General features: G+C 68.0%; 48 protein-coding genes. 22 read left to right on the top strand and 26 right to left on the bottom strand.

Annotated features, from left to right (window positions below; translation table 11 throughout):
* Positions 1–88: 88 nt before the first annotated feature.
* From BK819_RS15985 to BK819_RS15960, 7 genes are all read right to left on the bottom strand, one after another.
* Positions 89–829, bottom strand: coding sequence for a hypothetical protein (locus tag BK819_RS15985; RefSeq protein ID WP_071330015.1), 741 nt, complete (start codon positions 827–829; stop codon positions 89–91).
* Between the two features lie 17 nt (positions 830–846).
* A complete protein-coding gene (locus tag BK819_RS17085) occupies positions 847–1,362 on the bottom strand; it encodes a hypothetical protein (RefSeq protein ID WP_071330014.1) in 516 nt (171 codons plus the stop codon).
* Positions 1,363–1,374: 12 nt separating this feature from the next.
* The gene (locus BK819_RS16895; protein ID WP_177173857.1) at positions 1,375–1,527 is read right to left on the bottom strand and encodes a hypothetical protein; all 153 of its coding nucleotides are present in this window, start codon (positions 1,525–1,527) and stop codon (positions 1,375–1,377) included.
* Positions 1,528–1,684: 157 nt separating this feature from the next.
* A complete protein-coding gene (locus BK819_RS15975) occupies positions 1,685–2,266 on the bottom strand; it encodes a helix-turn-helix transcriptional regulator (RefSeq protein ID WP_071330013.1) in 582 nt (193 codons plus the stop codon).
* A complete protein-coding gene (locus tag BK819_RS15970) occupies positions 2,266–7,377 on the bottom strand; it encodes a hypothetical protein (RefSeq protein ID WP_071330012.1) in 5,112 nt (1,703 codons plus the stop codon). Before BK819_RS15970 ends, BK819_RS15975 begins: the two co-directional genes overlap by 1 nt.
* Positions 7,378–7,594: 217 nt before the next feature.
* Positions 7,595–7,822: a hypothetical protein gene (locus BK819_RS15965; protein ID WP_143049339.1), complete on the bottom strand. Its 228-nt coding sequence runs from the start codon at positions 7,820–7,822 to the stop codon at positions 7,595–7,597.
* A 532-nt stretch (positions 7,823–8,354) separates the two neighbouring features.
* Complete coding sequence (locus BK819_RS15960) at positions 8,355–9,416, bottom strand: ATP-binding protein (protein ID WP_071330010.1); 1,062 nt, start codon at positions 9,414–9,416, stop codon at positions 8,355–8,357.
* A gap of 226 nt (positions 9,417–9,642) precedes the next feature.
* On the opposite strand from BK819_RS15960, the gene BK819_RS15955 reads away from it, so the two are divergent.
* Together BK819_RS15955 and BK819_RS15950 are read left to right on the top strand one after the other, a co-directional pair.
* Positions 9,643–10,077 (top strand): LexA family transcriptional regulator, encoded by a 435-nt coding sequence (locus BK819_RS15955; protein WP_071330009.1) that lies wholly within the window; start codon positions 9,643–9,645, stop codon positions 10,075–10,077.
* Positions 10,078–11,352, top strand: a complete 1,275-nt coding sequence (locus tag BK819_RS15950; RefSeq protein WP_071330008.1) for a Y-family DNA polymerase — start codon at positions 10,078–10,080, stop codon at positions 11,350–11,352. It abuts the gene before it with no gap.
* A 7-nt stretch (positions 11,353–11,359) separates the two neighbouring features.
* On the opposite strand, the gene BK819_RS15945 is transcribed toward BK819_RS15950, so the two are convergent.
* The 9 genes from BK819_RS15945 to BK819_RS15905 form a co-directional block, all read right to left on the bottom strand.
* On the bottom strand, positions 11,360–12,442 hold the full coding sequence (locus BK819_RS15945) for a zeta toxin family protein (RefSeq protein WP_071330007.1): 1,083 nt from the start codon (positions 12,440–12,442) through the stop codon (positions 11,360–11,362).
* Positions 12,439–12,897 (bottom strand): hypothetical protein, encoded by a 459-nt coding sequence (locus BK819_RS15940; protein ID WP_071330006.1) that lies wholly within the window; start codon positions 12,895–12,897, stop codon positions 12,439–12,441. Before BK819_RS15940 ends, BK819_RS15945 begins: the two co-directional genes overlap by 4 nt.
* A gap of 57 nt (positions 12,898–12,954) precedes the next feature.
* A complete protein-coding gene (locus BK819_RS15935) occupies positions 12,955–13,728 on the bottom strand; it encodes a type II secretion system F family protein (protein ID WP_071330005.1) in 774 nt (257 codons plus the stop codon).
* Positions 13,725–15,356 (bottom strand): CpaF family protein, encoded by a 1,632-nt coding sequence (locus BK819_RS15930; protein WP_071330004.1) that lies wholly within the window; start codon positions 15,354–15,356, stop codon positions 13,725–13,727. Before BK819_RS15930 ends, BK819_RS15935 begins: the two co-directional genes overlap by 4 nt.
* Before the next feature lie 2 nt (positions 15,357–15,358).
* Positions 15,359–16,153 carry a hypothetical protein gene (locus BK819_RS15925; protein ID WP_071330003.1) on the bottom strand — a complete coding sequence of 265 codons (795 nt, stop codon included), beginning with the start codon at positions 16,151–16,153 and terminating at the stop codon, positions 15,359–15,361.
* A gap of 6 nt (positions 16,154–16,159) precedes the next feature.
* Positions 16,160–16,843: an SAF domain-containing protein gene (locus BK819_RS15920; protein WP_083391839.1), complete on the bottom strand. Its 684-nt coding sequence runs from the start codon at positions 16,841–16,843 to the stop codon at positions 16,160–16,162.
* Positions 16,844–16,846: 3 nt separating this feature from the next.
* The gene (locus BK819_RS16655; protein WP_143049338.1) at positions 16,847–17,479 is read right to left on the bottom strand and encodes a hypothetical protein; all 633 of its coding nucleotides are present in this window, start codon (positions 17,477–17,479) and stop codon (positions 16,847–16,849) included.
* Positions 17,479–18,141: a ParA family protein gene (locus BK819_RS15910; protein ID WP_071330001.1), complete on the bottom strand. Its 663-nt coding sequence runs from the start codon at positions 18,139–18,141 to the stop codon at positions 17,479–17,481. Before BK819_RS15910 ends, BK819_RS16655 begins: the two co-directional genes overlap by 1 nt.
* Positions 18,142–18,760: 619 nt before the next feature.
* A complete protein-coding gene (locus BK819_RS15905; RefSeq protein WP_071330000.1) occupies positions 18,761–19,642 on the bottom strand; it encodes a hypothetical protein in 882 nt (293 codons plus the stop codon).
* 295 nt (positions 19,643–19,937) lie between these two features.
* Between BK819_RS15905 and BK819_RS15900 the strand changes: the two genes are divergently transcribed.
* The 15 genes from BK819_RS15900 to BK819_RS15830 all read left to right on the top strand — a co-directional run bounded on the left by BK819_RS15900 (position 19,938) and on the right by BK819_RS15830 (position 35,341).
* Positions 19,938–20,168 carry a hypothetical protein gene (locus tag BK819_RS15900; protein ID WP_071329999.1) on the top strand — a complete coding sequence of 77 codons (231 nt, stop codon included), beginning with the start codon at positions 19,938–19,940 and terminating at the stop codon, positions 20,166–20,168.
* Positions 20,168–21,145, top strand: coding sequence for a conjugal transfer protein (locus tag BK819_RS15895; protein WP_071329998.1), 978 nt, complete (start codon positions 20,168–20,170; stop codon positions 21,143–21,145). Before BK819_RS15900 ends, BK819_RS15895 begins: the two co-directional genes overlap by 1 nt.
* Positions 21,146–21,175: 30 nt before the next feature.
* Complete coding sequence (locus tag BK819_RS15890) at positions 21,176–21,451, top strand: hypothetical protein (RefSeq protein ID WP_071329997.1); 276 nt, start codon at positions 21,176–21,178, stop codon at positions 21,449–21,451.
* Between the two features lie 3 nt (positions 21,452–21,454).
* Complete coding sequence (locus BK819_RS15885; protein ID WP_071329996.1) at positions 21,455–22,009, top strand: hypothetical protein; 555 nt, start codon at positions 21,455–21,457, stop codon at positions 22,007–22,009.
* An 11-nt stretch (positions 22,010–22,020) separates the two neighbouring features.
* Complete coding sequence (locus BK819_RS17050; protein WP_071329995.1) at positions 22,021–24,540, top strand: ATP-binding protein; 2,520 nt, start codon at positions 22,021–22,023, stop codon at positions 24,538–24,540.
* Positions 24,537–26,513 carry a hypothetical protein gene (locus BK819_RS15875; protein ID WP_071329994.1) on the top strand — a complete coding sequence of 659 codons (1,977 nt, stop codon included), beginning with the start codon at positions 24,537–24,539 and terminating at the stop codon, positions 26,511–26,513. The genes BK819_RS17050 and BK819_RS15875 overlap by 4 nt, the downstream gene beginning before the upstream one ends.
* A complete protein-coding gene (locus BK819_RS15870; protein WP_071329993.1) occupies positions 26,513–27,886 on the top strand; it encodes a M23 family metallopeptidase in 1,374 nt (457 codons plus the stop codon). The genes BK819_RS15875 and BK819_RS15870 overlap by 1 nt, the downstream gene beginning before the upstream one ends.
* Before the next feature lie 104 nt (positions 27,887–27,990).
* A complete protein-coding gene (locus tag BK819_RS15865; RefSeq protein WP_071329992.1) occupies positions 27,991–28,572 on the top strand; it encodes a hypothetical protein in 582 nt (193 codons plus the stop codon).
* Between the two features lie 453 nt (positions 28,573–29,025).
* Positions 29,026–31,137 (top strand): FtsK/SpoIIIE domain-containing protein, encoded by a 2,112-nt coding sequence (locus tag BK819_RS15860; protein WP_071329991.1) that lies wholly within the window; start codon positions 29,026–29,028, stop codon positions 31,135–31,137.
* Between the two features lie 15 nt (positions 31,138–31,152).
* Positions 31,153–31,344 (top strand): hypothetical protein, encoded by a 192-nt coding sequence (locus BK819_RS15855; protein WP_071329990.1) that lies wholly within the window; start codon positions 31,153–31,155, stop codon positions 31,342–31,344.
* Complete coding sequence (locus BK819_RS15850; RefSeq protein ID WP_071329989.1) at positions 31,341–31,622, top strand: hypothetical protein; 282 nt, start codon at positions 31,341–31,343, stop codon at positions 31,620–31,622. The genes BK819_RS15855 and BK819_RS15850 overlap by 4 nt, the downstream gene beginning before the upstream one ends.
* A gap of 43 nt (positions 31,623–31,665) precedes the next feature.
* A complete protein-coding gene (gene nrdH, locus BK819_RS15845) occupies positions 31,666–31,941 on the top strand; it encodes a glutaredoxin-like protein NrdH (RefSeq protein WP_071329988.1) in 276 nt (91 codons plus the stop codon).
* Between the two features lie 93 nt (positions 31,942–32,034).
* Entirely contained in the window at positions 32,035–33,177 is a 1,143-nt protein-coding gene (locus BK819_RS15840; RefSeq protein WP_071330019.1) for a tyrosine-type recombinase/integrase, read from the top strand.
* A gap of 5 nt (positions 33,178–33,182) precedes the next feature.
* Positions 33,183–33,503 (top strand): helix-turn-helix transcriptional regulator, encoded by a 321-nt coding sequence (locus tag BK819_RS15835; protein WP_071330018.1) that lies wholly within the window; start codon positions 33,183–33,185, stop codon positions 33,501–33,503.
* A gap of 755 nt (positions 33,504–34,258) precedes the next feature.
* The gene (locus tag BK819_RS15830; protein ID WP_143049337.1) at positions 34,259–35,341 is read left to right on the top strand and encodes a hypothetical protein; all 1,083 of its coding nucleotides are present in this window, start codon (positions 34,259–34,261) and stop codon (positions 35,339–35,341) included.
* Positions 35,342–35,442: 101 nt separating this feature from the next.
* On the opposite strand, the gene BK819_RS15825 is transcribed toward BK819_RS15830, so the two are convergent.
* The 4 genes from BK819_RS15825 to BK819_RS16650 form a co-directional block, all read right to left on the bottom strand.
* Positions 35,443–36,708 (bottom strand): MFS transporter, encoded by a 1,266-nt coding sequence (locus BK819_RS15825; protein WP_071329986.1) that lies wholly within the window; start codon positions 36,706–36,708, stop codon positions 35,443–35,445.
* The gene (locus BK819_RS15820; RefSeq protein ID WP_071329985.1) at positions 36,705–38,345 is read right to left on the bottom strand and encodes an ABC-F family ATP-binding cassette domain-containing protein; all 1,641 of its coding nucleotides are present in this window, start codon (positions 38,343–38,345) and stop codon (positions 36,705–36,707) included. Before BK819_RS15820 ends, BK819_RS15825 begins: the two co-directional genes overlap by 4 nt.
* 448 nt (positions 38,346–38,793) lie before the next feature.
* Positions 38,794–39,024, bottom strand: coding sequence for a hypothetical protein (locus BK819_RS15815; RefSeq protein ID WP_071329984.1), 231 nt, complete (start codon positions 39,022–39,024; stop codon positions 38,794–38,796).
* 7 nt (positions 39,025–39,031) lie between these two features.
* On the bottom strand, positions 39,032–39,313 hold the full coding sequence (locus BK819_RS16650; protein WP_143049336.1) for a hypothetical protein: 282 nt from the start codon (positions 39,311–39,313) through the stop codon (positions 39,032–39,034).
* A 19-nt stretch (positions 39,314–39,332) separates the two neighbouring features.
* Here BK819_RS16650 and BK819_RS15810 point away from each other — a divergent pair, with 19 nt between their 5' ends.
* Positions 39,333–40,559: an IS256 family transposase gene (locus BK819_RS15810; protein ID WP_071329983.1), complete on the top strand. Its 1,227-nt coding sequence runs from the start codon at positions 39,333–39,335 to the stop codon at positions 40,557–40,559.
* Positions 40,560–40,669: 110 nt separating this feature from the next.
* Here the strand turns inward: BK819_RS15810 and BK819_RS15805 are convergent, their stop codons facing one another.
* Complete coding sequence (locus tag BK819_RS15805) at positions 40,670–41,227, bottom strand: hypothetical protein (RefSeq protein ID WP_071329982.1); 558 nt, start codon at positions 41,225–41,227, stop codon at positions 40,670–40,672.
* Between the two features lie 101 nt (positions 41,228–41,328).
* Here BK819_RS15805 and BK819_RS15800 point away from each other — a divergent pair, with 101 nt between their 5' ends.
* The gene (locus BK819_RS15800) at positions 41,329–42,240 is read left to right on the top strand and encodes a hypothetical protein (protein WP_071329981.1); all 912 of its coding nucleotides are present in this window, start codon (positions 41,329–41,331) and stop codon (positions 42,238–42,240) included.
* A 157-nt stretch (positions 42,241–42,397) separates the two neighbouring features.
* On the opposite strand, the gene BK819_RS16645 is transcribed toward BK819_RS15800, so the two are convergent.
* The 5 genes from BK819_RS16645 to BK819_RS15775 form a co-directional block, all read right to left on the bottom strand.
* Positions 42,398–43,633 carry a hypothetical protein gene (locus BK819_RS16645; RefSeq protein ID WP_071329980.1) on the bottom strand — a complete coding sequence of 412 codons (1,236 nt, stop codon included), beginning with the start codon at positions 43,631–43,633 and terminating at the stop codon, positions 42,398–42,400.
* Between the two features lie 13 nt (positions 43,634–43,646).
* Positions 43,647–44,060, bottom strand: a complete 414-nt coding sequence (locus BK819_RS15790; RefSeq protein ID WP_071329979.1) for a hypothetical protein — start codon at positions 44,058–44,060, stop codon at positions 43,647–43,649.
* A 21-nt stretch (positions 44,061–44,081) separates the two neighbouring features.
* A complete protein-coding gene (locus BK819_RS15785) occupies positions 44,082–44,750 on the bottom strand; it encodes an HNH endonuclease family protein (RefSeq protein WP_071329978.1) in 669 nt (222 codons plus the stop codon).
* A gap of 209 nt (positions 44,751–44,959) precedes the next feature.
* Positions 44,960–45,391, bottom strand: a complete 432-nt coding sequence (locus tag BK819_RS15780; RefSeq protein ID WP_143049335.1) for a hypothetical protein — start codon at positions 45,389–45,391, stop codon at positions 44,960–44,962.
* Positions 45,388–45,819 carry a DUF3846 domain-containing protein gene (locus BK819_RS15775; protein ID WP_177173856.1) on the bottom strand — a complete coding sequence of 144 codons (432 nt, stop codon included), beginning with the start codon at positions 45,817–45,819 and terminating at the stop codon, positions 45,388–45,390. The genes BK819_RS15780 and BK819_RS15775 overlap by 4 nt, the downstream gene beginning before the upstream one ends.
* 102 nt (positions 45,820–45,921) lie before the next feature.
* On the opposite strand from BK819_RS15775, the gene BK819_RS15770 reads away from it, so the two are divergent.
* From BK819_RS15770 to BK819_RS15760, 3 genes are read left to right on the top strand one after another with little or no spacing between them, the layout of a single operon-like run.
* The gene (locus tag BK819_RS15770) at positions 45,922–46,422 is read left to right on the top strand and encodes a hypothetical protein (RefSeq protein ID WP_071329975.1); all 501 of its coding nucleotides are present in this window, start codon (positions 45,922–45,924) and stop codon (positions 46,420–46,422) included.
* Positions 46,419–46,898, top strand: a complete 480-nt coding sequence (locus BK819_RS15765; protein WP_218138572.1) for a hypothetical protein — start codon at positions 46,419–46,421, stop codon at positions 46,896–46,898. Before BK819_RS15770 ends, BK819_RS15765 begins: the two co-directional genes overlap by 4 nt.
* Positions 46,899–46,927: 29 nt before the next feature.
* Positions 46,928–47,746 (top strand): abortive infection family protein, encoded by an 819-nt coding sequence (locus tag BK819_RS15760; RefSeq protein ID WP_071330016.1) that lies wholly within the window; start codon positions 46,928–46,930, stop codon positions 47,744–47,746.
* Positions 47,747–47,858: the final 112 nt, after the last annotated feature.

The following is a 47,858-nucleotide window of genomic DNA, read 5'->3' as shown; positions in this document are numbered from 1 at the left end:
CACGATTTTTGCAACAGAGCCCGTTGGTGGGGTGTCACATCCACCATGTACGCGGCGAGCTCAGAAACCCGCGCGGCTGGGACGGGTGTTAGTCGGCGGCGGGGCGAACGCCGACCTGAGCCTTGCTGCGGGTGCGCCGGCGGGGGTTGCGGCGGTAGGAGCTCAGGGGTTTGCGGGGGGCCTCGGCGAGCCATGCTTTGGTGCCGCCGCGGGAGAGCTTGCCTTCGGGCATCTGCACGCGGAACGGGTAGACGTCCTCGAGGATCTCGAGGCGGGCGATGGTGGCGGCGAAGTAGTTGGGGAAGGTGAGGATCTCCGCCGGCGGGAGGTAGTGGCCGTGTGCGTCTTTCAGCCCGCCCTGCAGCATGTTGCGCTGGGCGGTAGCGGAACGGTCGTGGCGGGCGATGCGCGCGACCATCACGGGGGCGCCGGCGATCTTGACGATCGCGAGGTCGTGGCGGTCGAGCCAGCCTTTGTGCCCCCAGAGGTCGGCGCCCTTCTGCGGGTCGGCGGTGGCGATCGCGAGGTTCTGGCGGGCGACGATGAGGTCTGAGTGCTCGAGCTCGAAGGCGCCCTGCGGTGGCCGAACGAGGTCGATGACGGCCTGCATCTTGCTCGCGGGCACGCCGTTGCGCACCCACCGGCGGATTGTGCCCTCGGTGACCCCGAGGACGGCGCCGGCGGTGCGTGCGTCGACGTTGCCGCGGCGGTTGTAGCTGCCGAGCGCGGCGCCGAGGATCTGCGAGAGTCGGTGCGCGCCCCAGGCTTCCTCGAGCACGGCGAGATCGGCGTGCTCGGTGGTGCGCCAGAGGGGTGTGGGGTCCGTCATCGTGGTTCTCGGTGGTGTCAGCCGGCTGCGACGTCGACACCGCGGTAGATGAGCAGCTGCTGCAGGAAGGGGTGCTCGGTCTGCTTGTAGAGCTTCTTGATCGTGGCGGTGTCGACGGCCGGTACTTGGGCCTTCTGGCTGGTGGCGATGACGGGCAGGGCGAGGTCGTCGTAGATCACCGTGCGGAGCATGACGCGGTCGCGCAGGTCGATCTCGCGGCCGATGATCTGTGCGGCCGCGGGCACCGCGGCGCGCTGGGCCTTGGTGAGGGGGCGGGCCTTCACGCGGCCCTTGCCGGTGGTGCTGCCGGCGCGGCGCTCGGCGATGAATCTGTCGGCGTCGGCCTTGTTGAAGAGGGGCTGACGGTGTCCGGCGGGGGTGATGGGGCGGGGGAAGTTCTCGAGGCGCTGCGCGTTGGTCTCGCTGGCGTAGGCGTAGATGGTGCGCAGTTGCACGTCGAGCTGTTTGGCGAAGTAGTCGTAGCCGACGAGCTCGGCGCCGGCGATCTGCTGGACGGGCTTGGTTTTGGCCATGGGGTACGTCTCCTAGGTGGTGGGGATCTCTCGGTGGCCGTCGTCGGCCATGCGCTGCAGGACGATGGTGAGCTCGTCCTGGGGGATGTAGAAGGTGGTCACGCTCTCGATGTGTTCCTGCAGGTCGGTGAGGAAGCGCGCGGCTTCGGCGGGGTGCAGGCTCATCACCGCTCCTCGTGGGGAGCGGGACCGCAGGGGCTGGTCGTCGTGGTCATCTGCTGTCCCTCCCGATCCGTGAAAGTAGAGTGCATGTGACATACACAACAATAGCCGGTTTCGGGTCGATCGCGCAGCGTCGACGCGCGTGGTTATGGGGCGAGGGTCAGCGCCACTGCATTCCGTCGACGCCGTGGAAGCGCCAGGTGCCGGAGTCGGTGTAGCGTCCGGGCTGGGCGTAGATGCTCTCGAGGTAGCTGAGGGCGCCGGTGTCGCCGCCGTTGCCCCAGGCGTCGATGAGGCCGCGCTGCTCGTCGTCGGTGAGGTGGATGTAGCTGTTCCCGTTGCGGTTGTAGCCCATGTCCTGGGGGTCGGCGGACAGTCCCTGCACGCCGTGGACGATGAGGGTGCGGCGATCGCCGGGCAGGGCGGCCTTCGCGCGTTTGGCCAGCTGGGTGCGGCCGCGCTTGGTGGTGACGGTTTGGCGGGTGCGGTCGGTGAGCTTCTTGAGGAGCTCGGGTCGCGGGCGGGAGTCGCCCTTGATCCAGCGCTGCACGGTGCGCTGCGAGACGCCGAGGCGGGCCGCGGCGGTCTTGGTGTCGACGGGGTGGCGGTCGCTCTTGCCGGGGTAGAGGTAGCGCAGCATGTTCGCCGGCGAGGACGAGACGGTGGAGTAGTCCTGGCCGGTGAAGAACCGGAAGAGCGCGTTGCGCTGTGTGATCGCGTCGGAGGCGTTGTCGTCGAGCATCAGAAGATCTCCGAGAGGTCGTTCTTACCTTCGTAGGGGCGGGCCTGGCCGGTGAAGTACTTCGCGTGCTCGGAGAGAGCAGCGGAGCCTTCGTACTTGAAGCTGCCGAGCCCGCGGCCGTAGTGCTCGGGCTTGCCGGGCCAGGAGGCGTCGGGGTCGAGGTCGGGGCTGGTGTAGACGAGCGTGTCCTTGCTGATCGCGACGGGCCAGCGGCCGGTGTCGCGGCCGATCTGGAACACGCGGCGCAGGATGTTCGCGCGCGCCTTGGCGATGATGTGGTCGTAGCGGTGCGGGGCGTAGCCGAGGCGTCCGTTGCGGTGCAGGTCGCTGGCCATGATGCCCAGGCCGGAGACGTAGACCTTCTTGAGCAGGTCGCGGGCGATCTGGTCGTTGGGGTTGTCGGTGTCGAGCAGCTGGCGGGCGTCGCGCATGCGCTTCTGCCAGGTGTCGAAGATGCGCCCCTTCTCGTGCCACAGGTAGGCCTCGTGGATCTCCGGCTCGACACCGAGCTCGGCGGCGAGCTCCATGGTGGGGGTCGCGACCCAGATGCGGCTGCCGGGGGTGGCCTGCCCGGTCACGCCGCGGGGGGTGAACAGGTTGGGGGTGAGCCAGTGGCCGTCCTCGGGGATGGTGATGTGCCAGTAGCCGGGGAGCTTGGTGAACGGCAGCGGCTCGGGGTGGTGGGTGGGAGTCCCGATGCCGACCTCGAGGCCGGCGACGGCGGCGAGGTAAGAGCCGCCGCGGTCGAAGGCGTGCACCCAGCTGTGCTGCTGCTCGTCAGAGGTGAGGGTGCGCTGCCAGTCGAGGTCGGTTTCGGCGTGGCCGGCCTCGCGGAGCACGGCGGGTGACTCGCAGGACTCGAAGAGGCGCTCACGCTCGGTGCGGGGGTGCAGCGCGAACGCGAGATCCAGGCCGGTGCTCGAGGGAGTCTTGCGGTACGGGAACCGCAGCGCCGCGCTGAACCGCTGCAGACGGTCGGCGACGTCGAGGGGGCTGGGGTCGTCGGCGAGGATGACCTGCTGGAACGCCGGAGGCAACGCGGGGAGGAACCCGATGAGCACGCCGAGCTCGGGGTTGTCGTCGTGCCAGACTTCGATGCTGGGATCGAGGGAGTCCTTGCCCGAGACCTGGAATCCGGCGGTGCGCGCCTCGGCGATGAATGGGGTGCCGGCGGTGGCTGCCTGCAGCTTCTCGCGGTACTGGAACGCCATCGGGGTGGGCAGCTTGTCGAAGGGAATCCCGAGGGTCAGCGCGTAGTCCCGGGTGATGTAGATCTGGCCGCGCTCGGTGCGGCGCAGCTTGCTCGGGCCGGTGTTGATCTGCGTGCCGAGGGAGAGCTTGGACGCCAGCAGCGCCACCTGCCCGGCGTGCACGATCGGCTCCTCGAGGTCGACACGGCTGCCATCAGGCAGCCACACCCCATCGGTGTGCAGGACGGCGACAGAGGCGCGGAAGGCGCCGCGGCGTGCGGCCGGCGCAGCGGCCGGTGCGGAGGCCTGCGGTGCGGCGGGGGCGGGTGCCGAGGCGACGTCGGTGTCCGCGGCCGCGGCGGGTGCGACGTCGTCGGCGGGGCCGGTCGGCTCGTCAGCGAAGTAGGGGTCGGTCGGGGGGTACTCGTCGACGGGCGGCTCCTCGTCGGCCTCGGGGTCATCGGTCGGAGCGGTGGGGCCGGAGGGGTCGATGTCGAACAGGCCGGGGTTGGTGTCGGGGTCCGGGGTGCTGGCGTCGCCGGTGGGGTTGTCGCCGTCGTCGTCGGAGCCGAGGAGGGCGGACAGTGGCAGATCCCAGACGCGCATCTTCTGGCCGCCGATGCGCCGAGCGCTGGAGCGCTTGCCTTCGTGGTCCTTGGTGAGCCATCCGTGGCTCTCGAAGCTGCTGGCGATGGAGTGGGTGGTCTCGGAGAAGACCTCGTCGGCGCGGCTGGCGACGGTGTTGGCGACGCCGATCGCCACGGAGGGGATGAGGTAGACGCGCTGCGCGTCGCCCTCGCCGACGATGACGCCGACGCGGGCGCCCATGGGGCGCCACTGCGGAATCTCGCCGGCGCTCTGGTTGATCCAGCCGAGGCTGGCTGCGTCGTCGGGGGCGTCGCCGTGCTGGGTGCTCAGGTGCGCAGTGCCGGAGATCAGCGCTTCGCGCAGGAACGCGAGCAGCTGTTCGCCCGCGTCGGAGGAAGCGGAATCCTGCAGCGAGACGGCGTCGTAGATCCCGTCGCGCGCCCAGGCGTAGAACTCGTTGGCCTCCTCGACGGTGATCGCACCGTACTCGCGGAGCATCTTGAGCATGATGTAGATCCCGCGGTCGAGGTCGACGGCCATGTTCTCGAGGCGGTTGCGGACGCCGGAGTCGTGGGGCAGGTCGGCGAGGCGGCGTTCCCAGTAGGCGTCGGTGGCCAGCGGCGAGCTCGTGTCGCCCTCGATGGCGGCCTGGATCTCCTCGAGCATCTGGTCGCGGCGCTGGGCGACCCAGTGGATCAGCGAGGAGCCGAGCAGGGCGCGGGCGGCGCGGTAGCTGCGCGACTCGAGCCGGGCGAAGAGGGCCTTGCCCTTGTCGACGGACTGCGGGTGCAGCGGGATGTTGAGGATGCGGGTGTCGGCGGAGCCGGTCGCGGTGAGCTCACCCGTGGTGATCAGGTTGGCCTCGATCGGGCGGTCCTCGCGCACCCCGCCGCGCTGGGTGGAGACCTTGCGGCCGGTGGAGTTGAACCGCATGCGGGCGAGCTCGCCGAGGCGGTTCTGCGCCTGCTTGGCGTTGCCGTCCGGGGCGAAGTCGTCGATGAGCAGCGGCAGGTGCGAGACGGTGTTCGCGCTGCGGATGAGACCGAGCGCGGAGCCGCCCTTCGCGGAGCCGGAGAGCATCTCCTTGACGCCGTGGTAGTGGACGTCGGGGGCGAAGTACTGCACCGCCAGACGGCCGTGTGCGGACTTGAGGGAGGCGCGGCCGCCGACCAGGTGCACGGTGGCGTCGTTGGGCTTGAGCACCGATCCCCAGGACTGGGCGAGCAGCGGGGCGAGCGCACGGCCGAGCAGCCAGGAGTTCTTGGCTTCGAGGGTGCCCTTCTGCCAGGCGGCGCGGAGCTCGTCGGCGTCCGTCGAGGGGGCTGGGAGCGCGAAGACGTTGAACAGCGACGGCTTGACCTCGACGTCGTCGATCGCGCCCTCGGTGCCGATCGCGCCGGTGGAGTGGACGAAGAACGGCTGTCCTGTCGCGGTGGTGCGCCAGCCGAGGGTGGTGTAGACGAGGCTGTTGCTGGCCACGGTCTGACGGGCTTTGCGAATCGCGTCCCAGGCCTGATCCTTGCCGCGGCGGGTGGTGGATTCGATGAGGTTCGGCCAGGGCAGCGCCTGCGCCCAGGTGCCGGTGCGCACCTGCTCCTCGTCGAACTTCACGAGCGTCGATTCGATCTGCGGTTGGCCGGTCTCCTCGTCGACGATGGCGTTGCCACGGGCGTCGCGGACGTAGCGGTAGAACCGGATCGCGATCATGTGAGGGGCACGGGCGATCTCGCTATCGGTGCCGTCGTCCTCCACGGCGACGGTCTCGATCTCGGCCCAGCCGTTGAGGACCGCGGTGTAGCGCGGCTCCCACTTCTGCTTGCCGTTCTCGTCTGCCTCGTCGGAGAGCACCCACTTCACGCTGACGGTGATCCCGTCGACGACGTCGTACTCCTCGCGCTTGATCACGGCACGCCTGCCGGAGTCGCCGCCATCGAACCGGGGCGCGCGGCCGCCGTTGCTCTTGCCCCCGCCGGCGCCGCCGGTTCCGCCGTCAGGCTGGAACGAGACCGCGAGTGTGCGGGGGTCGCGAGCAGGCTGCTCGTCGGCGTCGACGTCGGGGGTATCGATCGTCTCGGCCGGGGCGGTGCCGAGGGCTGCGGTGACGTCGGCCGGGACCGCGAGACCGGCGATCTGGAACGTCTCGCGAGCGACCTCCGCGGCTTCGCGGATGGTCGCGGCGAGCTCGTCACGGGCGGACTCGGCACGCTCGCTCAGCTGGTCGGCGATCTGCGACTGCAGCGACGTGATCCGCTCGAGCCGCTTGGACGACTCCCGCGCCCACGCCTCAGCATTGCGCTCGGCGGTCCCACGGTCCTGCCCCTTGGCGTCCAGCTGCGCCTGGGCCTCCTTGCGGCAGATCTCCACCTGGACGAGCAGCTTCGCGGCCTCGGCCGCGGCATCGAGCGCGGTGGCGTCGTCGACGGAGATCTCGACGAGCGTGTCGGTGGTGCCGCCGGCGTCGAGGTGGTCGGTGAAGTCGGCCTTGCGGTCGGTGAGTGCCGGCAGGTAGGCGCGGGCTTCGATGCGCTCGCGCAGCAGCTGCGCGGTCACGGATGCGGCGCGCTTGTAGCCGGCCTGGTCGTTGTCGACGACCACGTGCACGCGGCCGCCGCGGAAGTGCTCGATGAGCTCGGCGGGGAACGCGGTGGCGCCGCCGGCGTTGGTCGTGGCCACCAGGCCCTGCGCGATCGCGTTGTCGGCGTCCTTCTCCCCCTCGAGCAGCCAGACATCGCCGCCGGCGGCGACGGCCTCGGTGACGGCGCGGAGGTTGTACAGCAGGGGGGCGAAGCCTTCGGGCTTGCGCTTGACGAATCGGCCGGTGGCGCCGCGGTAGCTCTGGGTGAAGCGCTTGTGCCGGACGCCGTCGACGATGGTCTCCTCGCGGTGCACCCGCTGCTGCACGACGCCGTCGATGTCGACGTACTCGTAGACCTTCACCCGCTCCCACTTCGCGCCGGTCAGATCCGGGGCGGGGGCCGCGAGCTCTTCGCGGGTCAGGCGGGGCGGCAGCGAGGGGCGGCGCGGGCGGGTGGTGCGGCTCTGGGTGCGCCGATCGGCGGGCAGCGGGGCGTCGAAGAGGTCGCTCACGGTCAGACCCAGGTGAGCGGTGATGTCGGAGACGGGCGCCTCGCACCCGAAGCAGTGCAGTGCGATCTTCCCAGCCTGCGGGTCATAGCGGACGCTCAGCGACGGGTTGGCGTCACCGTGCACGGGGCAGAGGGCCTTGAACGTGTTGGCGCGGCGGGTCGGCTTGTAGCCTCCGCGGTCCAGCGCCTCCCACACGCGGTCGAAGGAGTTCATCGACGCGGCGGTGCCGGGGATCTCGAGAGTCATCGCAGCACCACCCCCTTGGCGGGGTAGCGTGCGGGGATGCTAGCTGTCGGTGCGACACTGCGTACAACGACGCTAGACATCCGCAATATTGCGGCTACAATCATGTACGACCCTCCGGGTCTGAATCAGATTCAAGAACCTTGCGTCCTCATGCCGGAGGACGTAACCCAAAACTCATTACCCCTGTTGGTTTGCCGACCAGCAGGGGTGAGTTGTTTTACGCGGTCTTTGGCATGTCGAGCATGTCGATCTCCTGTTCCCTCTCGCGGGCCGCGCGTTCGTCCGCAGCTTTGCGGATCTCCTTCTGGACGTAGTCGGGGACCTGAAGGCCTTCGTGCTCAGCGAGCGCCATGGCGATCCAGCTGCTGAGCGAGATGCCGAGCTGGTCGGCTCGCTGCCGGTACGTGCCAGCGTGGTTGTCGGGGAGACGCATGGTGATTCCCACGCGGTCCCCCTTCGGCTGGGGGCCGCGTCGACGAACTTGCTGAGCTGCCATGTGACTTGTCTACCACTACTTGTATTCAGAGTGTGGATTTTTGTCGTGCGGCGGGCGCGTCGCGTCGAGAGGTCCATGCCCCATATAGGCCGAGCCTCCCCTGCTTCGCGGACATCGGTTCCCGAAAAAAGGTTGGCGTAGCCCTGGAACACCTTCGCGCGCGCGTGCGCATCGCGCGTGCGGGGTGTATGTGGTTGAAAATGTGTTCCAGGTGTTCCAGATGCACATAAAGCCCAGATCAGGAGCGTGTTCCTGATGGAACACCGGCCCGATTTGGGCAATGCGCCGTTTCGGGAAACCCCTGGTCAGATGGTGGAACACCTGGAACACCTTTTCTGGCGGAGTTGGCGCGGAACACCGGAAACGCGTAAGCGGTGCGCGTCGATGATTCGCGGTTGTCAAGCCGATCCGGTGGGTGGCCTCGGGCACGTCGACGCGACCCGGGCAGATGGGCGGGTGGAGACGTCGTCGGCGTGTCGCGTCAGATGAGGAGGGCGGGACTGAGGCGCCAGACGCGGGTGAGGGTGCCGTTGATGCTGCGGGGGATGCTGCGGCCTTGGCGTCGTGAGGGGTACAGCAGGCCGCGGCTCTCGAGCGCTGCCGCAACGGCGTTGCTGGTGAGGGTGTCGTCGTCGAGCTCGGCGCGGATGATCGGCAGGATCTCGCCGGGGATCAGGTACAGGTAGTCCTCGTCGCGGCGGCCGAGGACCCAGTCTCCGGCGGTGGGCTGGCCGCCGAGGAGGGCGCCGTTGTCGAGGGCGTACTGCAGTGCGGCGTAGACCCCGACGATGATCTGGTCTTCTCGTGGCATCCGGTGCCGGCTTGTGCCGGCATCGAGGTCGAGCGCGCGGAGGAGCACTCCCCCGACGTGCAGCGCGGCGTCGCGGCGTCGTTCGTGCTCGATGTCGACGCCGAGGGCGAGGCGCGCGGCCGCGCTGTCCGCGCTGCGCAGTGTCACGCGGGGGATCTGTGCCTGCAGGTAGGTGTGCACGCTGAGGCGCGCCGCGGCCGCGGCCGGGGAATGCAGCTGCGCGTAGATCTCTCGCGGCGCCCGGCGCCTGTTGATGCGGGTGGCAAGGGTGCGCTGCAGGCTGAGCTCGTCGATCTTCTGCTCGCCGGTGGCGACGACGATGGATGTGGCGTTGAGCGGGGAGTTGCGGCTGGCGTAGACCTCGGCCTGGATCTGGGTGAACATCGCGGGCCTCGCTCGGGAGTGCGCTGGCGCGACGTCGTCGAGGATGAGCGGCTCCCCCGCCGTCGCCGCCTTTCGGATCGAGGCGAGCGATCGCTGTGGGAGCTCGAGCAGGTCGCTGTGCCCGGCGAGCTCGCTGATCGCTCGGGCGAGGGTCGTCTTGCCGGCGCCTGGGCGGCCGGTGATGAACACCGGCACCGGGAAGGGTGCTCGGTGCGCGAAGGCGATCGCGCGGAGGATGTCGCCGGCGTGGTCCGGGAACGCCTCGAGCAGGGGCGTGACGCCGGTCTCCCATGCCGCGCGTGCCTGCGCAGTAGAGACCGGCTCGACGTCGACGGCGGGCGGGAGCATCGGTGGAGCCTTCGGTCAGTTCTCGGGCTGTGCGTCGAGGTCGGCATCGTGCGCACCAGCCGCAGTATGCCTTGGCCGGATAATCGCGGCGATCTCCTCGTCCCGGGTGGTCATGGTCTCATTCTCGCAGCACCCGCGCGAGGGGGAGGATACCTGTTCGAATGTCAGCGCCGGTTCGCATACTCATGATCGGTCGCATATTCGATAGAAGGTCGGGGAGGCCACCATGCTCGCGCTGTCACCTCGTCCCGTCGACGAGCCGACCATGCTGATGCTGCAGGCCTCGCCCGTCGCCGTGGCTTGCGGGTTCCCCTCGCCCGCGCAGGACTACTACGACGGCCCGATCGACCTGACGGAGATGCTCGTCGACGACCAGGAAGCGACGTTCATCGTGCGCGCGTCTGGGCACTCGATGACCGAAGCCGGGATCAGTGACGGTGATGAGCTCCTGGTCGACCGCTCGAAGCGGCCGCGAGACGGTGATGTTGTGGTGGCTGTTCTCGACGGGCAGCTGACGATCAAGCGGCTGCAGATCTCCGCCGACCGGGTGCTACTCAAGTCAGAGAGCTCAGAGCATCCCGACATCGTGGTTCCCGAGCTCTCCGAGCTCGTGATCTGGGGTGTCGCAACCTTCTCGATCCATCACCTCCGGCGGCCCTGAATGCTGGCCCACGTCGACGTCAACAGCGCCTACGTGTCGTTCGAGCGGGTGTTCAATCCCGCGCTCGAGGCGGTGCCGACCGTGGTGTTGAGCAACAACGACGGCATGGTGGTCGCCGCGAGCCGAGAGGCCAAGGCACTCGGGCTGGATCTCGGCCGCCCGTGGTTCGAGCTCCGCCCGCACGCGCAGCGGCTGGGAGTGACGGCGCTGAGCTCCAACTACGAGCTCTACGGCGACATGTCGAGGAGATTCCACGCCATCCTGGCCAGGTTCACCCCGGAGCTCGAGGTCTACAGCATCGATGAGGCCTTCCTGCGCGTGAGCCCGCGCATCGCGCGAGACCCAGAGGCGATGACCGCCCTCGGGCGGGAGATCAAGGACACTCTGCGACGCCTGATCGGGGTGCCCGTGTGCGTGGGAATCGCGGAAACGCGCACCTTGGCCAAGCTCGCGAACAGGTCGGCGAAGAAGATCGCGGCGTTCGACGGGGTGTGCGTGTGGCCGGCGACCCGACCGGAGTGGCGACGGCAGCTGATGAGCCGGCTGCCGGTGTCGGAGGTCTGGGGTATCGCGTCGCGGCTTGAGCGTCGCCTGGTGGACATGGGGATCTCCTCGATCGCCGATCTCGCCGCGGCCGACCCGGTGCGCATCCGCAAGGCGTTCAACGTCGTGGTGATGCGCACGGCGCTGGAACTGCGAGGGGTGCCCTCGATCGTCGCGGAGGAGGACCGCACGGGCCACAAGGAGCAGCTGATCGTGTCACGGTCGTTCTCCGAGAAGATCACCACCCGAGACGGGATGCGGCAGGCGCTGTCGATCTACGCCCAGCAGGCCGCGACCCGCCTGGTGCGGCACCGGCAGGTCGCGAAGCTGCTCACCGCGTTCGCGGGGACGTCGCACTACTCCGAGCAGCGCAGCTTCCCCTCGGTGCTGGTGAATCTGCCGGCGCCCACTGCCGACCCGGTCGAGCTCACCCGCGCCGCCCACCGGCTGCTGCCGCTGCTCGAGGATGGCGGCCGCTACGCACGCGCCGGCCTGATGCTCACCGACCTGCGGCCGGCCGAGGTCAGCCAGCCCCTCGATCTGTTCCGCTTCGCGCACGAGGAGTCGGGCATCGCCGAGCTCATCGACAAGGTGCAGCGGAAGGAAGGCCGAGGTCTCCTCGGTCTCGGGTACGGCGGGATGCGCCCAGGTCCGTCGTGGCAGATGAAGCGCGAGATGCTCACTCCGCGCGCCACGACCCACTGGGACGAGTTGGCCACGGTGAGGGCCTGAGGGGTCGTCAGGAGCCCGCGGGGCGTCTCCGGGTGTGTGGAGGGACCACCGTGCCGTCTGAGCGCTCGTAGCCGGCGACGTAGATCTCCCCGGCGCCGGGGGCACTATCCCCGCCAGCGCCGGGAGTGCCGGGAACGCCGGCTGCGGCCGGACGGGGCTGCGGCCTGGGGATGTCGCGCAGCTTCTCGTAAGCGAAGCCGTCGACGTCTTTGCGGTAGGTGCGCCACGGGGCGCCGGCGGCGTTGACGTCGTCGACGTAGTAGACGTCGGCGCGGACGGTGATCCCCTCAGGCGCTCCCTTGGTGGCCATGGCCACGGCCCGGGTGCACGCGGAGAATCGGTCGTCGTCGACGTACAGCGAGTCGGTGATGTGCTCCGGGACGTACCGGGCCTGGTATGCGGCATCGTCCGTGCCGTCCTGGAAGGCGGCGTAGCCCTTCTCCCAGCGGTTGATCACTCGCGTCCGGGTGACTTCTCGCGGGCCGTCGACGGCGATGACCTCGATCGACGTGTATCCCTGCTCGGAGAGTTGCTGGAATCGCTTGAGCAGCTTCATCTTGCTGCCGTGGACGCCGTCGATCACGACCCGCTCGCCTCGCTCGAGGGAGATCATCGTCGCTTCTCGGGCGAGGTCGGATGATTCCTCGTGCACGAGGGAGGCGAGCTCGCCCGGAGCGAATTGCTCGCCGGCGTCGATCCGGGACTTCACCGCCGGCGGCACAATCTCGTCGTACTCCCCCGACTCTCGCATCTTGCGCAGCAGCCTCGTCTTGAAATCGTCGGGGTCGATGAACCGCCAGTGCTTCTCCTGGGCCTCGGGGATGCGCTCACGGCGCGCTGAGCTCTTGCCGGCGCCGGGAGGGCCGGCCATTACCAGCACCTGGCGATCGCGGATCACCGCGTCGTTCTCGGCGAAGAACTCCCGGATGATCTGCTTGTGCAGCCTGGCCCGCGACGCGGTGAGGCGCCCGTTGCGGTAGTTCTGCTCGCGCTGATGCGTGGCGGTGGGAGCCTCGGCGTCGATCGGGCCGTTGACGGCCGTGAGGGCTCGAAGAGCAGCCAGGTGCTCCGAGCGGTCGGAGTCCGTCAAGCGGCTGCTCTTTCGATCTCCTCGTACTCCTCGTCAGAGAGCAGGTCGAGACCCACATAGGCGTGGAGGACGGCGTCGAAGCTGTTGTCCACGACCTCCCAGTCGTCGGCTTCGCCCTGGGTCTTGTACTGCGGGTCGTAGTTCCAGTGCTTGAGGGCCTCGACGAACTCCTCGTGCGAGATCTCGCCGCGCTGGGCCTGGCGCACGAGCTCCATGGCCGTTGCGGCCGCCGGCTTCGCGGCCGCGGTGCCCTTGCTCTTTTCCAGCGCCTTGAGGATGCGCGACATCTGCGATTCGCTCTTGCCCAGTGCCGCACCGAGCTCCTGCAGCTGGACACCCTTGTTGAAACGGAGGGTCAGCAGGCGCTCGTTGATGGTCTTCTCGAGGAGATCGTGCCGGCGCTGCAGGTTCGCGAGCTCGCGAAGCTCCGCGGCGGTGTCGGTGGTGGTTGTCATGTCGATCGCCTCCTCTCACCCCCAGTCTACTAGCTCTTGCACATATGCAAGTGGGTTTTACAGCACAACCCAGATGGTCAGCAGCACCTGGCCGAGCGGGCTGGCGTAGGCGGCGGTGTAGGTGCCGAGGAACGGCAGCGCGGCCAGGACGACGAGGGTCGCGATCGCGACGATACGGACCTGGGTGCGCGGCTTGGCTCGGTCGGTCTCGATCTGTCGACGCACCTTGACCTCCTCGAAGATGATCTCCGCGAGGTCGTCGAGGGCTTCGGCGAGGCCGGCGCCGCGGGCCTGCTCCTTGAGCAGCAGGTGCATCACGATCAGGTCGGCGGTCGGGTCGTCGAGGTCGCGGGCGAATGCCTCGAGCGCTTCGCGGGTGGGCCAGCGCGCGTTGAGGCGGGCCACGAGCGAGCCGACCTGCGGCTTGATCGCCTCGGGAGCGGATGCCAGGGATGCCATCAGCGTCTGCTCGAGGCCGGCGCCGGCGATGGTGAGACCGGAGAGGCTGCGCGTCCAGGTCTCGAGGGCTTCGAGGCGGGCGATCTTCTGCGGGGCGTCGCCCTTGCCGAGGAACAGCGGGAGCGTGGCACCGGCGACGGTGGCGATGGGCACGAGGATGAGCCAGCCGGAGTAGATGAACAGCAGTACGCCGGAGCCCAGACCGATCGCCGCCCACAGCTGCTGCTGCCGGCTGAACAGCGGGGTGGTGCGCTTGGAGCGCACCGGCTTTGCCGTGCCGGGCTCGGGGGCCTGGTAGGCGATTCCGAATACGACCAGGATGCCGCCGGCTGCTGCGATGAGGATCGAGATCAGGATGCCGGCGGTGTTCATGCGCTGGCCTCCCCGGTGTAGGGGGTGAGGTCGGATTCGTTGAACCCGACCTCGGCGAGCTTGTCGAGCAGTTCGCGCGAGGGCAGCTGGCCGAGCTCGAGTGTCTGGGTCGCCTTGTCGAAGGTGAAGATCTTGCTGAGGGTGGGGCGGGCCACACCGTAGCTGTCCTCGCCCGGCTGGATCTCGCAGATCTCGGTGATCACGCGCCGGGCCTTTCCGGTCTCGTGGTCGCGGATCTTCGCCATCTGCACGATGAGGTCGATGTTCTGCGCGATCTGCCGGTAGCAGTAGGCGGGTGTCGCGTTGGAGCCGTCTTTCATCATGAGGGTCACCATGCGCTCGATCGCGTCCTCCGGGCTCTGTGAGTGGAGGGTGCTCATCGACCCGACGCCGGACTGCATCGCCTGCAGCATCGCGTTGATCTCGGAGCCGCGGACCTCGCCGACAATGAGCCGGTCGGTGGTGTGGCGCAGCGAGTCCTCGAGTCCGCGGATCAGCGGGAACTCGCCTGCCCGCTCCCCCGTCGCACCGGGCTCGCCTTCGCCGGGACGGTACTCGAAGGCGATGACGAGTGGGTGCTTGGCCGGGTTCTTGTGCAGGTAGAGCTCGCGTTCCATCTCGATCGTCGCGAGCTTCTCGTCCGGCGGGATGCAGTCGGCCAACGCCCGCAGCAGGGTCGTCTTGCCCGAGGACTGGAAACCGTTGGTGACGAGGCTGAGGCCGGCGCGCACCGAGGCTTCGAGGAACCGTGCTGCGAGCCTGGTCATGGTGTGCGTGGCCACCAGGTCGTCGAGGGAGATATCAACGTGGCGATGGATACGGATCGTTACCGAGGGACGCTCGGCAACGGGCCGTGCGAGCGCCGCTAGACGGGCGCCGCCAGGCAGGTCCAGGTGCAGGGATGGGCGTGAGGCGTTGAACGAGCGTGCGCCCTCGCCGCGGCGTGTGGCGATGAAGTTGATCTCGCGCTCGAGCTCGTCGTCGTTCAGCGAGACCGGGTGCGGGTACTTCTGCCGGTTGCCGCCGGCGAAGGTCAGCCAGACGTTGTCGTAGCCGACGATGTCGATGTTCTCGACGCCCTCGATGTCGACCAGCGGCTGCAGCCGGCCGAGCCTGAACATCGCATCGAAGACAGCCTGCGCGACGTCTTCCTGCAGGTCGAGGCTCCACGACTCCTGTCCGTGGCGGGCGAGGTCGTCGACGCGAGCGCGGATGAGCTCGGCGGTGTGCTGCCGGGCCATCGCCTCGCGTTCCTCATCGGTGAGATTGGGGTTGGCCTGGCCGGCGTCGGCAAGGATCGTCGATACGGCGTCGCGGATCTCCGAGACCGCATCCCAGGGGATGCGCCCCTGATCCTCGAACATCGCGGCCGCGCTGCGGCGGGTGGTGGCAGCAGCGCGGGTCGGCGGTGCCGGGGGCGGCGGCGGGATCGTGCCGGCTACGGCGTGTGCGCGCGGGTCGATCGACCCCGGTACTGCGGGTGCCGGCGGTACGGCCGTGGGCTGGTCGACGCGAGTGGTGGCGCGCAGCAGGTGGTCGGCTGCCGGGTTCGTCTGCCGAGGCTGGCCCGGCGCGAACAGGGGCAGCGTGGAGAGGTCTGCGGGGTCCGGGTTGGGGTTCTTGGCCATGGTCAGTCCTGTGCGGTCGGCGTGTAGCGGCGACCGGCGAGGTCACCGTTGAGGGTGGTGATGATCTCTGTCAGCGCCTTGGTGTAGGGCGAGCGCTTGGAGGGGGTTGCGGCTCCATGCGAGTAGTGCGATGCGGTGGCCGGGTCCCAGGGCAGCGTGCCGATGAACGGCAGGCCGGTCTTGGAGGAGATCTCGTGGGCGCTGTAGCGCTGGCCTCGCAGGGGGCTGGTGGTGATCGTGAGCCCGAGGAAGTCGCGGTGACCTGACGCCTCGAGCGTCGCCGCGAACGCGCTCGAGCTCGCGTACAGGGCGTGGATGTCCGGGAGGGTGTTCCCGGTGACCACGAGTACTGCGTCAGCTGCGGCGATGAGAGGCGTGCGGGGATCGCCAGGGGCGAACCGGCCGGCGTCGACGATGATGTCCAGATCGGGGGCGTTGGCCGTGCGAGGCAGCTGCTCAAGCGCGCGCAGCAGATTCGCCCAGAACGCGCTGGTCGTTCCGCGTGCTCCGCCGAGGTCGTTGAACCCGGGGATGACGTATCGGCCCTCGCCGAGGCTGATGGTCTGCGCGAAGAGGGTCTCCCCGTCCATCCCGCCGCGGAGGTTGGCGATCGCGGCTTCGGTGAGACTCTGGACGTGCTGGTACTGCCCACGCAGGTAGCCGGAGAGGATGTGGCTGGTCTTGGCGATGTCGGCCTCGAGCAGGAGCGCCGGCCGTGGCCAGTTGAGCGTGAGGGCGGCTGCCAGGGTGGACACTCCCGGGGCGCCCGACGTGCTGGTGAGGTAGACGATCGACATCGGGGCTTACTCCCCCACGCCGTCGAGGACGATGGATACGCGCTGTGTGGCAGCGCGTGCTGCGATGGATGCGGCTTCACGCTCGGGGACCACGACGTCGACGATCCAGGTCTGGTTGGCCTCGTCATAGGTGGTGGTGAACACCGTGGCGTCGAAGGTCTGCGGATCAGACGTCGGTGGCTCACCCTGCGCGACCGGTGTGTCGACCAGGCGGATGGCGTCACCGGCGGCGAGGCGGTAGGACGGCAGCTGGCTGGCGTTCAACGCGATGCCCACGATGGAGGAGCCCTCCGGCACCGGGAGCGTGTCGATGATGTTGCCGGTGGTCAGCAGCGAGCCGGCGGGCAGGTCTACGGCTGCGACCTGACCGACGACGTCAGATGCTTCGGATGCGGGGATGGCGTCGACGTTCTGGCCGCCGGCGATCGAGATCGTCGTGAGGTCGTTCTGGGTGATCGCTTCGCCGCGCTGGACGGTGTCGCTGATCGTGAGAACCGAGACGGTGCGTGATGTGGTGGTGGTGACGTACCAGGTGGCCAACGCGCCGATGAGGACGATGGTGATGCCGAGGGCGATCATCCACACGCGACGACGAGACTTGGTCGGCTGCCCGACCGCGGCGGGGCGGGTCGAGGGCTTCTCGGTGTTCCGGGTTCGCTTGCTGGCCTTCTCAGGGGCGGTTGTGGTCATGGGTTAGCTCTTCTCGATGGTGGGCAGGTAGGCCTCGTAGGCCACGGTGATGAGGAAGTTTCGGCTGGGGGCGCCAACCTCGGCGGTGATGCGATCGAGGATGTTCCGGTTGGTGTCGCTCATCTTCACGGTGTGCTTGACCCGGGCCTCCCCCGTCGCCTTGGGTGCGGTGGGGTTGGGTCGGGAGAACAGAACCGTGCGCTCGGCCTGGCGACTGGCAGCAGCGGTTGCTTCCGCGATGAGTTCGGGCAGGCGCGCATACGTCGTCTCGATCGCGTCGAGGAGCACGTTGTGGTGGCTCCACCGGGTCGTTGCCATGTACGCCTGCAGCCGCTCGTTGAGTTCCTCGGTCAGGTGGACGGGGACCCCCTTAGAGGCGGTCTCGCGGTCGCTGTTACTATCCGGCGTCGCGGCGGTGCGTCGGGCGCCGCGCGTCTTGCGGGCCGGCGCGCTGGACGCCTCCTGGGCGGCGGGCGGTGTCTCCTTCTCAGCGTCGGCGGATGCGGCTACTGCTGTCGGCTCAATCTGCGCGGGTGGGGCGGGCGCAGCAGCCGGAGGAGGCGCCTGCTCCCCCACAGTCGGTGCCGACGCGGCGGCATCGTTGCCGACCAGTGATCCCAAGCTCTTGCGTGCCATCAGCTCGCTCCCTTCGTGGCGGGCGTTGCCTCTAGTGCCGCCTGCAGTTCGCGGGCGACGGTGGTGAAGTCGAAGATCGCATTCTGGGTGGCGCGGGTGTCGTTGTACTGGGTGACGACCTTCCCGTCCAGCGGGCCATCCGCGATGCTCTTGCTCGCCCGGATGTACCCCTGGAACCGGGGCATCTTGAGGCCGCCGTCGACGAGTTCCTGCCAGTCCTCGAGTTGGCCGAACACACGCCGGTCGATCTTGTTCAGCAGCACCCGGTACTCGAGGCCGCGCGGCGCGATGTGCTGGGCGACGGTGCGGCGTAGGGCCGGCACCACCAGGGGCTCGGGGTTGAGCGGGAGGACGACGAAGTCGGCAACGTCAAGAACAGCGGACAGGACAGCGGTGTTGTCGAGGCTGCCGGGGGTGTCGATGAGCACGTAGTCGTAGTCGTCGGCGTTGCGAATCAGCGAGAGGTTGTTCGGGTCGACATCGGCGGCGAAATCGAAGGGCAACTCCTCCCCCGCGTTCTCCGCCCACCAGGTCGTCGACTCTTGAGGATCGACGTCGACCACGAGGACGCGGCTACCGCGCGTCAGGCATGCCGCAACGTTCATGACGGTGGTCGTCTTTCCGACGCCGCCCTTCTGTCCGGCGATCGCGATGACCTTCATCTATCCCTCCCGTTCCTCATAAGCGCCGATGTGGCGGAAACGCTGCGATTACGTGGCGCAGTTGCGCCGCTCGACAGTAAGCACATGTGCTGATCCATGGCGCCAGTCTAGCGATCGACCACCGACATAACAGCGCAAGCACAGCGCAAGCACAGCGCAAGGCCACCGCAATAACGGCGCTATAGGTACCGCCATACATGAAGGATGAACGGTGGAAGATAGCCGGAACAGCACCGCGCGACAGGCGCATGTAAGCCGGAGGCATGCCGGTATTCGTGCGGGCACCAGGCGCAACCTATCCGGGGCAAGGGCGCCGCACATGCGCAATACACCCGCAATATCGGCGCTATATATATCCCCAGTATGGCGGTCGTATGGCGGTCGTCTAGCACAAGCATGCGGTGCTAGAGCACGATGCGTGCGGGGATCGACCACGGGGAGTGCCCGGTGCATTGCGATCTTGCAGCGGCTGATAGTGCGGCGGGTGTTGCACCGATGAGCCTATCGACATGCGGCCGGTGTGCCGCCCGTAGTGCAGGGGGGGCTTCCGTCAGGCGGGGGTGTGGCATGGAGCGTGGGGGAAGGGTGCAGGTGACGTGCAAGCTGCCGTGCGCGGCCGTCAGCGCCGATCTGAGCGGCGAACAGGGGTGCGGGCGGGTGTGAGGGGCTCCTGGGACGTGACAAAGCCCCTGGGGGCCATCCAGGGGCTTTGTCGGCGCGGGGGTGTGTTCAGCTGCGGCGGGGGGCGTAGGACACTCGCTCCTGCACGTCGCCCGCACACGGCAGTCATGAGCTTGGTGCGGATGCGGTGCACTCGGCGGTTGAGGGTGTCGCGGCTGATGCCGAGCTCGTCGGCCGCCAGTTGGCGCTCCTCGCCCGGGTTGCCTTCGGCGAGCTCGATCCGGGCGAGCAGGCGGACCTCGTCAGCCGTGAGTGTGCCGTTGTCGATGGCCCAGGTGAACAGCGTGACGAGATCGCGCAGGGGGTCGTCGGTCTCGGTGTCGGCGTCCGCGTTCACGAGGTGCTCCAAGGTCTCGTCGTCGACGGCGAGCTCGATGTTGGTGGAGGCCCCGAAGCCTCGCTCGAGGAGCTTGATGCACTCGAGTCGGATGTTGCCGGCGACCGAGCTCGTGCGGTGCAGCGGGTAGGTGCGAATGACCTCCCACAGCGCGCCGATTGTGGTTGCGGTGGCGTCGGTGGGGGAGTTACGCCAGATGGCGCGGACGCTGCTGCAGGTGCGTGCCAGACGGAACGCCAGGGGCAGGAAGGACTTGAGGATCACCTTGCCGGCGACGATGTCTCCGCCGTGCTCGAGCTCGAGCAGCTGACTGAGGATCTGGTCGCGGTCCTCTGCCAGCTGGGGCCGGCGGATGAGTTCGATCGCCTCATCGCCGGTGAGCTCGCCGAGGGCGCCGTAGTCGTGGCGCGAGGTTGCGAGCGTGCTGTTCCACTCATTCAGTAGTGCCCGCTCGAGGGTGGTGGCTGCGTTGTAGACGTGCATGGAAATGGCCCTTCGTCGCTACGTCGGTTGACGGCGGCCACGTTCCTCAGCGCCTCAGGGTCAACGTCTGGATAAGGGCGCGAGTGATCTGCGTGCGTTCGTGCGTACGGGCGGGTACGGCTCTGGATCACATCTAGAAAAAGCCAGGTCACAGGCGCGAAAAGACCTGGGGTAGATGCGCGCAGTATTCCTGCAAGAAATTTCGTCGTCCGGTGTCCGCGAAGGGGCGGATGAGGGGCCTATATGACGTAGAGCCCCCGATGCGGGGGTGTGAAGACGACGACGAGAAGGGAACGTGGCCGTGGCGGATGACAACCTCAGCGACCCGACCTGGGACAGCTTCAAGCCCGACGCCGCGCGCGCCATCCGTGCGACGCAGGGATTCGAGGATGCGGTAGCTCGGACCCTGGATCGCCCGTTCGACACGAGCACCTATGGGGGTGTCGAAGCGGCCCTCGCGGAGCTACGCGCGGCCGCCCCGGCAGCGATGAGGGTGGCCGGGATTCAACTCAGCGGGGGTGCGTGATGGCTCTGCGCAAGCCGAAGGAAGCGAAGCGGCCGAAGGGGTCGAAGGCGACACCTGCGAAGGGCAGCGAGTGGACCGCCGGGCGCGGGTTCGGCCAGAAGGCGGTCACGGGTGCACTGATCGTTGCGGTGGCGTGCGGGCCTCTCGCGCTCATCAGCGCGACCATCAACGCGCAGCAGCCCCAAGCGGTCGCGCAGGTCGCCGTCGACGCTCCACTGACCGCTCAGGAGCAGTCCGCGGGGGAGTACGGTGCAGCGTTCGTTGCGGCATGGCTGGGAGCCACCCGCGAGAACGAAGGCACTCTCGCCACGTACATCAACCCCGCCGCAGTGGGGCAGCTGTCGGCCACCGCATGGAAGTACCGCGACCTCGCGGTGGTGTCTGTGGAGAAGACCGACGAGTCGGACCTGATGAGCGTGGTCGTCGCCGCCAACGTCGAAGAGTTCGATATGGAGAGCGAGAGTGGCGCCACCATCTGGCCGCGCCGCTACTTCGCCGTCACTGTCCGCGTCACCGACGCCGGCCTGTCCGTGGTGGGACTGCCTGCACCGATCGCAGCCCCCACGAAGGAAGACAGCGCAGTGCGTCTGGCCTATAGCCAGACGGTGCTGCAGCCCTCGAGCGCCCGGCAGACGGTCGAAGCGTTCCTCTCTGCCTACCTCGCCGGCTCCGGCGAGATCAGCCGCTACGTCTCGCCTGGTTCGGAGATCTCCGCGATCACCCCGGCGCCGTACATGACGATCACCGTCACCGACGTCAAGAGCGATGTCGAGCCCAGTGACGCCCCTGGCACGGGATCGGTGGTGCACGTCCTCGCGACAGCTGAGGTCTCGAGCGCCAGCGACCAGCGGCTGACCACGACCTACGCCCTCACGCTCACCGCGCGCGACGGGCGTTGGGAGACGACATCCGTCGATCTCGTCCCAATGGAAAGCGTCGAGCCCGGCGCCGACCCCACACCCACCCCGTCTCGATAATCCGGGACGCACCGAAAGGACAGCGCTGCAATGTCACTCTCCGAATACCTCAACAACCTCTTCTCGACGTGGACCGGCGTCGTGCAGGCGTTCGCGATGCTCGCCTCGATCGTCCTGGTCATCGTCGTGGCGATCGTCACGCGCCTGGCCTGGGGCAAGCTCCTGGTCACGTCGCTGGTTGCCGGGTTCGTCATCTGGGCGGTGACGATGAACGGGCTCGGATGGTTCTCGCAGACCATCAACAACGAGACCAACGCCGCCCCCGCCACCATCACCAACGTCGTCGGTCACGACTTGGCAGCCTGACTCATGGCCAACGAGGAGATCGCCCGCTTCTACACGCGGTCGCGCCGATTCCCGAAGATGATCGGTCGGATGACCGATGGATCTCGTATCCCGGGCGGGCCTTACACGCTCACCCAGGTCGGTTTCGGTGGTGTGGCGCTCATGGGGCTGCTCGCGACGCGAACGCTGTGGAGCACCGGAGCCACTCTCCTCGATCTGGCTATCACGGTCGGTGTCGCCTGGGGCGTGACCTGGCTCGTCGGGCTCATCCCGATGACACGCCGCAACCTCGTCCTCGCCTTCGTCGGCGCGGTCGCGGCGATGTTCAAGCCACACGGGGGGAGGTATCAGGATCGTCCCATCCGCCTTGCGCGACCGCACCAGGCGATTGGGTCGTCCCGGATGCCACCCCCCGTGACGGCCCCCCAGAACGCCGAGCTCGAGGACGTCGTGACGGAGCAGCCCCCGGCGCTGCCCGCACGCAGCCCTCAGCGCCCTGCCACCGCGCCCGTAGTCACGCCACGCACCGCGGTCAGCGCCGTCGAGCGTCTGCTGCAGCAGACCAAGAACACGAACTAGGAGCACGTCCCATGCGCATTCCCGCCTCCTCTTTCGCCGGACACCTGATGTGGACCCGCACCGGCACGATCTGGGCCACCTGGCGTCTGCAGGGCCTCCCGCATGGGTACGGCACCGACGAGCTCCGCCAGCTGGTGCTCGGTCAGCACCAGGCGCTCTTCCAGTCCCTTCGTGGGGAGGCGCTGCTGATTGGGCTGTGCGCGACGAGCGATCCCGTCGACATCGTCGACAAGATGCTCGCCGGCGTCGACATCCGCCAGCACCCCGAATGGGCCGAGGAATGCGCCCTCACCCTCGACTCCCTCGAGGAGATCGCGCTGGGGGAGCGCGCCTACTGGCTGTCGATCCCCCTGTCCGCTGGCAGCTGGCGCACCCGCTCGCGGGCGGCATGGCGTGCTGGCCTCGAGCAGTTCCGCGAGCAGCTGGCACTTCCTCGCACCACGCCTCCCGAGTCAGAGATCGCCGCGGCCCTGGCCGCCGCGCAGGAGATCGAGAACCGCATCCCCGCCGACTTCTTCGCCCGCCCGGCCACCGTCGCGGAATACGTCTGGATGGCGCTGCATTCGCAGCACCGCGGTCTCGCCATCGACGGGCCTATCCCCGAGGCCGACAATGTCGGCATCGCAGAGGTTCCCGCCACGCAGCTGCCCACCGCGATGCCCAACCCGTGGCTCGATGAGGGCGGCCAGTCAGATCTGTCCCCGACCGAGCTCAAGCGGTTCCTGCCGTTCAACCGCCGATACCTCAAGGTGCAGAGCCCGCACGCCGACGCCCCCAGCTACCAGGTCATGCAGGCCGTCGTGGGCGGCCCGAAGGGCGGTTGGGTGATGCCCGGCGTCGAGTGGATCTCGCGCGTCGAGCAGTACGAGCTCGACGTCGACTGGGCGATCCGGCTGACCGTCACCAGCGCCGAGGCCGTCAAGCGTCGCAACAAGCGCGCCGAGGAGCAGCTGCTGGATCAGGTCGACCAGCAGTCCGGCACCCTCGCCATCACCGGCAGTGGATCAGACCTCGCGCAGGTCGCTGAGACCCTCGCGGCGTACCACGCCTCTCTCAACGCCAGCGACAAGGAGGTCGAGGTCCAAGCGACCGTCATCTACGCGGTCGGCGGACCCGACCCCGACACGGCACTCGCCCGCGCCCGCTACATCGCCGCCGACTACAAGGCCTCCGACTTCCTCCTGGAAGCGCCGCTCGGCGGGCAGGAAGAGCTCTGGTGGGCGATGCAGCCGGGCGTGCCGACCTCGCGCATCGTGCGAGACCTGTCCCAGATCACCACCGGCCGCGAGGCCGCCTCAGGGTTGCCCATCGTCAGCACCGCCCTCGGCGATGACCGTGGCATCCGCCTCGGCGACAACATCACCACTGGCCGACACACCCCGATCCTGGTCGACCTGTTCGGCAACATCCAGGCGGACTCCTCCGGCAGCTTTGGAGTGGTCGCCGAGCTCGGCGCCGGCAAGAGCGTCCTGCTCAAGAGCGTCGCCGGCGATGTGCTCGATCGTGGCGGGCTGATCGTGGCGCTGGACCGCACCGTGGCCCGTGAGTACGCCACGTTCGCCGAGTCGCTGCCGGGAACATCCACCCGTGTCATCGACATGCTCGAGCCGCAGTGGTCGCTGGACCCGCTGCGGGTGCTCGGGCCTCGCAAAGGCGCCCGCATGGTGCAGTCGCTGTTCTCGCTGATGCTCGGCATCCAGACCATGGACACCCGCGGCGTGCAGCTGTCGGGCCTGCTCGAAGCGGAGTACATGGAGACGCACCGGATCACCAGCCTCGGCGCGCTGATCGAGCACCTGCGCCAGCTGGGGGAGCAGAACCCGGTGGCGGCAGAACTGCTCGGCCTGATCCGCGTCGTGGCCACCAAGGATTTCGGCGCCGTTCTGTTCGACGAAGCCCTGCCTCCGCTGGACCTCAAGGCCGTCGACGCGGTCGTGTTCACCACCCACGGGCTGAGCCTGCCCGACCGAGCCGAGGTCGAGAACGAGCACCTGTTCAAGCAGATGCCCATCGAGAAGATCGTCGGCCGAGCCATGTACGCGATGCTCGCCCAGCTGACCCGGGAGGTGTGCTTCATGGACCGGCACCGCTTCGCGCTGGCGATCTTCGATGAGACCCACCACATCACCGCCTCGCGCGACGGCCAGGCCGAACTGCAGACGTTCTTCCGCGATGGCCGCAAGCACGCCGCCGCGGCCGCGGTCGGCTCCCACGACCCCCACGACTTCGGCGACGAGGTCACCCGCGGCTTGATCCCCATCCGGTTCGTCATGCGTCAGCGCGACGAGACCCTCGCCAAGCGCGCCGTCGACTGGCTGGGCCTGCCCGTCTCGCGCGAGTACGTCCGCGAGGTCATGACCGATCTGAGCCCGATCGGCTCCGACCGGAAGGTGCCGGTCGAACGTCGCGGCGAGGGGATCATGCGCGACGTCCGCGGCCGCTACGGCAAGTTCCGCAAGACACTGCCCGCCCGGCCCGACCGTCGTCAGGCGGTGCTGTCCACCCCCTCCGCCTCCGTGGAGATCTCATGATCACGTTCTACGCCGACGCCTTCCGCTCGATGGGCGGGTGGGCCTGGCGAGCTCGGATCTGGGCGCACACGCACCCTCGGTGGGCTAGAACCCTCGTCGCCGTCTCGCTCGTGGCGTACTTCACTGTCATCCAGGGCCAGCCCGCGCACGCGGTGGGCTTCCTCCCGGACGGCGTCGACTACATCGACAGCCGCGGCAACTCGTTCTCCCAGTACGGGGAGATCGACATCAACGCCGGCGATGTGTGGACACCGGGCACGGTGGTCGTCAACTTCGTCGTGCAGCTGCTCTGGTCTATCCAGTACTTCTGCACCGGCGTCATCCTCTGGCTGTTCGACTTCCTTCTCAGCTTCGAGTGGGTCGCGTGGCTTGCCACCCCGTTCAACACCCTCGCGGTCTGGGTGCAGGAACAGTTGGGGACGATCAACTGGATCCCGTTCGCCCTGATGATCAGCGCGCTGGTGGGCGGCATCGCCATCTATGTCGGCAGGGTCGCTGGCGGGCTCTGGGAAATGCTCATCGCCGCGATCATCGCCGTCCTCGTCGGCGGTGTCCTGGCCAACCCGGTGGCCACTCTCACCGCAACAGGCGGTGTCCTCGAGAAGTCGCAAGAGTTCGGGGGCGAGCTGGCGGGATCGATCGTCATCGACCCCGAGGCGCAGCCGAGCGACGCATCGCTGTCATCGGCTGTGAACGCCACGCTCATGGACGCATTCGTCCGCATCCCGCACCAGGTGATCTCCTACGGGCAGGTGCTTCCCGACGACTGCCAAGGGTTCTACGACACGTTCATCCAGACGGGGGAGCCCCAGTCCTCGCTCCGCGACTGCGCACCCGAGGCTGCGCGGTTCGCGCACGACAACCCCGGCGGAATGAACATCCTCAACGCACTGGTCAACGGCGGCGGGGTAAGTGTCCTGTTCAGCTTCGGGATGGTCGTCGCGGGCCTGCTGATGGTGGCCGTGGTGTTCATGCTCGTCGCCGGGATCAAGTCGGTCTTCTACGGCAACCTGGCGATCGCCCCGATCGATCGCGGCCCGTTCTGGAAGGCCCTGTCCGACACCTTCATGGGGGCGATCAGCCTCACGGTCATGACCGTGTGCCTGGCGCTCTACGTCAAGCTCATCACCTGGATCATGCTGCAGACCGGCTTCCTGCCGCACCAGCTGCGGATGGTCTTCGTGATCATCTTCCTGATCATCGTCATCGTCCTGGTGTGGCGTGCGCGCCGGGCCACCCTGCGTGCCGGCCACGGCGTCGCGGAACACCTGAACAAGCTCGGCCTGGGCATGAAGCCCACCCCGAAGGACTCCAACGCCCTGCTCAAGATGACCGCGATCGCCAGCATGGCCAACACCGCAAAGGATCTGATCAACCGTCGACCAGCCACCCCGAGTGCCGCAGCGCTACCGCAGAAGCCCGCTGCGCCCGCACCCGAGCCCGATCCCATCACGCTCACCCAGGTCCGCCACCCCCGCCCCGGTGGCGGCGCAGGAGGCGGCACAGGCCCCTCAGGCGCGCCGGGACCATCCGTTGGCCCCGGCACGGCTCGCAAGGCACTCGGAGCCGCGTCTACGGCGACCACCGTGGCGAAGGGCGCCGCTACCGTCGCGAAGGGCGCGGCCAGCGGCGGCGTCGCGGGTGCGGCCGCAGCCGGCGCCATGGTTGTCGGCCAGGGCGTCGCCCGCAAGACCGCGTCCAAGGCGACGTCCGCCGCTACCAACGCCGCGGCACGCCGGGTGGCACCCCCCGTGGTCGACGTCGGCGAGCTCAAGGTCGTCAAGGTCGCCGAGACCCGCGCCAGCCGCATCGAGGTAGACGCGCAAGGCGTGGCCACCGCGCACCGCAAGACCGACGCCGGGGTGCACGATATCTCCTCGCTGCTGCCCCGCCCGAGACAGCGGCCCTCCGCCCGTGCGCTCGAGCGTCGCCGCCAGCTTGAGGCCTACCGCCCCCGGGAGCTCGCGCGCTGATGACGGACCTGACAGTGGACGAGGCCGAGGGCCGCTCGCCGTGGAAACGGATCATCGCGATCCTCTGCGTCGTGGGCCTGGTCCTCGCCATGGTCGTCGGAGGGTTCCTCGCGCTGTTCCTGGGGGTCATCGCCTCCTCGGCCGGCGCCGTGGGGTCGGACGGGGGTTCCGGGTGCGTCCCCTCGTCGACGACGGCCGCAGCGTCCTGGGGCGGTGATAGTGCGTCGACGCCGCCGACCCCGCAGCCGTCGACGAGCTCGCCGCCCCCAGCATCATCGACGGGCTGGGGGAGCTCGTCGACGAGCGGTGCCGCGCCGGCGGCCGCGGCGGTCCAATCGATCGAGATCCCCAACGGTCGCGGCGGCAAGATCACGCTGAACGAGAAGCAGATCGCGATCGCCACCCGCATCATCACGGTCGGGCGCGACCTCGGCGTCTCCGACAAGGGCCTCAAGATCGCTCTGATGACCGCGCTGCAGGAATCGCTGCTGCGGATGTACGCCAACTCCTCCGTCCCCGAGTCGCTCGACTACCCCCACGATGCAGTCGGCAACGACCACGACAGCGTCAACCCGTTCCAGCAGCGTGTGTCGGGGTGGGGGACCGTCGCGGAGCTCATGGATCTCGACTACTCCATCAAGGCGTTCTTCGGCGGCCCCACCGGCCCCAACGGTGGATCGCCACGCGGCCTGCTCGACATCAACGGCTGGGAGAACCTGGCACCCGGCGTCGCGGCTCAGAAGGTGCAGGTGAGCGCCTTCCCTGACGCCTACGACAAGTGGGAGCCCGCGGCCGAGCAGCTGATCGCCACCCTGGGCGAGGGCATCATCGGCGGCGGCTGCGGCGGCGGCAGCATCGAGGGTGAGATCCAGCTGCCCCTGCGCTCCGACTACAACATGACCAGCGGCTACGGCCCCCGAAGCAGCGGCGTCCCCGGTGCTTCCACCTGGCACGCCGCCATCGACCTGCAGCGCTGGCCCAACCCATGCGGCGACCCCGTCTACGCGATCCTGCCCGGCAAGGTCGTCCTCTCGAGCGCCCTGTGGCTGTCGATCGAGCACGCAGACGGCTACGTGGTCTCCTACCTGCACATGTACAAGTCGCAGCGCCTGGTCGACGTCGGTGACATCGTCGAAGCCGGCCAGCAGATCGGCGTCGTGGGCAACGTCCCACCCTCGGGCGGCTGCCACCTGGATCTGCGGATCAACGTCGCCAACAACACCAACCCCGAGGTCGCGAAGCTGATCCTCTCGCAGAACGACACGCGCCTGCCGCGACCGGCGACGCTTCCCGAGCACCAGGACTACGTCAACCCGGAGGACTTCTTCGAGCTCTGGGGCGTCGAGCTCTGCCCGGCAGGTTCCTGCCGGTAGCCCAGCGGCTGAGCGTCTGGATAACCGGCAGGTAGGCTTACCGACTGTCCGCCCATGGGAGCCCCAAACCCGAGGGCTCCCCCCATTTTCCAGACGGGTGATGTGTGACCGATCGAGACGCCCCCCACGTCGACGATCAGGCAGTATCCGGCCCCGCTGCGCGCACCACAGCAACCGGATACCGATCTGTTTCGTACTTCCTCCCGGCAGCGCTGCACGCGCGACTCAAGGCCGCCTGGTGGGCGACCCGCGACTGCCCGGACGGTGCGCCGACGCTCTCGGCGCTCGTGGAGGGGATCTTCCTCGAGTACGTCACGAGGGCTGAGCTCGAGCACAACCAGGGAGCACCGTTTCCGCCGGCGCCTCGCAGTGCGCAGGGGCCGCGACGTGCCGCCTCGGAGGGGCACCGGCTCGTGGCGTACTACCTTCCCGCGGATCTGCACGCGCGACTCAAGGGAACCTGGTGGGCGTTGCGCGACGCGCGCACACCGGCGCTGGCGTCGGTGGTGGAGTCATTGTTCGTCGCCGCGGCTCAGACGCTCGAGCAGCGGCACAACCAGGGAGCACCGTTCCCTCCGGCGCCAGAGTCCGCTCGTGGCGTCAGTCGGGCGGCGGCCGAACGGCAGGGCGAGTGGATGCGCCGCGAGTGGGAGATCCGTCGCGGCGGGAGCTCCGTTCAGGACTGAGGCGTGCACGCCGGTTCGCCACCGCGCACCGACCCGTCAGCGGCTCTCGATCATGGCGGCTGACCCTGCGGGTGAACGTGTGCGGGGCAATGTGCGGCCCGCATCGCTGACGAACGAGCGCAACTGATGCGGTGATGCTGCGGGGATATTGCGGGCTGGATATTTCTTACGGCGGTGGGGGGTTTGCCCCGCTCCGCTTCCGGCTTCGCTTCAGCTGCGCGGGGCAAGCCTACCACTGTTGTCAAGCGCCATGGTGGCGACGTTATTGCGCCGATGTGCGGGAAAGTACTGCGGCACTACGGCTGCAACACCACTAGCAACATCCGAAACGAGGGGTTCGCGAGTCGGGCGCCGGCGGGCAGATCCAGATCCTCGTGTCCGCGAAGCCGGGTCCAGGCGGCCTATATGACACAGAGGGCCGCGATCGGCGTGGCCCGGTTCAGGAGGCATCCGATGGCGACTCGACTTGCTCGCCCTCCGGTCCGTCCGTCGTCGGCGCCGGTCGCTCCGCTGGGGGTGCTGCCGCGTCGGCAGGTGACGGGGGTCATTCCCGCGCTGATCGTGCTGGCGGCCGCCGTGGTGTTGACCGGGGTGAACATGCAGGCCCGCTTCACTGACGCGATCGCGTGGGTGTGGGTTGCGGCTGTGGTGATCGCGACCGCATCGATCGTGACCGGCATCCGCACCTACCAGAAGCAGAGCCGCCTCGATCCGGGCATCGAGGCGGTGCTGCCATTGCTGGGGGCGCAGCGTCCCTCGCGTGACCTGGTCCGTGCGGTGAAGTGGACTCGCGGTTGGGTCGGCGTTCCTCGCAAGGTGACGATCCGATACGCCTCCCACGTCGACGACCGTGATGTGCGTTTCGTCGACCAGATCGTCACGTCGTTCTCGCGTCGCATCGGCGAGGAGTATCGAGTGCTCAAGCACGTTCCGCGCCGCTGCCTCCTCGTGCTCGAGCTCGCGCCGCCGACCACGCCCGTCTCTCGCGAGCAGCAGCGTGCCGAGCAGGTGGCGAAGCTGCTGCTGGGGGAGAGCGCCAAGGTCGAGGTCACCACAGATCCCGACTCCAACGACGTTCGCAAGATGAAGGTCAAGCACGACATGGGGCCGCGGCTGGCGATCCCGGCGCGACGGATGCATATCGAGAAGGTGATCTCCTCGATGCTGCCGGGGCGGTGGCGGGCGCACTGGGATCTCGAGGGCGATGAGGTCACCTTCGAGATCCGCCCCCCGATGCCCGACATGGTGCTGCACGAGCCGGCGCCGTCGACGAAGCAGCTGACGCACGCCGAGTACAAGGCGTTCAAGATCCCGATCGGCGTCGACGAGGACGGGTCGGTGCAGACGTGGCAGCCCTCGGTTTCTCCGCACATGCTCGTCATCGGTGGAACGGGCTCTGGCAAGACGTCGTTCCAGCACACGGTGCTCACCCACCTGGCGCAGGCCCGCTGGCGGGTGTGGGTGCTGGACGGGAAGCGGATCGAGTTCGCGGGGTTCCGCACCTGGCCGAACGTCGAGCTCGTCGCGGCCCGTGTCGAGCACCAGGTGCGGATGCTGCACGCAGCGCACGAGCTCATGGAGCAGCGGTACACGCAACTCGAACAGGGCACCGCCCGCCTCGAGGACTTCGAGCCGCTCGCACTGATCATCGACGAGTACGCGACGTTCAAGGCTCGCGTGCAGCGCTGGTACAAGACGGTGAAGCCGAAGGGTGCGCCCACTCAGGCGCCGGTGCTCGAGCTCCTGTCGGACCTCGCCCGTCTGGCCCGAAGCGCGAAGATCCACATACTGCTGGGCATCCAGCGCCCCGATGTCGAGTTCCTCGGCGGCGAGATGCGCGACAACTTCGGAGCCCGCCTCTCCCTCGGCCGGCTCTCCCCGCAGGGCGCGATGATGATGTGGGACTCCCCGGCGATCGGCGTCGCGCTGCCTCGCAACAAGCGCGGCCGCGGCGTCACCCTCAGCGCCGAGTCTCTCCCGGTGGAAGTGCAGACCTTCTACACGCCCGACCCGGCCAAGCTCGACGAGTCCGATACGCAGGAATGGGAGCATCTGCGCACCCTCATGCCGCTCGAGACGGATCACCCCCGCAAGACGATCGCCGAACCGAGTTCACTCGTTGACGGCGACGAGGAGATCCCGCCGACCTACAACGACTGGGCGACCACCCGGATCACCTTGTTCGACGGCATTGAGCCGCCGGCGGTCGAGATCCCCGCGGCGCTGCCCAGCAACGTCGTCGCGCTCGGCGCCCGCAAGGCCGGCAAGGTCCGGTTCGAGCCCGAGCCGGTCGACGTCGACGACGACGATCCGGCCGCGGCCGCGGACGACGACGACGGCTACGGGGAGATCTCCGAGGGCCTGGCCGGCGATCTCGCAGTCGGCGACCTGGTGCTGTCCGACTCCACCCTCGGTGTCTGGGTCGTCGTGGAGTCGGTGGAGCCGGACATCGTCGACGAGGACGCGATGGCGATCGAATACCGCGAGCTCGACTCCGGCGACGAGGGCCTGATGACCGTGTCGGACAACGAAGTGCTCACCTACCGGCGCCCCACCGCCGCGTGAACGAAAGGAGCAACCATGCAGACCACCCAGAACCGAGCCGAGCTCGCACACGAGCAGGCCTTCGCGTTCGCCCTCGCCCAGGGGTCGGGGCGCGAGCGGGCGGAGGAGTTCGCCGGTGAGTACGTCAACGTGCTCGAGGACCGTGCCGGCGAGATCCGCTACCCAGACGCGCCGGCGCCTACCCCGGAGGAGGTGTGGATCTCATGACGCAGTCGGCTGCCGAGAACGAGGACGACCTGCTGACGCTGATGTTCATGCTGTGCGGAGGTATGGCCACCGGCATGTTCTCGTTCGGGGTGCTGCTCAACCCGGTGCGCGACTGGATGGTGCAGTACCACCTGCTCGCTCAGGGCGCCGAGGTCGTCATCCCGTTCGTCGACGGCATCGGGTTCGGGTGGCCTCAGATCGTCGTGGTCGCCGGCCTGATCGTCGCCCTGGTGGCCACCGTCGTCTGGCTGCGTCGTCGCGCTCGCGAGCGTGTCTGAGCAGTCCCGCAAACGACGAGACCAAGAGAGGAGGATGAGTCACATGGCTGTCACGGTGTACACCAAGCCGTCGTGCGTCCAGTGCACGGCGACCTATCGCGCGCTGGATTCCAAGGGGATCGATTACGACGTTCTCGATCTGTCGGAAGACCCGGCCGCGCTCGAGCAGGTGAAGTCGCTGGGCTACCTGCAGGCGCCGGTCGTGATCACGGATCAGGATCACTGGTCCGGGTTCCGACCCGACAAGATCGACGAGCTCGCCAAACGGGCGATATTGCCATCCGATGCAACGCGCGAAGCGCGATCGCCCGCGCGGTAGAGCCTGAGCTCAAGAAGGATGTCGAGGGGGCCGGGGGTCTCTGCGCCACTCTTGATCACCCAGAGTACTTCATTTGCATCAATGTTGTATTGGATGCATCATGAGGATGTGCTTGAAGTTGATCCATCGTCTGCGCAGCGGCTCGTCTCCGCGCGGAATGTCATTCATCTTGACCCTGAGGGAGCCGTGCTCGACGGGATGTTGAATGGGTGGCGAGCCCAGCAGATTGCTCGCTTCTTGAAGGCTCCGACGATTGCGGCGAGAGAGCGGCTCGTGCGCCGGTTCGTGGACTTCACGGGTATGTACCCGTGGCAATGGACGCCGGCGGAGGCGGAGGCGTGGATCAGTGAGCTGCGCTCGGGCGTGAAGCCGTTGCGGCTATCGACGCTGCGTGGATACGAGATCGACATCAAGATGTTCTGCGAGTACATCACTGATCCTCGATATCCCTGGCTGTCCGAGTGTGAAGCGCGTTTTGGCGCTGCACCCAGACAGGTGTTCCATGAGGACAACTCGATTGTGCATGTCAGCGAGTACGAGGGCGATGCCGCGCGGCGACCGTTGACATTCGACGAAGTCCAGGCGCTGTTCGATGCGGCCGACGGGCTCGCCGCACGGATCCTGTCGCGACGGCGAAAGGGTGCGGTTCAGGCCGTGCGGGACGCCGCGCTTCTCAAGTGCGTCTATGCGTTCGGGTTGCGAAGACGTGAGGCGGTCATGCTTGATCTCGTGGATCTCCGCCGCAACGCGAAGCTGCCGCACCTAGACCGATTCGGTGCACTGTCGGTGCGCCATGGCAAAGCGAGCCGCGGGGGCCCGTCGAAGCGGCGCACGGTGCTCACCGTTCCGGAGATGGGCTGGATCGCGGAGACGCTGGCGCACTACCTCGATGAGGTTCGGCCGGCGTTGTCGTCATCGTCGAGTTCGTCGCCTGCTCTGTGGGTGACCGAACGGGGCACGAGGCTGAGCAGGCGTGCGGCGAACGAAGCGTTCTGTACAGCTCGTGATGCCGCGGGGATCGACTCTTCGTTGGATCTGCATTCGTTGCGGCACTCGTACGTGACGCACCTGGTGGAGTTCGACTACCCGGAGCGGTTCATTCAGGAGCAGGTGGGGCACTCGTTTTCCTCGACGACCGCGATCTACGTCGGCGTCTCTAACGAGTACCGGAACCGGCTGCTCACCCAAGCTATTCACACCCGCTACGGCGCCGACTTCGAGGAGGCAGCACGGTGAAAGAGATGGACTACGTCTGGCATCTGCGAGCGAAGATGGCGGAGCGTGGAATGTTCGCCACGACGGACCTGCAGCCGCTGCTCGCTGAGCGTGGTGTCGCGCTCTCCCGGGAGCAGACCTACCGGCTGGTGACGGGTCAGCCGCAGCGCCTGAGCATGGTTACGCTGATCGCGCTGTGCGACATCCTTGAGTGCACACCCAACGACCTCATCGAACCCCGCATCGTCGAGGCGTCCGCCAGGAAGGCTTCCGGGGAAGTCATCCCGCGGAAGAGCCGAGTATCTGCCCGCCGAACGACGATCAATCGGCCCGGGCATTCGAAATGACCGTGGTGCCGGAGCATCCTTGCTCCGAGTGCGGAAGCCGCGCCCCGCGGGTGAAACGACTCCCCGACGGTGGAGGGCTCTGCCGACCGTGCTACAACGTCAGCCGACGTATGGAGTGCTCGCGCTGTGGTCGCATCCGTGCGCCCAGCGCTCGAGCCGAGGACGGCGCACCACTCTGCGGGCACTGCGCGCGCCCTAAGCGGGCGTGTGCGGGATGCGGCCGTGTCGATCACGTCACCGCCATCGTGGACGGTCAGGATCTCTGCCAGCGCTGCTACTCCGCACCGGTCAGAGCGTGCGGACAATGCGGACGGGAGCGACGCGTCGCAACCCGCCACCAGAATGGCGTAGCAGATCTGTGCCACAGCTGCTACCGCACCCCCATCGCCGAGTGCGCCATCTGCGGTGAGAAGCGCGCGGTTCATACGACCTGGCCCCTCGGGTCTATATGCGGCGTGTGCTATCGACGCGAGCTCCGCCACCCCGACGGCTGCGGGTCTTGTGGGCAGGTGAAAGCGCTCATCGGTCGCGATGACCGAGGGGAGCGCGTTTGCGGGCCGTGTGCAGGGTCGACGCGCGACTACGTCTGTGCCACGTGTGGCGCCCCGGGTGAGCAGCACTTCGAGAACACCTGCATCCGCTGCTCCGTCGTTCGAGCCGCCGGCGACCTCCTCGCGTCCGCGACGGGGGTGATCCCCGGGCGTTTGGCCGGGCTCCCGGACGCGCTCGTTTATCGAGGTCGCGTGGACTCGACCATGAGATGGCTGCTCAAGCCCACCCCGAGAGCTCTGCTCCGAGCGATCGGGTCGGAAGAGTCGATCACGCATGCGCGCGTTGACGCGTGTCCGCCTGGGCAGGCGCGACATCATCTCCGTGCGCTCCTGGTCGACGTCGGCGTTCTCCCGGTACGAGATGAGCAGACTGAGCGGCTCGAAACATGGGTCGACGAGTACCTGATCCAGCTTCCTTCACACCATGCCGCCGAGATCACTCCCTATGCACAATGGAAGGTGCTGCGGACTGTGCGGCGGCGGGCAGGACGCCGCCGTACCACGGTCGGTGTCGCAGATTCCGCGCGTGAACGGATCCGCGCGGCCGCGCGACTCCTGCAGCACGTCGAGCAAGAAGGGGCGGGCTTCTCCGCGCTGACACAGGAGGTCCTAGACCGGTGGGTCGGCGGCAACGCAGCCCGCACCGGCGACATCGCACCGTTCATCTCGTGGCTCAGGTCCACCGGCCAGTATCCGGGACTCCGCGTCGAGCGCGGACAGCAGGCCAGGCCGAGCGAGGTCAGCGGGGAGGACGAGCATCACGCTCTGGTCCGCACGTTTATCGCCGGGTCGGACGACACGGTGAGCCTCGCGACCAGGGTTGCCGCGCTGCTCGTGCTCCTTTACGGAGCTCGAACCGACCGCATCCACCGGCTCACCACTGTCGACACCAGTACAGCCGGAGGACGAACGTATCTCGCGCTATCGACAGAACCCATCGAGATCCCGAACTCGGTCGCTCAACTCTTCGCGCAGCTCGTGAAAGAAGCTGAGCAGAATCCGGGGGCGACTCGGCGAGCCGGTGAGGGATCGTATCTATTCCCATCTCCCCGACGACACCACGAGCCGATCCATCCCACGACCCTCGGACGGTGGATAGCGCGGGCCGGGGTCAGCCCGCGGATCGCCCGGAACTACGCCATGCTCGCCCTCGCTAGCGACCTCCCCGCCGCTATCGTGGCCGTTCAGATGGGAATCACGCCGCAGACAGCGAGCCGATGGTCGCAGTTCTCGCAACGCGACAATTCCGAGTTCGTCGCCGCGAGAGCAGATTTCCTCCCCCGCTGAGGGCACATCGGAGTGGGTTCAGGCAGCCGCGGCCCGAGAACTCCAAGCCGAGTCAATTCCTTCCAGGACGCTAACAATCAGGGACGCAGTGCGGCGCTGGGTCAAGTGTCCAGGGGGTGTCTCGTCTCGACGTCCCGCATGCGTCCGGCTAGAAGCGCGACGATGGCGAGCAGCGTCGGCGCGACGCCGGCCACGATGAAGATGGCTGGTATCGGCACGATCAGCGATAGGGGCCCGGCGATGGCGATCGAGACGGGCATGAACGCGATGGAGACGAAGAAGTCGAGACTGGCGACACGGCCGATCATTTCGGGTGGCACGAGGCGTTGAAGCAGTGTGCCCCAGATCACCACGCCGGCTCCTGTGGCAGCTCCGACCGCGAACAGTGTGGCGAGCATCACTATTAGGTTGTTGGCGAGGCCGATGAGCACGAGCGGGAGGGTACCGCCGCCCCAGAGGCCGATCATCAGTGTCAGGTATCGCCGGGGCAGTTTGAGTGACGACACGATGAGCGATCCGATGGCGCCTCCGATTCCGTAGGCGGCGAGTAGTAGTCCGAACGTTGCTTCGGCGTCGTCGAATCGGTCGCGGGTGAGGAAGGGGAGAAGTACCTCGATTGGGCCCTGGATGATGAGCGCGAGGGATGATCCGAAGATCAGGGTCCATAGCAGCCAGCGGGTGCGGGCGACGTAGCGGACCCCGGCTTTGAGGTCGCCCCACACGCTCGTGCGTTGCTGCGACTGTTCCGGTTCGGTGGTTTCCTCCCGGCGGCTGAGGAACAGTGTGATGACGAACGCGACTGCGTAGGACGCGGCGACGATGACCGCTCCGATGGCGGGGAAGAACGCCCCGACGATGATCCCTCCGAGGGCGGGTCCGAGGCCCTGCCCCATCGAGGGCCGGAGAGCCCCTTCGAGCCCGTTTGCGGCGAGCAGTTGTTCGGGCGGTAGTACTTGGGGGAGGTAGGCGCTGTAGGCCGGGTAGAAGAACGCACTACCCGCGCCCATGGCGAACGAGGCGAGCCCGACATGCCACAACTCGATCGCGCCCGTGAGGGACAGCACCGCGACGGCGGCCATGACCGCCGCGGTGAGTCCCTGCACGGTGATGATGATCCGCCGCTTCGAGAAGCGATCGGCTACCACCCCGCCGAGGACCGAGAAAGCGAAGAGGCCGAGGCTGAGCCCGGTAGCGACGGCTGACAGGGCAAGGGGGCTGTCGTCGAGTGCGAGCACCTGAAACACCATGACGATGGTCCACATGCCGGTGCCGAAGACTTCGATACCGACGGCCGCGAACAGCAGCCGGTAGTCGCGGGTAGCGAGAGGGCGCAGCGCCCGCAGCCGGTCGGGAGTCTCGCGGGTCATACGAGCGCCTCGCTTTCGGTCGTAGCTTCCAGTTGCAGTGCCGGCCAGCCTTCGACGTCGCGGAGAAGCTGCCGGTCGTGGGTGGATACGACAACAGCCGCTTGGGTGGCGTTGAGCGCGTCGGTCAGTTCGTCGACGAGCGCGATCGATAGGTGGTTGGTCGGTTCGTCGAGCAAGAGCACGTGCGGCTTGGTGGCGAGCACCAGGGCCAGCTCGAGGCGCCGTTGCTGGCCCATCGACAGCTCACCTATCCGCTTGCTCGATTCGCGGGCGCGCAGGAGCCCGAGCTGCGAGAGACCGACTGCCTCACGCGATGGAACGAGCGCGTCGACGTGGGCTGCGTAGAACTCGCTCGCGCGACGATCCAGCGGCAGCTCCGACTCTTGGCGCAGAAAAGCGAGCCGCACGTTCTGCGGGCGACGAACGGTGCCGGTGTCCGGGCGGAGGTCTCCCGCTGCGACGCTCAGCAGTGTGGACTTGCCGGCCCCGTTGGGTCCGGTCACTACGAGACGCCCGCGGTGTGACAGAGAGAACGCCGCCGGGCGCGTAAGCCTGCCGGTCACGGTCACGTCCTCCACGCTCAACAGCACCGCTCCGGTTCGGGTCGCAAGCTCCGGGAAGCGAAACACTTGCGGCGGCTCGGGAACAGTCACCGCGTGCGCTTCGAGTTGCTCCTGCCGGCGATGCACGCTCTGCACGAGCCCGCCCGCGCGCGTGGCCCGTCCGTGCTTGTTGGTTCCCTTCTCTGGTCGCCACCCCGAGACGAGTCGGTTCTGCGCCGAGCTGAGACTGTCCTGCAGCCGCGCGAGCTCGGTCTGCTGTCGCTCGAGTTCGTGCTCCCACCGTTCGCGCTCGGCGCGCCGGCCCTCGCGGTAGCCGGCATAACCGTTGCCGTACACGCGCACCCGGTCATCCGGGGTCGGGTCGAGGTCCACGATCGTCTCCGCGACGTCGGAGAGCAGCGCGCGATCATGGGTGACGACGACCACGCCGCCGTTTCGCGACCGCAGTTGCGTGGTCAGAAACTCGAGGCCGCTTCGATCGAGGTGATTTGTGGGTTCGTCGAGGAGCAGGAAATCGTCGTCGGCGCCGAGCAAGCACGCCAGACGGACTCGATAGCGCTGCCCGACGGAGAGGTCGTCCAGGCGCCGGGATGGCTCCGTTTCGGCGTCGAGTGCTTCCAACGCGATCTGCACCCGCCGTTCGGCATCCCACGCATCGAGGACTTCGGCGTGTTCCAATGCGGCGGCGTATCGTTCTTCGGCGCCGGGGACGCCTGCGGCGAGTGACACCGCGGCCGAATCGAGGGCCGCAACGGCGGCGAGCGGCTGCGCGATCGCTTCCGCGACCGCCTGGCCCACTGTGCGGTTGCCGCCGGTCGGCATCTCTTGTTCGGCTATGCCGACCGTCCCGAGTCGCTGCACTACTCCGCTGTCCGGGGTGAGAGCGCCGCTGAGGACGTGCAGGAGCGTCGACTTCCCCCGGCCGTTCTCGCCCACGATCGCTACTCGCGAGGTGGCCGTGACCGTGAGGTCGACGTGGCTGAGGACGGGGGTGGCTCCGCGCGTTACGGAGACGTCGGAGGCGATGAGCTGCGCGCGATGGCGCGCTGGTAGAGGGGTGTTGAGGGAGAGCATTCGTATCCTTCGGAAACGACGCACCGCACGGCTATGAAGCGTGCGAGGGTGCGCAAGGTGACGGCGACCCGTGCAGGGTCGAGAACGAGCGGCCGCCGCAGGCTCGGATGACTCAACGAGCGCGGTAGGCCTTACTCAGCCGTCACAGGAAGTACAAATGCACATTCCGAGTGTATCGAACGACGTGATCAGAGCAACCACCGAAGAGACTCCGCCTGGAGTTTGTGGCTCTCGTCAGCGGGACGCGCCTGCCCGGAGATCTCCGCAACAGAGGAGAGGTACAAGCCCACCACACTCGGCGGACGACGATCTGCTAGCTGTCGCTCAAAGGCATGAGCGGATCGACGCGTGCTTGCGAATAGCGCAACCCTCAATATTGACTCTCCGCCGGTCGCACGTCTGGTGTGAGCGATCGAGCGAATGAGGGGCGTCCCGAACGGGGCGCCCCTCATTCGCGTCCAGGCTGCTGGCGGGTGGCATAGACGCGCAGCACCGCGTCGCGCAGATGGGTGTTGCGCTCGAGCGATCGCCGCAGCGCCTCCACTTCCGCGGGTCGAGGTTCGGGTCCGGCGCGCACGACGCCGGCAGAGATCGCCCATCGTGCGAGCTCGTCGAGTTCGACGTCGACGATTGCGGTGGCGATCGCCTGCTGCGTCCAGGTGACCTTGTAGGCCGGCATGGTGGCCTCAGCTGCTGCGGAAGAAGTCGATCACACAGATCGCGAGCACCCAGAGCAGCGCGATCGCCGCAGCGGTCAGCAGGATCTTGCCGACGTGCGGGGCGAGGAGGATGCCGAGCCACCCGGCGCCGGCTGCGAGGCAGATTGTGAGTAGACCGACGATCATCCGGCGCAGCCGGGTGAGGGTGGCGTCCCCGGGTGTGGTGGGGTTTTCGGCAGGGCTCGCGGTGTCGTAGACGCTGGTGAGCCATCGTGCGATGGTCAGTGAGTACCGATCAAAGTCACTCACAGGAAGACACAAACGCACGATGGCTCTAGACCAGTCTGCCCTCCTCGAGCTTCTCGGGGAACTGCAGTCCACCGATGTCAGCGACCGGATCCGGCTCGCGACGCAGAAGCTCTACCAGGAACTGATCGACGCGGAAGCGACCGCGTTCATCGGCGCTGCTCCGTATGAGCGCGCCGAGGGACGTGTCGCGGTCCGCAACGGGTCGCGTCCTCGGACGCTGACCACCACGGCCGGGGATCTGGATCTGCGGATCCCGAAGCTGAGGTCGGGGTCGTTCTTCCCGTCGCTGCTGGAGCGGCGTCGCCGGGTCGATCAGGCCCTGTTCGCGGTCGTGATGGAGGCCTACGTCCACGGCGTGTCCACCCGTAAGGTCGATGACCTCGTCAAGGCCCTCGGCGCGGACACCGGGATCTCCAAGTCGGAGGTGTCCCGCATCTGCCAGGACCTCGACGAGGACGTCGCCGCATTCCGGGAGCGCCCGCTCGGGGAGCAGGCCTACCCGTATGTGTTCGTCGACGCGACCTACTGCAAGGCCCGAATCGGGCGGCAGGTCGTCTCCCAGGCGATCGTCGTCGCGATCGGCGTCGCCGCTGACGGCACCCGGCAGGTCCTCGGCTTCGACGTCGGCGACACGGAGTCCGAGCCGTTCTGGACGGCGTTCTTCCGGTCGTTGAAGGCGCGCGGCCTCGGCGGGGTTCGGCTGGTGATCTCCGACGCGCACTCCGGGTTGGTCTCCGCGATCCAGGTCGCGTTCCAGGGCGCGTCTTGGCAGCGTTGCCGGGTTCATTTCATGCGCAACGTCCTGGCGAAGGTCCCCAAGGTCGCCGCCCCCATGGTCGCCTCGATCATCCGCACTGTGTTCGTCCCGCGCGGCAAGGCCAGCCTCGTCAAGGCTCAGTTCGGCGAGGTCGTCCGCATGCTCGAGAAGTCCCACCCGGTCGTCGCGGAGATGCTCGAAGACGCCCGCGACGATCTGCTCGCGTTCACCGCGTTCCCGTCTGCGCACTGGCAGCAGATCTGGTCCACGAACCCGTTGGAGCGGCTGAACAAGGAGATCAAGCGTCGCACCGACGTCGTCGGCACGTTCCCGAACCCCGCCGCGCTGCTGCGCCTGGCCGGGCACGTCCTCATCGAGCAGCACGACGAATGGGACAGCGCCGACCGCCGCTACTTCAGCGACACCTCCATGACCCTGCTCAACCACATCGACAAGGAGGACACCGTCCCCGAACTCATCGCGGCATAATCAGAGCAGCTGACCTCGCCGGTGCTGAGAAACTCCACCACTCAAAGGGACGCCACCCCGGGTGAGGATCTCTTCGGGGATCTCCGTGTGCTTACGCGGGGTCGCCAGGGTCATCGTTCACCCGCGTCCAGGGTCTTCGCGGCCGCCGACACGGTCAGTGTCGCCCGGAACCCGATCTCGCGCGTCCACTCGTCGACGGCTCGGCTCAGGCCGACGTACTCCACCACGCCGGGCTCCTGCGGTGATACCTCGCGGGGGTGGAAGTACAGCCGAGCCGCGATGCTCTGCTCGAGGCGGCTCAGCTGCCGGTTCGCCTCGGAGTCGTCCCACCCGGGGTGGTGGCACGAGACCTCCTCCATGTACAGCCGGCTGCGCTCGATCTGCAGGATCTGCTCGATGTCGATTCGGTCGCCCATGAGCTCCGCGACAGGTCGCCACTCGTAGCGGGGCGCCGGCAATGTGCACCGGTTCGCGTAGCTGATGCTGGCGTAGTTCTCGTCCCACAGCTGCTGCCCGAGGCGATCGGTGTCAGCGAGGACGGCGGCAGGGGAGCGGCCGGGGGTGACGATGGGCACCCGTGCGGGCGACTGGGTGATGTCGGTGCTGCTGATCAGGATCGCGGTGACCAACAGGTCGACGACGTCCTGGGGGACGGGGAGCGCGCGCATGGCAACTACCTCCAACTCTGAGTTGTGTATCTGACATGCACAACAGTAACGCGGCGTGCGTCAGCCGTCAAGAGCGCTCGGGGTTCGAGACAATGAGGCGTATGACCACGTTCGATCGGGCCACGGCAGGCGACGAGGGCGACTTGAGCCCGGCGGAGCTCGCTGATGTCTGCGAGGCGCTCGTCGCTGCGTGGCACGAGGATTCATCCCGGTCACGGCAGGGCGCGGCTGCAGCCTCCGCGTCAGACCTCGACGCCCAATCCATCCGCGCGGCGTTCTCGCAGAATCTCCCGGACAACCTCGAGTACGCACACGGCCAGATGGCCGGTCAGATGGTCAACGCGATCGTGCTGCAGCTGCAGTCGGTGGTGACACTGCTGCGCGGCGAACCGATGATCCCGCTCGGTTTGTGGCCACTCGTCCGGTCCGAGATCGAGCACGCCGGCCGGGTCGCCTGGTTACTCGAGCCCTTCCCCGGTGATGATGTCGGTCGTCTGCGCGTCGCGCGCGGCATGCTCGAGCACCTGGCCGCGATTCAGCGGCAGCGGTTCACGGCGGGCAAGTGGAACAGGCCTCGAGCGAAGCAGTTCAAGGAGAAGCGCGACGAGCTCCTCGCGCGCATCAGGTTGTTGTTCGACGACGTCGACACGCCGCTCGACAAGCCAGAGAAGATCGACCAGTGGAGGATCGGCGACGAGAAGATGCTGCCGCTGGGGCAGTCGGTGAGCCTCTTCCTCGAGCACCTGAGCAACGGTGCAGCGCTGTACGACATCTTCTCCGACAACTCGCACCCATCGGTGATCTCGCTCGCGTTCCAGTCCTCTGTTGCCGTCGTGGACGGCGTCACGTCGACGACCTTTCCGGCGATCCCCCGAGTCGTCAACTTCCAGGTGAAGCTGGGGTGCCTCACCGCCTACAAGTCGGCGCAGATGATCCTCGGATACTCCGGGTTCCCGGACGACTCGCTCAAGCGGTGGGCGGCCGATGCTCCGACCCGCTGGTTCGCGAGCTAGTCACCTGCGCGCAGGCAAAGAGAAAGGGCACCCGTCCGGAGCCAACTCAGATGCGGATTGTCAGATACACAACTGGGAGGGCGGCACCACTGCGAACAGAGGATGCTCTACGGACGGGTGCCCAGGCCTCGATATTACCGGGTGGGTGCCGAGGGGATCAGGCGGAGATCGCCAGGGCGGTGTCGGCGGGTTGCAGTGCGAGGATGCGTTGCGCCTTGGCCTCTTCGATCTCCCGCGGGAGCTCGCCCTTGCGTGCGCCGGAGCGGCCGTAGAGGAGGATCTTCACACCGGTCTTGGACACGTTCGCTTTCTCCGCGATGCCCAGGACGGTCATGCCGCAGGCCATCAGCTGGCGGACGTGCTCACGGACGGGCTCAGCGGGGACGCGAGGTGCCTGCTCGGTGATGCCGGCTTCACGGCGTCGGCGTCGCTCCTCGGCCAGGGAGGCGTCTGCGCAGGAGATCTCTGCCGGGCATGTCTCGCGATCCTTGCACCCCAGCTGGTATCCGTAGGCGGTGCCGTGGTGCTCGAGCGGGATGCCTTCGGCTCGACGTCGACGCATCCAGAGTCGGTGATACTCGCGGCCGGCCTCGATGCACTCCGGGCGATCGCAGCCGCGTGCACGGCAGGCATTGGTTCCGTGAGGCTGTAGCTGGCGCGGGGCACGACGGGGACGCGGAGCGCGCGGCTTGGTGGGCGCTGCCGGGCGCTCCTGGTCGATGCTCGCCAGGGCCTCGGTGGCCGCCCGGTGCTGATCGGTCGCGGTGTTCAATGCGTTCTCGATCGCGCCATTGACGGACAGGCCGGCGCGGGATGCGATGGTGGCGGTCTTGAGTGCCGCCGCGGCTGCGGTCAGCTGCTCGCGAGCGATCGCGCGTCGCTGCCGCCACTGCTCGAGCTCGGCGACGTGCCGATCGAGCTCGCTGCGGTACTGGGCGAGATCGTCGCGGCGCCGGGGCTGCAGGTCCGTCGGCAGCTGGGCGATCGCCTCGGTGGCCTGAGCGAGCCACTTGTACCCGGGGTGGGGGCGCTGCGGCGGCGCTGGCGGAGTGCGGCGCTGGCCCGTAGGCGTGGCGGCCTGCGGTGAGGCCTTGACTGCCGCACGCGATCGTGGCCGTGCGACCTTCGGGTGCGCAGCTGCGCGTCGCTCCTCGCGGGCGGCGATCTTGTCGCGCTGGCGGATGCCTTCTTTCGCGGCTGCGTCCCGCTCGAGGATCTCGGGCAGGGGCACGCCGGCGTCGATGAGCTTGGCGAAGGCGAAGTCCCCGCAGTAGCGAGTGTGTACGTCCCGGCAGGGGAGGGCAGCGGGGCATGCGATGGTGCGGCAGCCGAGGCGGTAGCCGTCCGGGGTTCCGTGGGGGAAGGTGTCGGTGAGGAGATCGAGGGTCGACATCGGTGGTGTCCTCTCAGTGCAGGTCGTGCTCGATGAGCAGGCCGAGGGCGTCGGCGATGGCGCGGAGCCGGTAGCCGCGGCGGCCGTTCTCGACGTGGCCGAAGATGTTGATGAACTCGAGCTCGTCGCTGGTGTCGTCGAGAAAGGCGATGGTGTGGATGTCTGCGGCGTCGAGGTACTGCCAGGCGTAGCGGTCTGCCGGGGTGTCGGTGCGCGACTGAATCCATCGGACGATGACCGCGCCGAGCGGCCCGTCTGCGTTGGCGCGTCGTGAGTGCGGTGCGTTGGGGACCATGGCGTCGACGCCCCGGGGGCCGGCGCCGCCGGGGAGCAGCTCGAAGCTGTCCAGGTCGAGGTCGGCGAAGAGGTCGGTGTAGTTGGTGCCGGTCTCGTCGGTGATGCGGATGCGGCGGAGGATGAAGCTCATGACGGTCTCTCTTGGGGCGGGTTATCGGGAGCTCGGGCAGCGGGTGAGTGCGAGATCCAGGGCGCTGCGGTCGGCTGCAGAGATCTCGAGGGCGTAGTCAGCAGCGACCTCGAGGTAACGGGTGGCGTAGGTGCAGGCGGCGTCGTCGCTGGCGGGCATCCACTGGCTTGGGGTGCTGTCGCCTTTGCTCTGGTTGGCCGTGGTGGCCTGCAAGTTGGCGGGGTCGTTGGCGAACTGCTTGCGCCGCTCGGCGGTCCATGAGTCGGCCCCCGATGACCAGGCGACAGCGAGGGGAATGATGTGGTCGATCTGCACCGGCTGGTAGCCCTCGCTGATTCGGGTGAAGGTGACCGTCTCGCCGGTGAGCGGGTCGTGCAGGATGCCGCTGAGCACGACGCAGTTGTGGGTGCCCGGCTTGTAGACGACGTCGACGAGATCGCGGCCGAGGATGTCGTTGCGGGTGTCGCAGCCGTTGCGGTCGACGTCGGCCCAGCGGGGGCCGAAGTGGTCACGGGAGTAGTCCGTCGCTGCGGTGGCATCCGGCGACGGCTGCGAGCTCGTCGACGTGGCGGAGGGGATCGGGACGGGGGATGCGCCGGCGTCGGCGCCGAGGGTGGGCAGCAGCAGCGCGGCGGCTGCTGCGACGGCGATGACGCTGGCTGCTGCGCCTGCGGTGCGGGTGAGCTTCATTCGGTGACCTCCCGGGGTCTCACTGCATATAGGCCGGTCTGCCGGCCGTTCGCGGACGGCGAGGTGGAGCGGCCACGAGCCGGGGCCAGTGCCGGCCGGCTCGCGGTCGCGTGTCACTCGGGGGAGTGCTCGCCGCGTCGACGAGATCTCCCCGACGACCTATGTTGTGTATCTGACATGCACAACACTAGCCAGGTGCGCGGGCGGCGTCAAGCCCCGATCGGAAGGCTCTGCAGGAGGAGATCTCGCGCGGCTTTGGGGTAGGGCGTCTGCTCGATCGCGATCAGCTGCTGGCGCCGCTGGCGAGCGGTGCCCAGCGCCCAGGCGTAGCGGTGGTTGCCGGGGTGGCGGATCTTCTGCGTCCCGATCTCCTCGAGCGCTGTGCGCAGCCAGCTGCGGGCGTCCTCGTGTGCTCGGCGGGCTCGCGCGCCGAGGGTCACCAGGTGGCGCTCTGCGGCTTCGCAGCCCTGCTCGCCGGTACGGATCTTCGAGAGGGTGCGTTCGGGGAGGACGAGCCCGGCGGAGGGAACGTAGTTGATCGTGCGGGCGGTGGAGCGGCCGAGGCTGACGGCGTTGGTGGCCTGATAGATCACCCCGACGTGGCCGGGGGTGGACGTCGGCGAGGCCGGCTGGGGCATCACGCGCTGAGCGTGCGGCGGATGCTGTCGACGACCGTGTCGTCGATGTCGACGAGGTCGCCCGAGGCGTCATCGAACCCGACGATCACGACGTCGCCGACGAGCGGGCGCTTCGCGATCGCGCTGGCGATGAGGTTCACCGGGAGGCGCTGGATCAGCCCCTCCTCGTTGGCGATGAGGTCGTGACGGTCGTCGAGGCTGACCGTCTCGATGTAGCCGCCCACTGCGCGCTGGTAGTCCTCGAGCTCGGCGAACGCCGCGATCGCGAGCTCGCCGGCCGTCGTGATCAGCAGCCCCTTGACGCCCGGCGCTTCGGTGGGCGCCGTGTAGGCGTGGTTGTGCGGGCAGTCCGCCGTGGTGGTGGCGACCGTGCAGGTCGTGCCGTCGCTGTGGGTGGCGATCCAGGCCGTGATGGTCATCGCATCCTCCATGGATGTTGTGTATCTGACATACATAACACTAACAGCCGGGGCCGACATCGGCAAGGGTCTGCTCGCGGCGGTAGGCGATCGACGGCGTGAGACGATGCCGCGGTGATCACGACCCAGCACATCGGCGCAGCGGGCGAGCTGCTCGTGCAGTACCGGCTCCTCAAGCTCGGCATCGACTCGGCGAGGATGACGACGGACTCGGGCATCGACCTGGTGGTCTACTCCCCGCTGCGCGCCGAGGCTGTCACCGTTCAGGTCAAGACCCAGACGGCCCCCTCTCCCTCGGGCGGTAAGGGGGCGCTGTCGGTCGGGTTCTACTTCCCGGATGATCTGCGCGCGGAGATCCTCGCGCTGGCGCTGCTGTCCACCGATCAGGTGTGGCTGTTCACTCGAGACGAGGCGCGTGAGCTCGCGCAGCAGCACAACGCGAAAGGCAACCGGCAGCTGTACTGGTACATGCAGCAGCGGCCGGCGCGAGGCGTCGGCCAGGCGCCGCTGCACGCCGGCGACGTCGAGCACCACCTGCTCGAGCGCCGCACGGCTGCTCTGTTTGGAGTGCCGGCGGCCACGCCGGCGCCGGCGGCCGATCAGGATCTCGCGTGAGCTCGCTCGCGCTGCCGGCCGCTTGGACGCGCGAGGGGCTGGAAGCTGCCGGCTTCGCCGGGTTCGTGACCTTCGCCGAGATCCCGACCGCTGACATCCCTCCGCGGCCTGGGATCTATGTCGTGCTGCGCGCTGCGTCGACGCCGCCGGCGATCCTCGAGGTCTCCGTCGCTCGCGCCGGGTCGGTGTACGCCGTCGACGACCTGCAGGGGCGCTGGATCACAGGCACGCCGGTCGTGTACATCGGCAAGGCCGACGCGAAGAGCGGCGGACTGCGCACGAGACTGCGGCAGTACGCCCGCCGCGGTTCCAGCCACAAGGGCGGCCGATCGATCTGGCAGCTGGCCGATTACGGCGACCTGCTGGTGGCGTGGGCGGAGACGCCCGGGCAGGTCGCGGAGGATGTCGAGATCGCCTACCGGGCCGCGTTCGCCGAGCAGTTTGGAGGGTGGCCGTTCGCGAACAGACGCCGCTGAGCGGCGCTGCCCCCCGGTACTCTGCGGCTATGCCGGATGCCATCAGCGGACGACTGCGCGGAGCGTTTCGAGATCTCGCGTCGTCGATCGTGCTCCGCGACATCGACCGGCTGTGGGAAGGCGAGGGATTCACCCACGGGTTCTATGACGAGGTCGGAGGCCAGCGGGTTTCGCTCTGGCGTGCGTATGAGGCCGGCGTGCGGTGGTCCGACGCTGATCACGTCCGCCGCGTGCTGAGGGTCTACGAGGTCGTCCTATCCGATCACGCGGACGCGGCAACGCAGGAGCGGCTGAAAGTGGCGCTGCAGCGCGATGGCTACCGTTACGGCGATGACCACCGGATCGTCCCGGCCGCGCCGGCGGCTGTGCCGTTGTCGGGTCTGTCGGCGCTGCGCAGTGCCGAGGGGATCGAAGAGGCGTTCAACAGGATCGCATTGCTGATTGACGGAGACCCCGCCGGGGTGGTGTCGGCGTCGAAGGAGTTGATTGAGGCGACCGCCAAGACGGTCCTGCAGGAGCTCGGCGTCGACTACACCGATCGCGAAGACTTCTCGGCACTTGTCCCTCGTGCTCAACAGTCGCTGGGGCTCGGTGCCGGCGGGGTCGACGGATCGGTCGACGGCGCGCCATCCATTCGCCGCATCCTGGGGGGCCTTGCCTCGATCGCGCAGGGAATTGACGAGCTCCGAAACGCCGAGGGCGGAGGGCACGGGCGTCCGAGGAGTACTCGGCTGGGCGCTCGTCACGCGCGGCTGGCGTTCAACGGTGCCCGCACCTGGTGCGAGATCGCGCTAGAGACGCTGTCTGATCCGGCTGCGCCGTGGCGATCGCGACCGTCCGGTGCCTAGTCAGCGTCGGTACGGGCCGCTGGTCGCGAGCAGTCCGAGCGGGGCAGCTGCGATCGGCGTGGGGCGGCTGAGCGGTGAGCGGGTGGACTGAGGGCTCTTCGGACATCCGGTG

Source organism: Microbacterium sp. LCT-H2 (assembly GCF_001866135.1).
Taxonomy (GTDB): domain Bacteria; phylum Actinomycetota; class Actinomycetes; order Actinomycetales; family Microbacteriaceae; genus Microbacterium.
The sequence above is the reverse complement of the archived record's forward strand: the minus strand, read 5'-3'. Positions and strand labels throughout refer to the sequence as shown.

Excerpts from the sequence above, each read along its gene's own strand:
- BK819_RS15985 (WP_071330015.1), bottom strand. The coding sequence starts at position 829 with ATGACGGACCCCACACCCCTCTGGCGCACCACCGAGCACGCCGATCTC.
- BK819_RS17085 (WP_071330014.1), bottom strand. The coding sequence starts at position 1,362 with ATGGCCAAAACCAAGCCCGTCCAGCAGATCGCCGGCGCCGAGCTCGTC.
- BK819_RS16895 (WP_177173857.1), bottom strand. The coding sequence starts at position 1,527 with ATGAGCCTGCACCCCGCCGAAGCCGCGCGCTTCCTCACCGACCTGCAG.
- BK819_RS15975 (WP_071330013.1), bottom strand. The coding sequence starts at position 2,266 with ATGCTCGACGACAACGCCTCCGACGCGATCACACAGCGCAACGCGCTC.
- BK819_RS15970 (WP_071330012.1), bottom strand. The coding sequence starts at position 7,377 with ATGACTCTCGAGATCCCCGGCACCGCCGCGTCGATGAACTCCTTCGAC.
- BK819_RS15960 (WP_071330010.1), bottom strand. The coding sequence starts at position 9,416 with ATGCTCCCGCCCGCCGTCGACGTCGAGCCGGTCTCTACTGCGCAGGCA.
- BK819_RS15955 (WP_071330009.1), top strand. The coding sequence starts at position 9,643 with ATGCTCGCGCTGTCACCTCGTCCCGTCGACGAGCCGACCATGCTGATG.
- BK819_RS15950 (WP_071330008.1), top strand. The coding sequence starts at position 10,078 with ATGCTGGCCCACGTCGACGTCAACAGCGCCTACGTGTCGTTCGAGCGG.
- BK819_RS15940 (WP_071330006.1), bottom strand. The coding sequence starts at position 12,897 with ATGACAACCACCACCGACACCGCCGCGGAGCTTCGCGAGCTCGCGAAC.
- BK819_RS15935 (WP_071330005.1), bottom strand. The coding sequence starts at position 13,728 with ATGAACACCGCCGGCATCCTGATCTCGATCCTCATCGCAGCAGCCGGC.
- BK819_RS15930 (WP_071330004.1), bottom strand. The coding sequence starts at position 15,356 with ATGGCCAAGAACCCCAACCCGGACCCCGCAGACCTCTCCACGCTGCCC.
- BK819_RS15925 (WP_071330003.1), bottom strand. The coding sequence starts at position 16,153 with ATGTCGATCGTCTACCTCACCAGCACGTCGGGCGCCCCGGGAGTGTCC.
- BK819_RS15920 (WP_083391839.1), bottom strand. The coding sequence starts at position 16,843 with ATGACCACAACCGCCCCTGAGAAGGCCAGCAAGCGAACCCGGAACACC.
- BK819_RS16655 (WP_143049338.1), bottom strand. The coding sequence starts at position 17,479 with ATGGCACGCAAGAGCTTGGGATCACTGGTCGGCAACGATGCCGCCGCG.
- BK819_RS15910 (WP_071330001.1), bottom strand. The coding sequence starts at position 18,141 with ATGAAGGTCATCGCGATCGCCGGACAGAAGGGCGGCGTCGGAAAGACG.
- BK819_RS15905 (WP_071330000.1), bottom strand. The coding sequence starts at position 19,642 with ATGCACGTCTACAACGCAGCCACCACCCTCGAGCGGGCACTACTGAAT.
- BK819_RS15895 (WP_071329998.1), top strand. The coding sequence starts at position 20,168 with ATGGCTCTGCGCAAGCCGAAGGAAGCGAAGCGGCCGAAGGGGTCGAAG.
- BK819_RS15890 (WP_071329997.1), top strand. The coding sequence starts at position 21,176 with ATGTCACTCTCCGAATACCTCAACAACCTCTTCTCGACGTGGACCGGC.
- BK819_RS15885 (WP_071329996.1), top strand. The coding sequence starts at position 21,455 with ATGGCCAACGAGGAGATCGCCCGCTTCTACACGCGGTCGCGCCGATTC.
- BK819_RS17050 (WP_071329995.1), top strand. The coding sequence starts at position 22,021 with ATGCGCATTCCCGCCTCCTCTTTCGCCGGACACCTGATGTGGACCCGC.
- BK819_RS15875 (WP_071329994.1), top strand. The coding sequence starts at position 24,537 with ATGATCACGTTCTACGCCGACGCCTTCCGCTCGATGGGCGGGTGGGCC.
- BK819_RS15870 (WP_071329993.1), top strand. The coding sequence starts at position 26,513 with ATGACGGACCTGACAGTGGACGAGGCCGAGGGCCGCTCGCCGTGGAAA.
- BK819_RS15860 (WP_071329991.1), top strand. The coding sequence starts at position 29,026 with ATGGCGACTCGACTTGCTCGCCCTCCGGTCCGTCCGTCGTCGGCGCCG.
- BK819_RS15855 (WP_071329990.1), top strand. The coding sequence starts at position 31,153 with ATGCAGACCACCCAGAACCGAGCCGAGCTCGCACACGAGCAGGCCTTC.
- BK819_RS15850 (WP_071329989.1), top strand. The coding sequence starts at position 31,341 with ATGACGCAGTCGGCTGCCGAGAACGAGGACGACCTGCTGACGCTGATG.
- nrdH (WP_071329988.1), top strand. The coding sequence starts at position 31,666 with ATGGCTGTCACGGTGTACACCAAGCCGTCGTGCGTCCAGTGCACGGCG.
- BK819_RS15840 (WP_071330019.1), top strand. The coding sequence starts at position 32,035 with ATGCATCATGAGGATGTGCTTGAAGTTGATCCATCGTCTGCGCAGCGG.
- BK819_RS15835 (WP_071330018.1), top strand. The coding sequence starts at position 33,183 with ATGGACTACGTCTGGCATCTGCGAGCGAAGATGGCGGAGCGTGGAATG.
- BK819_RS15830 (WP_143049337.1), top strand. The coding sequence starts at position 34,259 with ATGAGATGGCTGCTCAAGCCCACCCCGAGAGCTCTGCTCCGAGCGATC.
- BK819_RS15825 (WP_071329986.1), bottom strand. The coding sequence starts at position 36,708 with ATGACCCGCGAGACTCCCGACCGGCTGCGGGCGCTGCGCCCTCTCGCT.
- BK819_RS15820 (WP_071329985.1), bottom strand. The coding sequence starts at position 38,345 with ATGCTCTCCCTCAACACCCCTCTACCAGCGCGCCATCGCGCGCAGCTC.
- BK819_RS15815 (WP_071329984.1), bottom strand. The coding sequence starts at position 39,024 with ATGCCGGCCTACAAGGTCACCTGGACGCAGCAGGCGATCGCCACCGCA.
- BK819_RS15810 (WP_071329983.1), top strand. The coding sequence starts at position 39,333 with ATGGCTCTAGACCAGTCTGCCCTCCTCGAGCTTCTCGGGGAACTGCAG.
- BK819_RS15805 (WP_071329982.1), bottom strand. The coding sequence starts at position 41,227 with ATGCGCGCGCTCCCCGTCCCCCAGGACGTCGTCGACCTGTTGGTCACC.
- BK819_RS15800 (WP_071329981.1), top strand. The coding sequence starts at position 41,329 with ATGACCACGTTCGATCGGGCCACGGCAGGCGACGAGGGCGACTTGAGC.
- BK819_RS16645 (WP_071329980.1), bottom strand. The coding sequence starts at position 43,633 with ATGTCGACCCTCGATCTCCTCACCGACACCTTCCCCCACGGAACCCCG.
- BK819_RS15790 (WP_071329979.1), bottom strand. The coding sequence starts at position 44,060 with ATGAGCTTCATCCTCCGCCGCATCCGCATCACCGACGAGACCGGCACC.
- BK819_RS15785 (WP_071329978.1), bottom strand. The coding sequence starts at position 44,750 with ATGAAGCTCACCCGCACCGCAGGCGCAGCAGCCAGCGTCATCGCCGTC.
- BK819_RS15775 (WP_177173856.1), bottom strand. The coding sequence starts at position 45,819 with ATGGAGGATGCGATGACCATCACGGCCTGGATCGCCACCCACAGCGAC.
- BK819_RS15760 (WP_071330016.1), top strand. The coding sequence starts at position 46,928 with ATGCCGGATGCCATCAGCGGACGACTGCGCGGAGCGTTTCGAGATCTC.